Source organism: Pseudomonas sp. XK-1 (assembly GCF_038069885.1).
Classification (GTDB): Bacteria; Pseudomonadota; Gammaproteobacteria; order Pseudomonadales; family Pseudomonadaceae; genus Aquipseudomonas.
In genome coordinates this window covers 1-57235 of sequence record NZ_JBBPES010000010.1, presented here as the reverse complement: position 1 = coordinate 57235, position 57235 = coordinate 1, and the positions used below count along the sequence as shown (strand labels likewise).

The following is a 57235-nucleotide window of genomic DNA, read 5'->3' as shown; positions in this document are numbered from 1 at the left end:
GGCGTGGATTGGCAGCTGGCGCGCGAGGCGATGGAGCGGGCTACCGTTCTGCTGCTGGAAATCGTTGGTGGCGAAGCCGGTCCGATTATCGAGGTGGTCGATCAGCAGCAGTTGCCAAGCGTTGCGCCAGTGACCTTGCGTGCCGAGCGTATCGAGCAGATGCTCGGACTGAAAATGGATGAGGCTGAGGTCGTGCGCCTGTTGCTCGGTCTGGGCCTGGGCGTCAGCGCCAGTGGCGAAGGGCAGTGGCAGGTGAGTGTGCCCAGCCACCGTTTCGATATCAGCATCGAAGTCGATCTGATCGAAGAGCTGGCGCGCTTGTACGGTTATAACCGCTTGCCGGTGCGTTACCCGCAGGCGCGACTGGCACCTCAAGCCAAGGCGGAAGCGGCTGTCGAGTTGCCGGCGCTGCGTCGTTTGCTGGTCGCGCGGGGTTATCAGGAGGCGATCACCTACAGCTTTATCGATCCCAAGCTGTTCGAGCTGTTCAATCCTGGCGTCGAGCCGCTGATGCTGGCCAACCCGATCTCCGCCGATATGGCGGCCATGCGCTCGTCGCTCTGGCCTGGACTGATCAAGGCACTGGAGCACAACCTAAATCGCCAGCAGCCGCGGGTGCGTCTGTTCGAAAGCGGTCTGCGCTTCGTTGGCCAGTTAGAGGGTTTGCAGCAGGAGCCGATGCTGGCGGGTGTGCTGTGTGGCGCGCGTCTGCCGGAGAGCTGGGCCCATGGCCGCGATGGCGTCGATTTCTATGATCTGAAGGCCGATGTCGAGGCGCTTCTGGCCAGTGCCGGGGCGGCGGATAGCTTCAGCTTCGTTCCGGGTGAGCACCCTGCATTGCATCCTGGGCAGACGGCGCGCATCGAGCGCGAGGGTCGCCTGGTCGGATATATGGGGGCCATGCATCCTGAGTTGGCCAAGGCACTTGGTCTTGATCAGCCGGTGTATATGTTCGAATTGGTCCTGGCTGAAATCGCTCAGGGCCGCATGCCGGCATTCAAGGAGTTGTCGCGCTTCCCCGAGGTGCGCCGCGACCTGGCTTTGCTGGCCGATCGGGATGTACCCGCCTCGGCATTGCTTGCGGCCATACGCGAGTCTGCAGGTGAGTGGCTGACCGACCTCAAGCTATTTGACGTATATCACGGTAAAGGTATTGATCCTCATAGAAAAAGCCTTGCCGTCGGCTTGACCTGGCAGCATCCATCGCGCACTCTTAATGACGATGAGGTGAGTACCACAACGCAAAATATTCTCACCTCCCTGGAACAAAGGTTCAACGCCACGTTAAGGAAGTAGCGTATGGGGGCTCTGACGAAAGCTGAAATGGCGGAACGTCTGTATGAAGAGCTGGGCCTGAATAAACGGGAAGCCAAGGAGTTGGTGGAACTGTTCTTCGAGGAGATCCGCCAAGCGCTGGAACTCAACGAACAGGTCAAGCTCTCGGGGTTCGGCAACTTTGATCTGCGCGATAAGCGTCAGCGCCCCGGTCGTAATCCAAAAACGGGAGAGGAAATCCCTATCACGGCCCGCCGTGTAGTGACTTTCCGTCCAGGCCAGAAACTTAAAGCCAGGGTTGAAGCCTATGCTGGAACCAAGTCATAACGACGAATTACCGGCCATACCGGGCAAACGGTATTTCACGATAGGAGAGGTGAGTGAGCTCTGTGCGGTCAAGCCGCATGTTCTGCGGTATTGGGAGCAGGAGTTTCCTCAGCTCAACCCTGTCAAACGACGCGGTAACAGGCGTTACTATCAGCGCCAGGATGTGCTGATGATCCGCCAGATCCGTGCCTTGCTGTATGACCAGGGCTTTACCATCGGTGGTGCGCGTCAGCGTCTTTCCGGCGATGAGGCCAAGGATGATACGACCCAGTACAAGCAGTTGATCCGGCAGATGATTACTGAGCTGGAAGATGTCCTGGTAGTGCTCCGAAAATAACCTGACTAATCAAAAAAGTTTCCATTTTTCAGAAGCTTAATGTATAGTTCGCGTCGTTTTCGGTAATACGAAAACAGATTCACGCCTAGTCGGGGCGTAGCGCAGTCCGGTAGCGCACTAGCATGGGGTGCTAGGGGTCGAGTGTTCGAATCACTCCGTCCCGACCATATAATTCAAGCATTAGAGCCTGGTCAGTGATGACCAGGCTTTTTTGTGTCAGGGACTTTGTTCATCCTGCCTTCCTCCTCAATATTGTCAGCGCCGGCCCGCGTGAGTCGGTAGCCGAAATCTCGTTGGCTTCATCAATCAACTTGCCCAGATCTGCGCTCGAGTAGTGGCTGGTGATGCTGCCGTTCTTGTGGCCTAACAGAGCCTTCCTGTCTTCCTCCGTGACCCCGGCGGCCCTTAGTCTTCGCCCGAAGGTGTGCTTCAGGTCGTGGACGCGTATCGAGGCAAAACCTGCGGGTGCGGGGCGCAGGAACTGCTCCTGAAACCGCTTAGCCGCACGAGCCCGGGCTTTCTTCCATGCCGAGTCGTTCATCCGATGAACTGGATTCGCCGTGCCGTCGTTGTCGGGCTTTCCGTAAGGGAGTACCCAGACAGGATCCAACCCTCGTTGCCCTTCGATAACAGATCTCGCCACGTTGTTGAGCAGCACCAACCGTTCGTCACCATTTTTGACCCCAGAGTTTTCATGCCTTCCACCGAAGTCAGCAGGTATGAGAAACACGCTTTTGTTGATTGCCGGGGGGATTACCCCTTTGAACCCTAAGCGCAGCCATTCAAAAGACGCCTCTGGTCTGCCGCTCTCCTATCGGCATTGAAGGGGTTATGCTCTGCGTGTACTGTATGTAAATACAGTTATTTTGAGTTCGCTGACATGCCCGATCCCTGGCACCCCCCTGCATCTTCAGTCTATGTCCATGGACGTCAACCGTTGCCGGGCAGGTCCTGGTGCACTGTGCCGGGCCCAGGTTTTCGCCAGGTAATGGCGAGGCGAGGGTAATGGGCGCTGTCGTGGCGCTGGATGATCTGTTGCAGCAGCGACGGATCTGGAGAGCCCAGCCGACGCCATTGCCACCGAGTGCCCAGCCCACCGGGCATGCCGCGTTGGATGCGCTGCTGCCAACGGGGGGATGGCCTGAATCGGCGTTGAGCGAGATCCTCATACCCAGTGACGGGGTCGGTGAGTTGCAGCTGTTGTGGCCGACCTTGGTGCGGTTGACCCGCAGTGGCGAGCGGGTGGTGCTGGTGGCACCGCCCCATGTGCCATACCCACAGGCCTGGCAGGCCGCCGGGGTGGATCTGCGCTGGCTGGTGATCATCCAGGCCAGCGGCCGTGATGCCCTTTGGGCGACTGAGCAATGCCTGCGCTCGGGCAGTTGCGGCGCGGTGCTGTGCTGGCCGCAGCGGGCCGACGACCGCGCCCTGCGCCGGCTGCAGGTGGCGGCGGAAACCGGGCAGACACTGGCCTTTGCCTATCGTCCGTTGCAGGAGGCGGTCAACCCCTCACCAGCGGCGTTGCGCATTGCCGTCGATGCACGTCCGGCGCAGTTGCGTGTGCTCAAGTGCCGCGGTGGCTTGCCTCCGTCTGCCGCCATCCCGCTTGCGGCGGGGCAGTGAGGTAAGCATGCGCTGGGCTTGTGTATTGCTGCCGCAGCTGGCACTGGATGGCGTGCTGCGTCGGTGCAGCGATCCCGACGCACCGCTGGCCCTGGTCACCGGCACGGCGCAGCGCCGGGTGCTGCAAACGGTCAACCCGGCGGCCCGTGCGCTCGGCCTGCGCGCCGGGCAATCGTTAACTGCGGCCCATGCGTTGACCCGCGACTTCACCCTGATTGAGTACGCCCCCGAGGAGATCGAGCGCTGGCAGCAGTTCCTCGCGGCCTGGGGCTATCGTTTCAGCTCCCACGTCAGCCTGTGCTACCCGCGCACCCTACTGCTGGAAATCGAATCCAGCCTGGCGCTGTTCGGCCCCTGGCCGCGTTTCGAGGCGCGCTTGCGCGAGGAACTGACGGCCCTGGGATTTCGCCACCGCATCGTCGCCGCGCCCAATCCGCTGGCCGCGCGCATCCTGGCCAACGCCCATGACGGTCTGGCCATCGCCAATGACGCGGTCATGCGCGAAACGCTGGGCAGGATGCCCGTCGAGCGCATTGGTCTGGCCCGTGAGGTGGCCACGGCCTTTGCTCGCATGGGCCTGCGTACCCTGGGTCAGGTGCTGGCGCTACCACGCGACACCTTGGCGCGGCGCTTTCCGGCACAGGTGCAGCAGCATCTGGATACCTTGCTCGGCGAGCGTGCGCTGGCCCTGGAGTGCTACGTGCCGCCGGACCGGTTCGATGGGCGTATCGAGTTGAACTTCGAGGTCGAGTCGCATCAGGCTCTGCTGTTCCCGTTGCGCCGGCTCACCGCTGACCTGGCCGCCTTTCTTGCGGGACGCGATAGCGGTGTACAACGCTTCGCCCTGCGCCTGCAGCATGCGGATGCCGCGGACAGCATCATCCAGGTTGGCCTGCTGAGTGCCGAGCGCGATCCGGCCATGCTCTTCGAACTGGCGCGTGGCCGCCTGGAGCAGGTGCAGGTGGTCGCGCCGGTACGTGGGATGCGCCTGCTGGCGCGCGACCTGCCGGCCTTCGTGCCGGAACACCGCGAGCTGTTCGACGAGCGTCCCCAGCAACTGCTGCCCTGGGAACAACTGCGCGAGCGGTTGCGTGCCCGCTTGGGCGACGAGGCTGTGCAGGGCTTGCGCGCCCAGGCCGACCATCGCCCCGAGTATGCCTGGCAGGCGACCGGCGATGACAAGCCCGGGCCCATCCTGCAAGGCCCGCCGCGCCCGGGCTGGTTGTTGCATCAGCCCATGCCGCTACGCGAATCAGCTGCGCGCATCCTGGCCGGCCCCGAACGCATCGAATCTGGCTGGTGGGACGGTGGCGACGTGCGCCGCGACTACTACCTGATCGAAACCCGCTCCGGGCAGCGCGCCTGGGCCTATCGTCCGTTCGGCGAAAGCGGGCCGTTCATGTTGCAGGGCTGGTTCGCATGAGCGGGGCGTACGCCGAGTTGCACTGCCTGTCCAACTTCAGCTTCCAGCGTGGTGCCTCCAGCGCCCAAGAGCTGTTCGAGCGAGCCAAACGTCACGGCTACCATGCCTTGGCCATCACCGACGAATGCACCCTGGCCGGTATTGTGCGTGCCTGGCAGGCCGCCAAGGCATGCGAGCTGCCGCTGATCGTTGGCAGCGAGATGCGGATCGAAGATGGCCCCAAGCTGGTGCTGCTGGTCGAGAACCTCGCCGGTTACCAGCGTCTGTGCCAGCTCATCACCCTGGCGCGGCGGCGCGCGGCGAAGGGTGAATACCGTTTGCTGCGCGAGGACTTCAGCGCCCCGCTGGAGGGCTTGCTGGCGTTATGGATCGCCGACGAGACGCCCGATCCGGCACCAGGGCCGTGGCTGCACGGCCTTTTCGGCGAGCGCCTGTGGTTGGCCGTGGAACTGCACCATGGCGCGGACGATGCGCAGCGCTTGGCAGGCCTGCAGGCGCTGGCCGCCACCCTGGGCATACCGATGGTGGCCAGCGGCGATGTGCACATGCATGCCCGTGGCCGACGCGCCCTGCAGGACTGCATGACCGCCATTCGCCACCATTGCACGGTGGCCGATGCCGGGCAGCGGCTGTTCGCCAATGGCGAACGGCATTTGCGTTCGCGTCAGGCGCTGGCCGAGCTTTACCCGCCGCAGCTGCTGGCCGAGACGCTACGCATCGCCGCGCGCTGCACCTTCGACCTCGGCCAGTTGCGTTACCAGTACCCCCGCGAGCTGGTGCCTGAAGGCCATACGCCGACCACCTGGCTGCGCGAGCTGACCGAGCAGGGCATGCGTTGGCGTTGGCCCAAGGGTATCCCGACCAAGTGCCGCGAACAGGCTGAGAAGGAGTTGGGGCTGATCGCCGAGCTGGGGTATGAGAGCTATTTCCTCACTGTGCACGATATCGTCCAGTTCGCCCGCACCCAGAGCATCCTCTGCCAGGGCCGCGGCTCGGCAGCCAACTCGACGGTGTGTTACGTCCTGGGCATCACCGAGATCGACCCGGCGCGCATGAACATGCTGTTCGAGCGCTTCCTCTCCAAGGAGCGCAACGAGCCGCCGGATATCGATGTGGACTTCGAGCACGAACGGCGTGAGGAAGTGCTGCAGTATGTCTTCCGGCGCTATGGCCGGGGCAGGGCGGCGCTTACCGCCGTTGCCAGCACCTACCACGGAGCCGGCGCGGTGCGCGATATCGCCAAGGCCCTCGGCCTGCCGCCGGACCAGGTCAACGCCCTGGCTGATTGTTGTGGCCGCTGGAGTGATAAGGAACCGCCGCTTGAGCGGCTACGTGAGGCCGGCTTCGATCCGGACAGCCCGGTGTTGCGCCGGGTACTGGCGCTGACCGGCGAGCTGATCGGTTTTCCCCGTCACCTCTCGCAGCACCCGGGCGGTTTCGTCATCTCCGAGCAACCGCTGGATACCCTGGTGCCGGTGGAGAACGCGGCCATGGCTGAGCGCACCATCATCCAGTGGGACAAGGATGACCTCGACCTGGTCGGCCTGCTCAAGGTCGACATCCTCGCTCTCGGCATGCTCAGTGCAATGCGGCGCAGCTTCGACCTGATCGAGCATCATCGGGGACAGCGCTGGGCCCTGGCGACCCTGCCTGCGGAAGACCCCGCTACCTACGCGATGATCAGTCGCGCCGACACCATCGGCGTGTTTCAGATCGAATCGCGCGCGCAGATGGCGATGCTGCCGCGCCTGCGGCCGCAGACTTTCTATGACCTGGTGATCCAGGTTGCCATCGTCCGGCCCGGGCCGATCCAGGGGGACATGGTTCATCCCTACCTGCGCAGACGTAACGGCGAGGAGGCGGTCGTCTATCCCTCGGCGGAACTCGAGGTCGTCTTCAAGCGCACCCTGGGGGTTCCGCTGTTCCAGGAGCAGGTCATGCAGCTGGCGATAGTCGCCGCCGACTACACACCGGGCGAGGCCGATGAGTTGCGGCGTTCCATGGCGGCCTGGAAGCGCCACGGTGGCCTGGAGCCGCATCGCCAGCGCCTGACCGAACGCATGCTCGAAAAGGGTTACACGGCGGACTTCACCGCGCGCATCTTCGAGCAGATCAAGGGCTTCGGCAGCTATGGTTTTCCGGAGTCCCACGCGGCCAGCTTTGCCTTGCTCACCTATGCCAGTTGCTGGCTGAAATGCCACGAACCGGCCATCTACGCCTGCGCGCTGATCAACAGTTGGCCAATGGGCTTCTACAGCCCCGACCAGGTGCTGCAGGACGCGCGCCGTCACGACATCGAAGTGCGCCCGGTGGACGTAGGCCACAGCGAGTGGGATTGCTCGCTGGAGCCAGACGAGGAGGGGACTTTGGCCATTCGTCTGGGCCTGCGCATGGTGCGCGGGTTTCGCGAAGAGGATGCCCGGCGCATCGAGGGCTCCCGGCGTGAGCGGCCCTTCGCCGATGTCGCCGACCTCTGCTACCGCGCCGGGCTCGACGCTCGTGCGCGTGAGCTGTTGGCCGATTGCGCTGCCTTGCGCGGCCTGGCCGGGCATCGCCACAGCGCCCGCTGGGCGGTGGCCGGTGTCGAGGTGCAACCACCGTTGTTCGTCAACCTGCCGGCGCGAGAAGAGCCCCAGGTAGCGTTACCATTGCCGACGGTGGGCGAGGATTTGCATACCGATTACGCCACCGTCGGTACCACCCTGGGCCCGCATCCACTGGCCATGCTGCGCTGCCAGCTCAGAGCCCAGCGCTGCCGCAGCTCGCGCGATCTGCTCAGCGTTGAGCATGGGCGCAACGTCAGCGTGGCCGGCCTGGTGATCGGCCGGCAGCGGCCACAGACTGCCAGCGGGGTGATCTTCGTCACCCTGGAGGACGAGTACGGCATGGTCAATGTGGTGGTGTGGCACGACCTCGCCGAGCGTCAGCGGCGGGTATTGGTCAGCTCGCAATTGTTACGAGTGGATGGCCATCTGGAGTCCAAGGACGGTGTGCGTCATCTGATCGCGGGGCGTCTGAGCGACCTGACGCCACTGTTGGTTGGGCTGGATGTGCGGAGTCGGGATTTTCAGTGAGGCCGGGGCATCAGGTATGCGCCGTGCGCTCCAACATCTGGTCCGCCCATTTGTTCAAACTCTTGTAGGCAGCCGTGGCTGGCTCCGATGACGATCAATGCTGGATAATTGGCTCATGAGGTGCTGGAGCGGCACATGCGTCACGCCTGAGTAGCTTGTGTACATGCAAAAAGGGCCTGAATTCAGGCCCTTTTGTCGTTCTGCGACGCGCTCAGTTCACCGCGTCTTTCAGTGTCTTTCCGGCTTTGAAACCGGGCAGCTTGGCCGCTGCAATCTTGATCGTGGCACCGGTTTGCGGGTTGCGGCCATCGCGCGCAGCGCGTGCCTTCACCGCGAAGGTACTAAATCCCACTAGGCTGATGCTTTCGCCATTTTGCAGGGCAGGTACGATGCGGAGCGGCGTTTCGATGTCTTCGATAGTACCTCGTCGGAGTATTCCCCCGGCTCTTTGCTGGCGGATAGCAATAAAGCCTTCTAGGCGCGGGGTAAGATTCTTGAAATGGGCGATTTCTTCGATTTTGGCAAGTGGCATGTTCAGGCAGATCTACTATTCGATCATATTGAGCATGCTCTGCCCGACTTTCTGGGTGCCAGTGTGGTTCCGGGGGCGAGCCGGAACCGCAAACACCAGGCGTCCAGAGTGAAGGAGGTTATAGATTTTTTAGTTGAGCAGATGGAGCACATTGCCTGGGTGTCTGGACCCAGCTGAAACGAGTAGAGCCCGGCTACAAAAAAATAACGTTCCTTGCAGCACTCAGTCCGAAACCGCCGAATGGCTTTAGGGTTTCTGGACTAACCCCATTCCGGGACAGACCCGCTACCCTACGAAAGCGAATGGTAGAGCCAGAGCAATCTGGCGGCCTAGCAGTCGCTGCTGGCTTTACAGCCTAAAATCAATGATTCGGGTACAACCTCTTTCTAGCGGAAGGCTAGGTCGCGCAGGAACAGAGTGATGGGCGGGAACATGATCAGCAACACCGACATAAGCAGCAGGATAGCGAAGAAAGGCAGGCTGCCGCGGATCACCTCGAAGTAGGGCCGGCGGAACACCGCGATCGCGGTGAAGATGTCGCACCCGAAAGGGGGCGTAGCTGAGCCGATGGCAGCTTGCAGGGTAATGATGGTCCCCACCAATACTGGGTCCAGACCCGACAGACGAACCGCCGGGGCGAAGATCGGTACCAGAATCAGCATCACCACGATCGGGTCGACGAACATACAACCGATAAAGAACGCGATCGAGATAATGATCAGCAGTTCGGTCGGCGAAGCCTGCATCAGGCCAATGCCACTCAGGATTTGCTGAGGTATCTGGGCAAAGGAAATCACCCAGGAAAACGCCGAGCCGGCCGCCACCAGGATAAACACCACGGCGGTGATCAGCCCGGTGGACAGCGCAATGTTCGACAGGTCACTGAGCTTGACCCGGCGAAAGATCAGCACTTCCAGAATCAGCGCATAGAGCACCGAGACCGCGGCGGCCTCGGTGGGGCTGAATACCCCGGTGTAAATACCGCCGATGGTCATTATCGGCAGCAGCAGTGGCAGGATGGCGCGACGGCAGGTGCGCAGGCGTTCATTCCAGCTGAACTTCTCGCTGCGTGGAATGCCCGCCATCCTCGCATAGACGTAGCAGTAGCCCGCCAGCAACATCATTAAAAGCAGACCGGGTCCGATGCCAGCGATAAACAGCTCGGCCACCGAGGTGCCCGAGACCACGCCATAGATGATCATGCCGATGCTCGGCGGGATCAGTAGGGCGATATCCGAGGCGTTGATGATCAACGCCATGGCAAAGCTGTCCTTATAGCCCTGCTGCAGCATCTTTGGTCGCATGATGCTGCCTACCCCGACCACGGTCGCCTGGGTCGAGCCGGACAAGGCCCCGAACATCGCGCAGCTCAGTGCGGTGGTCACCGCCATTCCGCCGCGCACGTGGCCGACGAAGGCCATTGCGACATCCAGCAGCCGATTGGCAGTGGCACCGCGGGTGATGATGTCGGCGGCGAGGATAAACATCGGCACCGCTACCAGGGCAGACGGACGGATGCCGGCGATCATCTGCTGGATAAGGAACTCCGGTCCCATGTTGAAGAAGAACAGGAATCCGGCGGCGGCTGCAGCCAGCAGGGTGGTCATCATTGGGAAGCCTGCCAGCAGCAGAACCAGCATGATGAGCAGGAGTGCGGTAGTCATATCCATGCGGCGTGGACTCAGGCTTGTGGCGGAAGGGGGGCATCGACATGCCGCGGCGGTGCTTCACGGCAGCCGAGCAGTACCAACATCTGGACAAAGGCGTGGCGCAGGAACTGCAGGCCGCTCATGCCTAAGCCCAGGGGTATCAGCAGGTAGATGTAATGCAGCGGCACTTGTAGTGCGGAGGAGGAGCGGCCGATGCGCGCGGCCGATTGCACATAACCGATGGAGGCCCAGGTCAGCCAGAACAGTAGGGCGGCGGTGAGCAGATTGATCAGCAGCAGGCTGGCGGCAGCTGGCTTGCCGGTCAGCTGCTCGATGAAGGCGCTCATACTGATATGGCGGTTCTGGCGTGCGGCATAGCTGCAGCCGATGAAGGTGACGAAGATGATAAGGAACTGATTGAGTTCCTCGGAGAAGTACAGGCTCTGGTTGAACAGGTAACGGCCAAATACATTGCCGACTGAGTTCAGCGCCATCAGCAGGATCGAGCCAGAGAGGATAAATGCCTCCAGCTTTTCCAGCAGCCAGTCCAGTTTCTGCAACCAAGCCATTGCCACCTCCAGCCTGTTGCCACGGCAACCGGCATTTTTATTGTTGTGGAGGCCAGACAGTAGCTCTGTGTAAAAATCATGTCAATTAAATATTTGAATCAGTACATATGCTGTCTATTGTTGCTTGTGAACTGTTTTGTGCGTCGTCTCAGAACACGAAATGCATGGGCGGCGGTATTTCCGCTATCAGCTCATTCAGCGTGGTCAGCCCGGCCTGCACACGTGAACGGCTCTGTTCCGCACCCAGGCTGATGCGCACATGCGGGTTGTTGCGATCGGTGGTGACTAGGAACGGTTCGGCTGGGAAGATCATTACGCCTTCCTGGCGTGCGCGGCGGACGAACTTTTCGGGCTGCCAGTGAGACGGCAGTTCGGCCCAGATATGCATGCCATTGGGGTGAGCCTTGTAGCGACAGGTGGTGAGCAGTTCGCTGGCCATCTGCTGACGTGCTGCAAATTCCTGCTGTTGAAAAGCGATCATGCGGTCGAGGGTGCCGTCCTGCATCCACCAGCTGGCGATTTCAAAGGGCATCAGGGTGGCCATCCAGGTGGTGCTGCGCAGTCGACTGATGGCTTGCTGCACCAGATGCGGCGGGGTGATCAGGTAGCCTGCGCGCATGCCTGGCAGGGTCACCTTGGTCAGGCTGGTGGCATAAAAGCTGCGCTCTGGTATCAGCGCCGACAGCGGCGGGCTGCGATCCGGTTGGAGCGCGCCATAGACGTCGTCTTCCACCACCGTCAGGTCGTAGCGCCGGGCCAGCTCGGCAATTGCCTGGCGGCGTTCCAGGCTCATCGTGTTGTTGTTCGGGTTGTTCATGGTCGGGGTGCAGAACAAAACCCGGGCGCTGCCCTGACGGCAGGCAGCTTCGAGCGCTTCGGGCAGCAGGCCCTGGTCGTCGGCGGCCACCCCCTTGAGATTGAAATGCAGGGTTTGCGCCAGGGCAAGCAGCAGCATGCCAGTCTCATGCTCGCATAACACGGTGTCACCGGGTTTGAGCACCGTCGCCATGGCAATGGTCAGGGCGTGCGCGGTGCCGTTGCAGAAGAGCATGTGATCGGGGTTGGCCGGCATCTTCTGCTGGGCTAGCCAAGTGCAGACCACTTCGCGGTGCTGGGTCAGACCCTGGGTCGGGTGGAAGGAGGTGATGAAGTCGTCGCGGCCCTCCCGGGCCAGGCGCTCAAGGCCCTCGCGGTAAAGCTTCACGTGGCGTGCCGTACACACCGGGTGGGCGGTAGACAGGTCGATGCCGCGGCTGGGGTCATCATGTTCGTCGGTGGATAGGTAGTCCGATTCGTGGCTGACGTGGCGGCTGCGCACAAAAGTGCCGCTGCCCACCTGGGCATAGATGGCCCCCTGTTTCTCGGCATGGGCGTAGGCGTTACTCACCGTCTGTACGCTGACTCCCAGGGTCTCGGCCAGCTCGCGGTGGGTCGGCAGTTTGCTGCCCGGCTGCAACGCGCCGGCGTTGATTGCTTCATTGAGCGCGTTGCCTATGGCCAGGTATTTAGGCTGGCCAGAGCGAATAAAGGGTTTCAGGTCGATTGTCATAGAACAATAAAATCCTTGACGACAATTGTAATGATAATAGTATGAGGTCAAATCGCTATTGACCTGTACTTGCTGCGGTTACTTTAGCAGGTTTCAGTACAATTATAAGCGCCGCGGTCACCTCGATCGATCATCGGGCCCTAAGGGCCGGGGAGGGCACATGACTAAGCAAGTGTCGCATTCACCTCAGGTCAATGACTGTCATGCATTGCCTTGTATGCCAGCCCGCCATGGCGGCGTACGCCGCAGCGCTTTGCAAGCAATTTCTCCGGTCGCAGACCGGATGAACAAAGCTCCAGGGCTCAGGGCCTCTGGAGTAGTCATGGGCTTGAACGCTGCTGCGTTCATTTTCGAGATGCTGTCATGAGTGAAATCGCTTTGAATTTCAGCCGTGAAGAGTACGCCCTACGCTTGACCAAGGTGCGTGCCGCCATGGCTGAGCGGGGGATCACGACGCTGATCGTGCATGATCCATCCAATATGGCCTGGCTTACCGGCTATGACGGTTGGTCTTTCTATACCCCGCAATGCGTGGTGGTTGGCCAGCACGGTAATCCGTTGTGGTACGGCCGTGGCATCGACGCTAACGGCGCGCGGCGCACCGTCTACCTGCCGGAAGAGGACATCGCCTCCTACAGTGACCGCTATGTGATGAACCCGCCGCACCACGCACTCGACTACCTGTGCCAGGAAGTGTTGCCGGCACGGGGCTGGATCAGTGGCGTGATCGGTGTGGAAATGGATAACTACTACTACAGCGCCACGTCGCACCAGGCGCTGCAGCGCGGTCTGCCGCAGGCGCAACTGTTGGACGCCACCGGGCTGGTCAACTGGTGCCGGGCGATCAAGTCGCCACAGGAAATCGAGTACATGCGCGTGGCCGCGCGCATCGTTGAAAACATGCACCGGGCGATCATCGAAATGGTCGAGCCGGGTCTGCCGAAGAATGTACTGGTTGGCGAGATCTACCGGGTTGCCTGTGTTGGCCACGAGGGCAAGTTCGGCGACTACCCGGCCATCGTGCCCATGCTGCCCTCCGGAAAGGATGCTTCGGCACCGCACTTGACCTGGGACGATCGGCCCTTCAAGAAGGGGGAGGGCACCTTCTTCGAGATCGCAGGTTGCCACAAACGCTACCACTGCCCGCTTTCGCGCACTCTCTATTTGGGCGAGCCGCCGTCTGCTTTTCGCAAGGCGGAAGAGGCGATCAACGCCGGTCTGGAAGCCGGCTTGGCGGTGGCCAAGCCCGGCAACACCTGTGGTGACATCGCTCGTGAGCTGAACAGTACTCTGCGCCGCTATGGCTATGACCGTGGCGATAACCGCTGCGGCTACCCGATCGGACTGAGTTATCCGCCGGATTGGGGCGAGCGCACCATGAGCCTGCGTGAGAGCGATACCACGGTGTTGCAGCCGGGCATGACCTTCCACTTTATGCCGGGTCTGTGGTTGGACGACTGGGGGCTGGAGACTACCGAAAGCATCCTGATTACCGAGAGCGGGGTGGAAACCCTCTGCGACTTCCCGCGACAGTTGTTTGTGAAGGCCTGAGATGAGTAGCGCAACCATGAATATTTCAGCTGAAGCGGAACTGCAGGCAAACACGCGTACAAGCGTCGCCGAGGTTCGCGCCACTACCCTTAGCGCCACCGTCGATTTTGACCGGGACGGCGTGCAGCACGGTTTTATAAAGCTGCCGTACTCCCACGACCAATCGGCCTGGGGCTGCATCATGATTCCCATCAGTGTGGTGAAGAACGGCATAGGCCCCACCGCGCTCCTTACCGGCGGCAACCACGGCGACGAGTACGAAGGCATCACCAGCCTACTCAAGCTGGCCAATGAGCTGAGCGCCCAAGAGGTGCACGGTAGGGTCATCATCGTCCCCGCTATGAACTACCCGGCGGTGCAGAATGGCAGCCGTACCTCGCCGATCGACAAGGGCAATATGAACCGCTCCTTCCCTGGTAATCCTGCGGGGAGCATGACCGAGCGCATCGCCGACTATTTCCAGCGCCACCTGATCCCGCTGTGCAACTACGCTCTGGATATTCATTCCGGCGGCAAGACTCTGGATATTTTGCCGTTTGCAGCGGCCCACCGGTTGCCCGACCCGCAGCAGGAAGCTAAATGCATTGAGGGCGCGCGGCTGTTCGGCACCGCGGCCAGCATGATTCTGTTCGAGCTGGACGCGGCCTCGCTGTATGACACGGCGGTGGAAGCCCAGGGCAAGGTATTCGTTACTACCGAATTGCGCGGTGGCGGTACCAGTACCCCTGAAACCATGGCTCTGGCTGATCGTGGCGTGCGCAATTTTCTCAAATTCGCTGGAATTCTTGATGGTGAGCCGGAGCTGACGGATGAGCCATCAATGCAGTTGGATATGCCTGATGCCAGCTGCTACGTGCAGAGCACCCATCGCGGCATCCTCGAACTCACCTGCAGTCTGGGTGACCGGCTGACTCAAGGTGATCTGGTTGCTCGAGTACATACCTTCGAACGAACAGGCACGCCGCCCGTTGAGTACCGTGCGGAGCGGGATGGCCTTTTGGTCGCCCGGCGGTTTCCCGCATTGGTGGACATTGGCGACACCTTGGCGGTGATTGCCGACATTGTAGAAAGTTGAAGATAGGCGGACTCAGGCGTACTTACACCTTCATAAAAAGAAGCGGAGACCTCACCATGAACACACTAAGCAAACTGAAGAAAGCGGCCCTGGCCGCAGCGATGGGCCTGGCCCTTATCGGCCAAAGCAGCCTGGCGGCGGCTGCCGAGGAATGGAAATTCGCCCTCGAGGAGATCAGTGGCAGCGTGCAGGACGCCTATGCGCAGAAGTTCAAACAGCTGATCGAGGAGAAGAGCAGTGGCAAGATCAGCGTCACAGTCTATCCCTACGGCGCTTTAGGCGAGTCCGAGGACCTGACCGAGCTGGTGGCCAACGGTGTCCTGCAGTTCACCCACGGTTCGACTGGCATCCTTGGTTCGACCGCGCCGGGCATGCAGGTGTTCTCGGTACCTTACCTGTTGTCCCAGGACAACCAGGTCAACCTCAAGCTGTTGACCGAGAGTCCGACTATCTACGGCCCCATTGCCGATCGGTTGAAAACCCGCAACCTGCGCTTGCTGAGCATGTACCCGGAAGGCGATATGGTCTGGACTACTAACAAAGTGGTGCGCAAGCCAGCCGACTTCACCAATGTGAAAATGCGCGTAATGGCTTCGCCGATGCTGGTGGAAACCTACAAGTCGTTCGGCGCAGTGCCGACGCCTCTGCCGTATTCCGAGGTCTATGGTGCCCTGCAACTGAAAATGATCGACGGCCAGGAAAATCCGATCTTCGCCATCGAGGAAATGAAGTTCTATGAGGTCAACGATGTGCTGACCTGGTCGGGGCATCAGCAGTTCACGGTCGCCGTACTGTCCAGTGAGTCCTGGTACCAGGGCCTGCCGGCCGACCAGCGCAAGCTCATTGACGAGACGGTGGAAGAGTTGGGGCCATACATCTTCGAAACCCAGGCCAAATACAACGATGAGCGCCTGGAAAAGATCAAGCAGGCCAAGCCAGAGATCCAGCTGGTGCGCTTGACCGAAGAGGAGCAGGCCGCTTTCCGCGAGGCCAGCCAGCCGATGCGCGAGAAACTGGTGCAGCTGGCCGGTCCCGAAGCGGGGGACATACTCAAAGCCCTAGAGCAGGAAATTACCGAGTTGGAAAAGTAGTCACCCCTTTTGCCGGCGGGTTACTCCGCCGGTTTTTTTAGTTGTGTTGCCTGGCCCCGGGCGGACACCTGTTCTGGGCTGGCACCCAAGATTGTGTGAACTCTGCGCACCTGGGCGCTCAGTAACACCTCTGCCGATCCATCTCGTCATATATGGCGGAGGGCGGCCTTTTTTTCGACGTGGAGCGGTTTATGCGTCTGGACAGCTACGACCTGAAGATTCTGCGCATTCTGCAGAGCAATGGACGAATCACCAAATCCAGCCTGGCCGAAGCCATCAATCTGTCGATCAGCCCCTGCTGGGAGCGGGTCAAGCGCCTGGAAGAGGCCGGTATCATCCGCGGCTACGGTGCCCAACTGAACACCGAGATTCTGCTCAAGCGGGCCTCGGTGATGGTTGAGATCAGCCTCAAGCAACATAACCGCGAAGCCTTCCTGCGTTTTGAAAATGCCATGCAGGACTGTCCCGAAGTCACTGAGTGCTACGCCACTGGCGGCGGTATCGACTATATCGTCAAGGTCATGGCGCGCGACATCGACCAGTACCAACGCCTGATCGACCGTTGGCTGATGACCGACCTGGGCATCGAGCGCTATTTCACCTACATCGTCACCAAGACCATCAAGCACAGCGAACCACCGCTGTTGTTGGATGGTGAAGAAGTCTAGTCGCCACTTCTGTAACCCTTCTCGAACCCGCCCGGTGTAGCGGTTTTTCCTGCCTGCTCCGGCCCGGGCAGCCGCACAGAAAAAAACCTCGGCAAGCCACCGGCAAAGAAAAAAAACACAGTCCACTCGCCCCCTTGAAGAGAAAAAGTCGCTGACCGACTAGCCCTAAAGTGGGAGCCGTAAACACGCACCACGTCCTGCGCCGCGAACTCGCCGCGGCCAGGCAAGTAGAGGGGACACGGTCCATGCACATGCTTAAAGATCCACGCTTGGTTCGCCAGTTGGCTTACGTCAATGGCAAATGGATTGCTGGCCACGGGGGGCGCGATGAAGCGGTCATCGATCCGGCCAGCGAAGAAACCATCGGGCGTTGCACCCAACTCGATGCCAGCCAGGTCGAGCACGCCATCGATGCTGCGCAGGCCGCCTTGCCTGGCTGGCGCGCACTGTCGGTAGATGCCCGCGGCGTGATCCTGGGCAAGTGGCATGATTTGCTGCTGGAGAACAAGGAAGATCTGGCTCGGCTGATGACTCTGGAACAGGGCAAACCGATCGATGAGGCCCGTGGCGAAATTGACTACGCTGCCTCCTTCATTCGCTGGTTTGCCGAGGAGGCTCGTCGCGCCTACGGCGAGACCATCCCCAGTCATATCCGTAACGCCCAGCTGGGTAGCGTACGCGAGCCGATAGGCGTGGCGGCCTTGATCACACCGTGGAATTTTCCTTGCGCGATGATCACCCGCAAGGCCGCAGCGGCTCTGGCCGTGGGCTGCACTGTACTGGTCAAGCCGGCCGGTGAGACGCCGTTCTCCGCCCTGGCTTTGGCCGAACTGGCTGAACGCGCCGGCTTCCCTGCGGGGGTGTTCAACGTCATCACCGGCGAGCCGGAAATGGTTTCCCAGGTGCTCTGCGCCAGCGACAAGGTCAAGGCATTGTCCTTTACTGGTTCGACCCGGGTCGGCCGCCTGTTACTGCAACAGGCCGCGGCCACGGTGAAGAAGTGCTCGATGGAATTGGGCGGCAATGCCCCCTTCATCGTCTTGCCGGACATGGACGTCGAGGAGGCAGCCCAGGCCGCTATCGACGCCAAGTTCCAGACTACCGGTCAGGACTGCCTGGCGGCTAACCGCATCTTCGTTCATCGCTCGCTGTACGAGCCGTTTCTCGCGGCTTTTGCCCGGCGCATGGGCGAGCTGACCGTAGGCAACGGCCTGGCCCGTGGAGTCAATCAGGGGCCGCTGATCAACGCCAAGGCGGTGGCCAAGGCCCAGGAACTAGTGGACGACGCCGTAGCCAAGGGGGCGCGCCTGCTAATCGGCGACCAGGGGCAGGCACCCGGGCGCAACTTCTTTATGCCGACCCTGCTGGCCGAGGTGACCGCAGACATGCGCGTCTATCGAGAGGAAAACTTCGCCCCAGTGGCCGGCGTGCTGGCCTGGGACGACTTGGAACAGCTGATCGCCCAGGCCAATGACACCGAATACGGCTTGGCCGCCTACGTCTACGGTCACGACATGCGTCCGGTATGGCAGCTGCTGCGCGGCCTGGAGTTCGGCATGGTCAGTGTCAACTCGGTGAAGATGACCGGCCCACCCGTTCCCTTTGGTGGCGTCAAGCAGTCCGGCCTCGGTCGCGAAGGCTCGCGCCACGGACTCGATGAGTACAGCCAGATCAAATATTACTGCCTGGGCGGCCTGCCCAGTGCCAGCGGCAGTTGAGTTGAAACCGCCGCAACATCGACCAAAAAACGTATTCCATGAGGGCAATGCCATGACTATCGACACCCAAAAGATCATCGAGATCGACCGCCAGAACGTTTTTCACGCTTCCACCCACCTCAAGCAGCACGCCCACGGTGAGAGCCCGGCGCGGATCATCACCGGTGCCCAGGGCATCCGCATCCAGGACTCGCTGGGCAACCAGTTCATCGATGGCTTCGCTGGCCTGTACTGCGTGAACATCGGCTACGGCCGCACTGAGATGGCCGAGGCGATCTACGAGCAAGCCAAGCAGCTGGCCTACTATCACACCTATGTCGGCCATACCACCGAGGGCATGGCCACCCTGTCCGAGCGTATCGTCAAGCTCGCCGGTCAGGGCATGAGCAAAGTCTACTACGGCATGTCCGGCTCGGACGCCAACGAGACCCAGCTCAAGCTGGTCTGGTACTACAACAACATCCTCGGCCGTAAGGAGAAGAAGAAGGTCATCTCCCGCGACCGTGGCTACCACGGCTCAAGCATCGCGTCCGGCTCGATGACCGGTCTGCCGGTGTTTCACGCCCACTTCGACCTGCCACTGGAGCGCATCAAACACACAGTGGCACCTGTTTACTACCGTCGTCCCGACGACGCCATGAGCGAGCTGGAGTTCTCCCGCTACTGCGCGCAGAAGCTGGAAGAGATGATCCTCGCTGAGGGGCCGGACACTGTGGCGGCGATGATCGGCGAGCCGGTTCTCGGCACCGGCGGCATCGTGCCGCCACCGCAGGGCTACTGGGCGGAGATCCGTAAGGTGCTGGACAAGTACGACATCCTGTTGATCGCTGACGAGGTCGTCTGCGGCTTTGGTCGCCTGGGCGTCGATTTCGGCTCGCAATACTACGAGATGAAGCCGGATTTGATCACCGTGGCCAAGGGCCTGACTTCGGCCTACCAGCCGCTGTCCGGGGTGATCGTTGGCGAGCGTGTGTGGCAGGTGCTGGAGCAGGGCACGGATACCTACGGTGCCATCGGTCACGGCTACACCTACTCTGGCCACCCGATGGGCATCGCCTCGGCCATTGCCAATCTGAACATCATCGAGCGCGAGAACCTCACCGGCAACGCCCGTGACACCGGTGCCTACCTGCAGCAGCGCATGCAGGCCACTTTTGCTGACCATCCGTTGGTCGGTGAAACGCGCGGCATCGGCCTGCTCGCGGCTCTGGAGTTCTCCAGTGACCGCAGCAAGCGCCAGCATTTCGACCCGAACCTCAAGGTCGGCCCGCAGATTTCCGCTGCCTGCCTGGAGGAGGGTCTGATCGCCCGCGCTATGCCACACGGCGACATCCTCGGCTTTGCCCCGCCGCTGGTGGTCACTCGTGACGAAGTTGATGACATCGTGGCTCGTGCCGAGCGAGCGGTGAACAAGGTGACCGACAAGCTGATCAGCAGTGGTGCTTGGCAGGCGAAATAAGGCAACCCTCTCATGCGGCTGGGCTCATAAGAGCAACCAGCCGCTTTGGTTATCGGTGGTTTTCTGGGGATTGGCATGCAACAAGAACTGACCCTGCACGATATCTATCTAGCGCGCCAACGTATTGCCGGGTTGGTCTTGCGATCACCGATGGTGCGCTCCGAATCGTTGTCGCGGCGATGGAACTGCGAGGCGTGGCTGAAGCTCGACAACCTGCAGCCTACCGGAGCCTTCAAGCTGCGTGGGGCCACTAACGCGTTGCTCGGCCTTGATCCGGCGCAGCGGGCGCGTGGCGTGGTGACTATGTCCACCGGTAACTTCGGGCGCGCCCTGGCCTATGCCGGGCAGCACCTGGGTATTCCGGTCACCGTGTGTATTTCGCGCCTGGTGCCCAACAACAAGGTCGAGGCGTTGCGCGCCAGCGGTGCCGACCTGGTGATCCATGGCAACTGTCAGGATGACGCCGACATCGAGGCACACCGTCTACGCGACGAGCAAGGCCTGGCCTATATCCCGCCGTTCGACGATCCGCTGGTGATTGCTGGTCAGGGCACCTGTGGCCTGGAGATCATGGAGGAGCAGCCAGATATCGACCTGGTGTTTGCCGGCCTGTCCGGCGGCGGCCTGATCGCCGGCCTGGGCCTGGCGCTGAAGAGCATCAATCCGGCCGTCGAGCTGGTCGGCGTGAGTATGCGCGACGGTGCGGCGATGCTTGAGAGCCTGGCTGCCGGCCATCCGGTGCAGGTCCCCGAGGTGGCGTCGCTGGCCGACAGTTTGGGTGGCGGCATTGGCTTGGACAACGCCTGGACCTTCGCCATGACCCAGCGTTACATGGATCGCGGCTACAAGGTTGATGAGGCGCAGATCGCCCGCGCCATACTGCACTTCCTGCATGAGGAGAAGATGTTGGTGGAGGGGGCGGCCGCCGTCGGTGTCGCCGCCGTCGAACAGCATCGCCTGGATCTGGCTGGGCGTCGTGTGGCCTTCGTGGTCAGCGGCCAGAACCTGTCAAATGAAACCTTTGCCGAGGCCTGCCGCCTGGCCGGAGAGCATCCTTATGCACATCTATAAGCGCAAGCAGATCGCCGAGCGGGTCAAACTCGATCAGGCCGCCCTGGAGGCGGTCGAGGCCGGTTTCGCCGCCCTCGGCCGTGGCGAGGTGGAGATGCCGCCGATCCTCAGCATGAACATTGCCGAGAGTAACGGCGAGGTCGATGTGAAGACCGCACATATCCGCGGCTGGCCGCGTTTCGCAATAAAAATCAGCCCGGGTTTCTTCGACAATCCCTCGCTCGGCCTGCCTAGCCTTAATGGCCTGATGCTGCTGTTCTCGGCCAAGACCGGGCTGGTCGAAGCGGTCTTGTTCGACGAGGGCTACCTGACCGACATCCGTACCGCGCTGGCCGGTGCCATCGCCGCCAAGCATCTTTCGCGCACCGATGCACGCAGCGTCGCGGTGATCGGAGCAGGCCTGCAGGCAGACCTGCAGGTGGCCGCCTTGTGCCTGGTGCGCGACATCCGCGAGGTGCATGTGCATGCGCGTGATCGAATCAAAGCCGAACTCTATGCTACTCGTATCCGGGCCCACCACGGCTTGCCGGTGACCGTGCACACCAGCGCCGCCAGCGCCTGTGCCCATGCCGACATCGTGGTCACCACCACACCGGCTCGCGAGCCAGTATTGCGCTGGAGTGACCTTCCTAAAGGTATCCACGTTACCGCTATGGGCTCTGACAACCCCCATAAGAACGAGCTTGAACCGACTATTCTGGCCAGCGCCGACCTGCTGGTGGTCGACCGTCTCAGCCAGTCACAGGCCCTCGGCGAGCTGCACCACGCGCCGGCCTTGCAGCGTGAGGTGTTCGAACTGGGTAGCCTGATTGCGCAGGGTTGCACCCTGCGCAGCAGTGCTGAGCAGATCAGTGTGTGCGATCTGACCGGCACTGGGGTGCAGGACACCGCGATTGCCAACTATGCGGCACGTCTGCTCGAGGAGACCTGAGATGAGCGCTTCTTTCGCCGATTTCCAGAAGCTACAACGGGTCTTCCCCTTTCAGCGTGCTGCTGATGACGGACATGTGCGCTTGGGCCTGGTGCAGCTTGCCAGTGATTTCACTCTGGAAAACGAGTGGCGTCAGTTGCTCGGTGAGCGGGTCGAGCTATACAGCACCCGCACCCCTTGTAGCCCCACCGTGACTGCCGAAGGGTTGCGCGGTCTGGCGCAGACTCTTGCCCAGTCCAGTGAGCTCTTGGTGCCTGGTTTGCCGCTGGACGTGCTGGCCTTCGGCTGCACTTCCGGGAGCATGCTGATAGGCGAACAGGAGGTGACGCGCTTGCTCAACCAGGCCCATCCGGGGGTTCCGGTCAGCAATCCCTGGAGTGCGGTCAAGGCCGCTTTGCGGGGCCTTGATGCACGGCGTATTGCCGTGCTTACACCCTATATCGGCGAGGTCAACTATCCACTCTGCCAGGGGCTACAGCAGGCTGGTCACGAGGTGGTGGCCTTCGGCACCTTTGCCGTACTGGAAGACGCCGAGATCCCACGTATCCCTGCTGCGGCGATTGAGGCCGCAGCGCTGGAGTTGCTCGCCGGGCAACGGGTCGATGCGTTATTTCTCGCTTGCACCAACCTGCGTACCCTGGGCCTGCTCGACGCACTGGAAAAACGCCTCGGCCTTCCGGTTATTTCAAGTAACCAGGCGCTGTTCTGGCACGCTTTGCAACTGGCCGGTTGCGTGCATCGTCCGCAGGGCTTTGGCAGTTTACTGGTCGACAGTTGTGGGCGGATCTGAAGGTGACCTGCACGGCACGTGGCCCCGAACGTTGAGGCAACAGGCTCTTGCCGGATGTGTTTGAGCGCAGCGATAGCCATCAATTGCCAGTCATATAAGGAAGCCAAAAGTGCAGGATAGACAGAAGGGCTTGTTGCTCACTGCTCTGGGGATGCTGGTGATATCGCCAGATGCCCTGGTACTGCGCTGGTTGGCCGGCGATGCCATGCAGATCCTGGCCTGGCGTGGTCTGCTGATGGCGTTCGGTCTCGGCCTGCTGTTGACCTGGCGCTATCGCAGCGGGCTGTCTGGGGCATTTCACCGCTGCGGTTGGACCGGAGTCGGCTGCGCGCTTTGCTACTGCTTCAGTACTCTGTGTTTCGTCCATGCCATGGGTTTGGCGGGGGCGGCCAGTACGTTGCTGATCTTCAGTCTGTCGCCTCTCATCGCTGCCGCCTTGGCCTGGGTCTGGCTGGGCGAGCGCCTGGCCCTGCGGACGCTGCTGGCGATTCTGTTGTGTCTGGGCGGTGTGTTGTTGATCGTCGTCGATGAGTCACCGGGCAGCAGCCTAGGTGGCAATCTGTTGGCGCTGGTGGCTGCCACGTTGCTGGCCGGCAACTTCACTCTGGCACGTAGCCAGCCGGCGGTGGACATGAGCCCGGCATTAATCCCCGGTGCGCTGCTAGTGTCGCTGCTGGGGTTCATCTTTGGTGGCACCCCGGATTTTACCGTGCAGCAGTGGTCGGTGCTGGCACTGATGGCCGGCGTGCTGTTGCCGCTGGCATTTATGCTGATTCAGCTCGGTCCGCGTTGGATCAGTGCCACCGAAGTCGGCTTGTTACTGCTATTGGAAGTGGTGCTGGGACCCTTGTGGGTCTGGTGGTTGCTCGACGAGGCCCCTAGCGCCCAGGTCTTGCTGGGTGGCAGCATCATTCTCCTGGCGCTACTTGCTCACAGCCTGCTTAGCTGGCGAGGTGAGGCCGCACCTGTAGCAGTCTAAGCGGCTATATCTGGATGGTGTGCAGCAACTTTCTGCCGGTTCCTTCCCTATAAAACGCTCGACCAGCAGCCGCCATGATTTGATCGGCTGTGGCCGGCATGTAGCGACCTTGCTCGTCGCGAATCCGCAGGGGGGTTAGCTCTTCTTCCCTTCAGGCTTCTCCTGGCCCCACGTGAGCGAGCAGAGACGCTCGATAAATATCTTTGCAATACATGTACATTAAATGCATCCTGTACAACTTAAGGTTAGTGCGCAACCCATCAGGAGTACACCATGGAATTAGTAAGTTTTGGGTCAAACGACATTGAAAACACCCTCGCCAAGATGACCGCAGGGCAACTCGACAAGGTGGCATTTGGTGCCATTCAGCTCGATTCCTCCGGCAAAATCCTGCAGTACAACGCCGCCGAAGGTGACATCACCGGTCGTAAGCCGAGCGAAGTGATTGGCAAGAGCTTTTTCCGTGATGTGGCTCCTTGCACCAATCGCCCGGAGTTCCAGGGCCGTTTCGCTGATGGCGTTAAAAGTGGCAACCTCAATACGATGTTCGAATATGTCTTCGACTATCAAATGAAGCCCACCAAGGTAAAAGTCCACATGAAGAAGGCTTTGACTGGGGACACGTACTGGGTTTTCGTCAAACGCCTCTGATTGCACTCCCGATGCCTCACCAACACGCCGAGATCAGCTTGAACCGACTTGAACTGGATAAAGCCAGCATCCTTGCAGTCATCGTGTCGTTACTTGCTGATGAACTCAAAGCCTTGCGCTACCTTTCCTCACATCAGACTGGTAGCGAACGTTGGGATGCCTCGACCCTGCTAGGTGAGGCACATGGAACCCTTGAGCCTGATCAGCACCTGATCGCCATAGGTGCGGACTCCCTGGAGCTGCTAAGTCTGGCGACCCGCGTTGCCACGTTTTTCAACATTTACGACAGCGGCCTTGAAGATTATCTACTTCGTTTCAAGACCCTTGGTGAATGGGCTGAGTTGGTTGTGAACGCTCGCGTGTGCGGTTCAGAGAACCTCACCTTTGCAACATCCGGCAGCACTGGTACACCGAAACAATGCCCGCAGCAGTGGGATGCTCTAGTCAACGAGGCCCGCTTTTTTGCCACGCAATTTGGTCCAGACACAGAGCAGCCGGCGCAGCGAATTATCGCGCTCAGCCCATGCCACCATATTTACGGCTTCATCTTCAGTGTACTGCTGCCCTTGCAGCTGCAACTGCCTGTTGTCCGTGGCCCACAGGCACTGGCACTGATTAACCAACGCAAGTTGCAGGCAGGCGATCTGCTGATCGGCTTTCCGTTTATCTGGGGCCAACTGAGTCGGCAGGGCACCAGCTTTGCAGCGGGGATTACCGCCATCACCTCCACCGGCCCCTGTGACCCCAGGATTCTTTGTCAACTGAGGCAGCAAGGTCTGGAGCGCATGATCGAGGTATATGGCTCAAGCGAGACCGCCGGCATCGGCCTGCGCAGCGACCCTGAGGTGCCATTCAAACTGCTTCCGCGATGGCGGCGCGGTGGTCACGCCGATACCTTGAGCGAATGCGCCAGCGGCGCAGACTATGAGCTGAACGATCATTTGCAGTGGCTGGATCAGACATATTTTCGACCGACAGGCCGTCGCGACAAGGCTGTTCAGGTAGGCGGGATCAATGTGTTTCCAGCCAGCATCTGCGAGCGTCTGCAGGACCTCCCCGAGGTTGCGGTGGCGGCTGTTCGACTGATGTCCATACATGAAGGCGAACGACTGAAAGCCTTCATCGTGCCTGCCGAGGGCCAGGATGACAACGCAGCCCTTACTGCACTTCTGCAGGCATGGTGCACGCGCAATCTGACTGCGCCGGAGAGGCCCAAAGCCTTCACTTTCGGCTCTTCATTGCCGCACAACGCATTAGGCAAGGAAAGTGACTGGCCTATATAGGATGGTGCACTCATCCGGTGCCGTGCGAGACAGGAATTTAGAGCAAGCTCAAGCAGAACGCTGCACCCGAATTATCACTGTGTTCGGCCTATTTCCTATGGCAAGAGTCCTGCGTTTATGGGTTCTACCCCATGTCCACGGACGGTTTGAAAAGGGCTGAAAACTTCAGATCTTGCCGGGAGACTCTACGACGCATTCGTGGGTTATGGAATCGCTCGATGTAGTCGAGTAAATCCGTCCCGATACGATTGATGGGTAACACGCTCACGCTTGAGCTGACCGAAGAAACCTTCGCAGGCTGCGTTATCGCCACAATGCCCGACGGCACTCATGCTACAAATCAGTGTATTGCGAGTCAGAAAACGCTGGTAATCCGCACTGGTGAATTGGCTGCCGCGTCTCTTAAAAATCACGTTCCTTGGTCACGCGGGCGAGCTCACGCTTGAGGCGGCCACGGGCCACCTGTTCCGGGAAAGGTCTTTTCTGTGCCTGGCTGTGCCTCTCGAACCCAGTGCTTTAACAGGCTCTGTACCACTTCGATCTCTTGGGCGATTTGGCGGCAGCTGGTTCCTGAACGACGGGCCAATTCGACAGCTTCTTGTTTGAACTCGGGGCTGTATTTTTTACGCTTGGATATGAACACTCCTTTAGCTCGACGTGAGCTTACTCGAAAGTGTCCGTGCTAACGGGGTAGAACCCCCTTGATTAGGCTGTGTCAAAAGGCTGCATGGGATAACCTAGCGCCACATTTCAACTGAAGCTGCGAACTGAACGATGGGTTTTGAACAACTAGCTGAGTTACGTGACCGCCTGCGGGCCGAAAAAGTGCAGGTAAAGCCTGATAGCACGAAGCACCGTGCGCGGAAGCCTTCCCCGCAGGCGAAGCTTCGGGAGCAAGACCCTGCGGTCGAAGCGATCTGGCTATTGCAGAAGCACTTTCCATTAGCTTTTCCGGTCAGTCCCGCCCCCAAAGTCCCACTAAAGGAAGGCATTCTCAAGGATGCCGAGCAACACCTGGAGTTGCTTGGAATAACCAGCGAACAGCTCAAGCAGGGCATGGCTACCTGGTGTCGAGGAAGTCGATACTGGGCATGCATGACGGAGAATGCGGCGCGCTTGAACCTAAGCGGCCAGGCAGAAGGCATTGTGACAGCGGCTCAGGCTCTGCATGCGAAGCATCAGGCTACGCGGCAGCGCGGACAAGCTCGACGGAATCAGACAAAGCCGAAAGCGCTCACACAGGACAAGGCTGTCGAAACTGCAGTGGAACAGAGCGTGGATTAAAGGATCACTCGTGGTCGGCACTGAGTCGCTCAATCACTGAGAAGGTGCGCGGTGGATTACCCCCGCGAAACCTCTCAAGGTACTGAATCAGTTGGTGTTTGGCATCCAGGAACAGTGCAGCGAGAACCTCATGTTCGAGCCGGCCAGTTTGGTGATCAAGTACTCCTTGACCCGCTCTGGCGAAGTGAACGCTTCACCACGTTGAGTTTTGAGGTCGATGACCCGGCGCGCCTCTTCCAGAATCTGTTCGGCAGTGGCTGGCAAGTAGCGACCCTGGTCGTCCTGAACCCGTAGCGAAGCGTTAATAGCCAGAGAGCGTTGCGACATGATCGTGCTCCAGTTGCTCGGGCGAAATTGCCCGGAACCGGAATCAGCACGGTGTAGCGCAGCAGTCAGGGGGCGCTAGCCGGCGCTGCCGCAAGTGCGTGAAACGCACGCAGCCCTTGAGGACGAGAACGCCGTGGCAGGGTCAAGACCGTTATTCCACCGATCGTATGGTCACCGCACGCAAGCGAAGCGCGCAGGCTCTTGAGTTTGTCCGTTTGAACTTGAGGGTTTATGACGGTCGCTATCACTTTTGGTTAATCCGCACAGTCGTGAGGATTTTCAGCTCTATCCATTTTTCGGTCACTTAAAACTCACGATCATGTGGATTTTTGAAGAATGGGGGCCTGTAGGCCTGCCTAGACATCACAGCAACCGAGAGCAGACAGGTTCGACCCGGAAATGGCCCAGCGACCTTGGGCCACTGGGCGTTTCGCCATCGGTGTTGGATTAAATAATCTTCACTCCGGTTTCTGGGACAAACATAAAGCAGTAAAAACCGTACTCCACCAGCAGCTCACGGCTATCGGTGCTGGAGACTGGCCCCTGGTTGACCTGCCAATTGGCAGTCATGGGGTTACTGATCGGATTGCCGGCAAAGTCGAAGTTGGTCACTTGGTCTGAACCGTCTTTCTGTGACCAGCTGTCGCAAGCGCCGGACGAGTTGTCACAGCGCGCCCAGTGGTAGTCGCCCGGCCAGTTGGCATCCCCGGCCGTTGAGACCATCAGCGCGACAAAGTGCCCGCCGAGGTAGCCGGCCCCCAGATTGCCTGGTGGCTGTGGGTTAGTACCCTGCTTGCTGGACTTGAACGCAAACAGCTCTTCGAGGCTAGTGCCGACCAACTCCAGCCCATCCTTGACTGCGTAGCTGCTAACCATGGCCCCCAGATCGGAGAAGGGCTGTTGAAAGTTCGCGGCGGTGAGCAGGTAGCCACTCTGCCGTCCTGGCTGAGGAAAGGTGTTTGGTGTGATGTTGCAGCCGTAGGCGTAACAGTTGTTGTTGGGCTGGAACCTGAATGACATGAAGTTGCCCTGGCAGTCGCCTGCGGGGTCGTAGCGACCGGCTGCCTCTCCATATACGGTGGCCGAGTACTGGGGCACGCCAATGGTCTTCTGCTCGGGCACGCTGATTTGTACCGAGATGACCGTAGGGGCTATGTAGTGCTCGTCCGGTACCGCGCCCAGCGCTGGGGCGCGGGTGGTTTGGTGAAAAAAGTCCTGAGGCGCAATAACACCGCTGAATTTGAAGGGGCGTGCTGAACTGTTCATGGCGTATTCCTTTTCGCTGGGTGGATTGGGACTAAGGGTAGAGCTGGCTAGCGCTGGCCATGCTGGAGTAGTTGTACACCTGCATGGTTAGGCTGTTGCTTGGCGCAGAACTCGCGTAATGGCCGCTGATCACCAGCCGCGAAGACGCGCCACCGAACTGGCCGGTATCGCTGGCCCAGATAGCCTGGTTGTTGCGGTTGTAGAACACCAAGTTGCCGTCATCCTGCATGCGCAGGCGACCTGGCAGGTCGCCCGGCTGGATTGTGATGGGGAGGCACCACAGCGGCGTGCTCTGGCCGCTGGCTAGCAGTACCGGACCTTGGTCTGGGGTGTTAGTCAGGCTGGCGCTACCATCCAGGGCGCTGATGCTCTGGTTGGGTAGCAGTTCGGGGTTGATCCGGCTGTCGAGGTAATTGACGCTCTGCATCTCGCCGGCCAGGTTGGTTTGCAGCAGGGTCTGCACCTGCTGACGTGTCCAGCCGTTGGTTGCGGCGGCGGCCATCAGAATCATCAACTTTGCCAGGGCGGCCATGGGCGTCATGTCAGCTGGTGCCAGGGCACCTACCTGGGGCAGCCAGGCACCGGAGGCATAGGCGCTGTTGTTTACCGTACCTGCCAAGACCTGAGTGCAATCGACCAGGTTGACGCCGCTTTGGTTGGCTTGGCTAAGGGCTTGGTAGATGGCCCCTGCGCTGGGTGAGTCCGGATTGCCGGAGGGGAAATTACCTTCGCCATAGGACTCCAGAATGATGCCGCGTGCCCCGGCCGTAACCACAGCGTTTATCAGCGTGGCGAGAAAGGCGCTGGGTGGTGAGATGCTGTAAGGCGCGGGGAATGCGTTCAACTGAACAATCGGAAAATTATTGATGCAGGCCGTTATTTGGTTGAGCTGGTTTTGCTGGCCGGCTAATACGCTTGGGCTCTCCAGGCTTAGGCTAGCGTGCACGGGGCCGGGTAGGCAGGCTGCGTTGTTGAGCGTCAGACTGATGCCATATTCGGCCAGTGCCGGGTAGTTGGGCGATGAGAAAGCGTCGAACTGGCTCGCGTTGGTTTTAACCACGCGGTTGCCGCGGTAGAGGTGGTTGTGAAAGTACACGCACACCTCGGCAATACCGCTTTGTGCGGCCGCGACTGCGCCACAGACGTTCTGATAAGCGTCGGTGTTGAAGTTCAGGCTTAAAGCTTGGTCGCTGCTGGCCTGGTAATACAGCGGCACCTGCGAGCCGGTGATGATCACCGGCTTGTTCAGCACTGCGGTGGCATAGCCATTGGCGTCGAAGCTGTTGAGCAGAAACGCCAGCGCGGCACCCGAGAAGTCCATGCTGTCGGTACCATGGAGAATGACGAAGCCGTCGTAGGCGGCGTAATTGTCCAAGATGCCCTGGGCCATGATGCACCAGTCGGTGGGTTGCAGATTGGTGCTGTCCAGGGTTTTGCTGGCCGACTCGGGGAAACTGATCTGGGTCAGATAGCCGATGCTGAGATCAGGGAACTGCTGCTGCAGGATTGGGTTGAGCAACTGCTCACTGGCCGCTGCAAAGGCCGTGGCGCTCATCGGTGCCAGCGGGTCGCCGACGCAGCTGATAGTCCCGCCAGTGTTGATAATCGCGATATGCATTGTGTGCCTCCTGGCTTGTCTCGGTCGTGGCTTAGCGTTGGGTCAGCAGGGCCTGGCGTAGCCGCCCGAAACTAGGTGCCGTAGTGCGCTTCAGGTGCTGAGCGCTGAGACTGACCACAGGGGCCATGGCGATGGCGAAGGCGGCACCGAGCTTGAGTTGGTCGGAGAACCAGGGGGCCTCGTAAGCCGGGGTGGTCGACCAGTTCTGCCGGATTTCTTCGCTTTGCAGGTTGACGATGTTGCTGAACGCGGTGCTGGGGTCTTGCGGGTCTTTGCGGAACTGCAGGGCGATTTCCGCCAGTTCGACCAGTTCAGCATGGGTAAAGGGCAGGCCGGCGTCGCGAATCTGCAAGGGCGGCTGCTCCTGGCGGCGCATGATGCAGTACACCGTTTGTCCGCCGCAGGTTGGATCGCGCTGGTACAGCTGCAGGTCGTAGGGCTGATTGGTGGCCACGGCGCGGCCATCGCCGGAGTAACTCACGCCGAAATCCCCACGGTTGTCCTGCCTTGGGTCCCCCTGCAAGAGCGCCAGTTCGCACTGCACGACACGGCTGCCGAGTTGGTCGATGCGGGCTTGCAATTGGCTGGCATTGGCCTGGGCGGTGCTGTTGTCAGGTGGGTTGGCACCTTGGGCGAATACTTGCCAGCTATTGGCGGGCTGGGCGGCGATCAGGTCGAAGAAGGCGTCGATGCAGGCCGGGCTGTCGAGGTGGGCCAGGTTCAGGCTGTTGTGGTTATCAAAGTTGCTGACCACGGCGGTGATGATGCAGGAGGTGGCACTGTCGGAGTAGGCCGTCAGCGGCGTGTCGGCCAGCATGAAGGTTTGGTAGTTACCTTGGTCGACATAGAAAAACCCTTGCGCGGGTGGTGCAATAGGCGTTTGGTTGGCGAGCTTGAGGCTGATGTCGATGGGGCTCATGACAGGATCTCCGGAAATAGGCTGAGGGGGTTGGTCTTAGGGTTGCCGTTGATCTGGTACTCACACTGCGCGCTGCCGGCACTGGCACTGAACAGCGCGGTGGCCTGGGTGTGAAATTCGATGCCCAGGTAGTCAGTTTCACGGCAAATCGATAGCTCTGTTTCTCCGTAATACTGGTCGCTGAGCAGGGTCTTGATGCCCTGATGGCTGGGGTCGACTTGCAGAATGGTTTCAGCGCGCTGCAGGCGCAGATAGGTGCTGTGATTGGCCGAGTAATCCACGGCATTGGGTTGCAGGCGAAAATTGTTGGTAGAAACGAAAAAACCGCCTGTTCGCTTGATCAGGCGCACCGAGTCCTGGTTAAACGGGTTGGGCATGTACTCGATCAGCATGCTGATCGGCTGCGTCTTCTGGGGATCTGCCCAGCCGCTGATCAAGGAAATGTCCGGTGCCGGAAATGGTGTGTTGCCACCTGTGTTGCGATAGAAATCAATCAGGCTCTGCGCCGCCTCGGTGGCGCTGGTATGGCTGCTGATGCTGGCCTCGTAAGCCGCAAACAGGGCCTCGGCTTGGGCGCTGCTGGCGTAATAGTTGGCCGCGGTGGTGGTGTAGGTGTCGGCGGCGACAAACGCCACGCCATGGTCATTAACCCCGGCCCAGATCCCCGCGCTGCCCTGGCGGGTCATGGCAATGTAGCTATTTACGCCGTTACTGCCGGCCCGCACATCAGGCGAGTTGAAGGCGGTGACAGGGATCAGGTCGCACTGTTTGAAGGTGTAGATGCTGCCGCCGTCAAAGACGGTTCCGATGGTGCACATAGGGAGTTCCTTTCCTGTTTGCGAGATAGGGACGAGCGCGCGCGATCGGTCTCACGCATAGGGTGAGCCGATAAAGCGCCAGGGTGTTTTCTTACGACGGAAATGGCTTTGGCAGTGCAGAACCGCCAAAAGGGAGCGAGATACAGAGGCGCGGCCTTGCGCATGGGGGACATAGCTCGAATTCCTTTTCAAGGTTCACTGAGCATAGTCCAGTCTGTTCGGATGCCAAGGGCTCAGTTGATGGGGCACCACATGAGAATTGGAGGTGTCTAGAAGACCTGGGGCGATTCAGAACCCCTCCGGCCGCATTGCACATATTGGTCTGTAGTGGCGACTTGATTCTGGCGTTGCTCTGGCGCGGGCCTACGCCTTGGGCTTGCCCTGCTGAAGCAGGGCCTGGATATCCAACAGGCGCACTTCATGACCGCGGCAGGTAATCAGATTCAAGTCGCGGAAACGGCTGAACAGGCGACTGACAGTTTCGGTAGTCATGCCCAGATAGTTGCCGATTTCACTGCGATTCATCGGCATGACGAAGCTCGAAGCGGAAAGCCCTCGCTTGCTATAACGGGCGGAAAGATTGACCAGGAAGGCCGCCAGGCGCTGCTCCGCGCTTTCACGCACATGGCTGTGGTGTTCCTGTTCCTCATGGATTTCCCTGCTTAGGATGTAGAGCAGTTGTTTGCGCAGCCCTGGAATAGAGCCCGCCAGCTCTTCCAGTTGGTGCAGCGGAATGGCACATACCAGCGAGGTATCCAGAGCGACACTGTAGCTGGGGTAGCAATCTCTGCCGAAGGCATCCAGACCAATTAGTTCGCTCGGCAAATGAAAGCCGATGATCTGCTCGACCCCGTCCGGATTGAGCAGGTAGCTCTTGAAGGCTCCGGAGCGCAGGGCATATACATGCTGCACTGGGTCGCCCGCGCGAATCAGGTGTTCGTGCTTACGCAGCGGTCGATTGCGTTTGATGGCGTCCTCAAGGCGATTGATTTCGCTTTCGTTAAGGCTGACCGGCAGGCACAGGCGAGCCAGAGAGCAGCCATGGCAGCTGATGTGCAGGGGGGGCGACGACCCCATCTTGTCTAGTGGGTTTTCAGCCATTGAATATGCCTTTAGACACTTAGACTAGAAATGAGAGTGTAGAAGAGGCTATCTCCATTTTTCAGTCATTCGTCAGTTGATGGCATTTTGAGCGCCACAGGAACTATTCATCAGAGCTGCCGCACTGCGATGTAAAATTGACGAATATCAATTCACCCGCTCCGGCCTAGCCGCAGGATGTAGCTTGATCTGGTTCAAGTACGAACGAGACGGAGGTGGAGGATGAACCAAAGTCGAAGAATTCTGCTGGTCGGTCATGACGGGCAGCGCAAGTCTGCCGCTTTCCAGAGGGCGGCAGCGCTGGCAATGGCTGGCAACATGCCGCTTCATATCGCAGTACTTGTCGAGCCTTTCATGACCTATTCGCTGCTGGCCAATGAGAGTCGGGAGCCGATACGCCAAAGCATGCTCAATGAGCAGCGTCGATGCTGGAGCGAGGAAGTTGATGTCCTCAGAGGAAAAGGCATCCAGGCCACCTGCTCGGTGGCCTGGGCCGAGAACCTGCATGAGGAAATCCTTTGCCACGTGCGAGAGCTTCAGCCGGTCATGCTGGTAAAAGACATTCAGCGCGAACCCGTGCTCAAGCGAGCTTTCGTCACGCCACTGGACTGGCATCTGTTACGTAGCTGCCCCGTGCCGCTGCACCTGGTCAGTAATGCTCATCATCCGAAGCCGCGGATAGTCGTGGCGGCGGTCGACCTGACCGATCCCGAAGCACAGCATTCTGGCCTCAACGATCAGATCATTACGACAGGCGTCAGCCTAGCCACGCAATGCAATGCCGAGTTTCAAATGCTCTATATTCACGAAAATGTGCCGGCTTACCTGGCCAGCACCGGCGAAGCGGTGGTCGACTGGGCAGAGATTAACGAGGAGTTACGCGTTTCGATGCATCAGTCCTTCGTGGCTCTGGCTGAACGGCATGACATCCCACAAGAACGACGTCATTTCATCACTGGGCAGCCGATCAAAGGCATCATCGAGTTTGCCCAAACCCACCACGCCGATGTCGTGGTGATGGGCCGCGTTCACCGTAACGTGTTGGGCAAGTGGATCGGCAGTACGACCGAGGCGGTGCTTCACAGGCTGTCAGGCAGTGTCCTTGCGATACGGCCCGAAGCCAGCTGAGTCGCTCAAACGCTGCGATCGTCGCCAAGCGACATAAAACGAGGCGCAGGATGAACCGCACCGACTCACTCCAGATTCCAATTCCTGATCGTCGGGCCGCCGGTAAGGCACTCGTAACTATGCTGCTCTCGTATAAAGGTCGACCTGACACCATTGTTCTCGCCCTGCCACGCGGCGGAGTTCCAGTCGCCTACGAGATTGCAGTTGCTTTGGAGTTGCGCCTGGATTTGATGACGGTGCGCAAGCTCGGTGTGCCTTTCCATGATGAGCTGGCAATGGGTGCCATTGCTAGCGGTGGTGTGCGGGTTCTTAATCGTGATGTGGTGAATATGCACGGCATCGACGAAGCTACGTTGAATGAGGTAGCGCAGCGGGAGCTGTTGGAGTTGCGGCGTCGGGAGCGAGTGTATCGCGGTGATCATGCCTTGCCGGATCTGCGAGGCCAGCAAGTGATTCTGGTCGATGACGGGCTGGCTACGGGGGCCACCATGCGGGCGGCTGTGCGAGCCGCGCGCAGCCAAGGTGCGGCGAGGATTGTCATTGTCGTACCCGTAGCACCAAACGACACTCTGGCTGAACTGCGGGAGGAGGTGGACGAGGTGATCTGTCCATTCGCGCCCGATTTCTTCACAGCGATCGGCTGCTGGTATATGGATTTTTCACAGATCACCGATCAGGAAGTGCTCGATCTGCTACAGCGGGCCTGGCAGCGAAAGCTGTAGGAGGAGGTGAGCGATGCACCGGCCACTGAGCATTGAGTTGGCTGATGTGCGACTGATTGGCGACCTGTTGCTGCCGGAACGGGCGCTGGGCCTGGTGGTGTTCGTGCATGGAAGCGGCAGCAGCCGCTTGAGCCCACGCAATCAGCAGGTGGCGAGATATCTGAATGAACAGCGCCTGGCGACCCTGCTGTTCGATCTGCTTACCGGATCCGAGGAGCGAATCGACCGCATCACCTGTGAACTGCGTTTCGACATTCCATTGTTAACGCAGCGGCTTGTCGGAGTACTTGACTGGATCGCTGCCGAGCCTGAGCTGAGCTTTCTGCCCGTTGGGCTGTTCGGTGCCAGCACTGGGGCGGCTGCGGCAATTCTGTCCGCTATTGAGCGACCCGAACGGGTGAAAGCGATCGTTAGCCGCGGCGGCCGTACCGACCTGGCTGGCGGCAAAGTGCAGCTGTTGAATGTACCTATATTGCAAATTGTTGGAGCTCGCGATCCGCTCACACTCGGTCTGAACCGCAAGGTCAGCCAAGAGCTTGCTTGCGAGCAACGCCTGAACGTGGTGCCTGGGGCGACGCACCTGTTCGAGGAACCGGGCACCCTGCAGGAAGTGGCACGTCTGGCGGCGCAATGGTTCGAGCAGCATCTGCACGAGCCGAGCCAGCCTGGGGCCGGGCGCTGAGCGAGTCGCTGTGCGAAGGGCCTGCGACTCATAGCAGCAGGGTTGCGATACCAAGGTAGATGAGGATCGACAGCAGGTCCTGTACAACGGTTGCCAGCGGGCCGCTGCCGAAGGCTGGGTCCATCGAGCCCGTGCTGAGCAGCCAAGGCAGTAGCATGGCTGCTAGGGTGGCGGTGCCACAGGCTGCGAAGACCGAGAGGCCAACACAGAGGGCAATTTCCGGCTCGTGCCACAGCAGCCATACCAGCGGACCTGCGATCAGAGCCAGGGCGAGGCCGATGGCCAGCCCCACCATCAACTCGCGGCGCAGCATTTTGCGCATGCTTATGCCCACAGAAAGGCCACGGACCACCACGGTTTCGGTCTGGGTACCGACCGCATCCGCCAGGTAGATGATCCCTGGCAGAAAGAACGCCAGCATTACCTGGTCTTGCAGCTGGGCCTCGAAACGGCCAACGAAATTCGCTGCCAGCAGCGCCCCGAAAAGTCCAACCAGCAACCACGGGATGCGATGACGGAAACGTCGTAGGACCGGCTCCTCACTAGAAGTGCGTGCAACCTCGGTATCTTTGATGAATCCACCGAGACGGGTGAGGTCCTCCTCGTGCTCGCTCAGCAGCACAGCTAGCAGGCGATGGGGTGGGATTACACCGATCAGCTCTCCATCGGAGTCGACGACGGCGAGTGCCGACTCTTGATGGCGCACGGCGCGCCAGGCGGCAATTTCCTGGTCTACCCCCGGAGCCACTCTGGGGGCGTCGCGATCCATCAAGGTATTCAGGGTGACATCGGCGGGCGCACCCAGCAGATCTTCTATTCTAAGCAGGCCGAGGAAGTACTGGTCACTGCAGATCACAACGTGGCTGGCGCATTCGTAATGCTGCTGCATCAGAGCCGTGCGGGTTTCACCGACCCGTTGCTCCGGGGCGAACACTGGTACGTGATGCGTTGCGTGCTGCGCTGCGGTTTCAAAACTGATTCGCTCGGGGCTGACCTGGGTAGTCGATGACATTGACATCTCCTAGCCTGCTGGAGGCGAAGTGGGGGCTTCGTCACATACGAAATATAGGCGCAATTGGCGGCACCGCCTGGTCATGCACGCCCCCCCGGCCTGTCGCCGCTTTTCTTGATGTTGATCAAACCCGCAGCGGAAACGGCAGCCTAGCCTGAATTCGATGCTCGGACGATGGCAGGCCATGGCCGGGCAGGTGAAGGAGTTGCGTCATTCGACAGCCCCATCGGCCTGTCTGCTGCTTCGATGCAGGGCTGAGTACAGCGGCAGATGGCCGGCGCGAACTCGCGACGCAGCCTGGCACGAATGAAGGGGACGGCGATGCTTCAGAGCAAGCTTCCACTGCGCCATTACGAACGGTTACCGGGCGAGGAACAACGTCAGGCCAGGGACAAGGTCGAGTGGCTGTTGCGGCAGGCTGGCATCGGCCTGAACGGCAGTCAGCCGTGGGACATGCAGGTGTCTAACGAACAACTCTATGCACGTATCCTGGCCCAGGGCACCCTGGGCCTGGGCGAAGCCTATATGGATGGCTGGTGGGACTGCGAGCAACTCGATCAGTTTACCTGCCGGGCTCTGCAGGCAGATCTGACGGAGCGTATCGCGTTCACTTGGCACGATGCGGGCCTGGCATTGCGCGGCTTGCTGGCTAACCTGCAGTCGAAGGCACGGGCCAGCATCGTTGGCGAGCAGCACTACGACATCGGCAATCGGCTGTACGAGTGTATGCTCGACTCGCGCATGACCTACACCTGCGGCTACTGGCGCTTAGCCGCCGATCTGGAAGAGGCCCAGGAGCATAAGCTCGACCTGGTGTGCCGCAAGCTCGGCCTGCGTGAAGGGCAGCGCCTTCTGGATATCGGTTGTGGCTGGGGCAGCTTCGCTGAGTTCGCCGCGCGACGCTACGGTGCCAGGGTGGTTGGCATCACCATTTCCCGGGAGCAGGCGGAGTTGGCCAGGCAACGCTGCCGGGGGCTGCCGGTGGAGATACGCCTGCAGGACTACCGCGACCTCAGGGAGAGCTTCGAGCATATCGTTTCGCTGGGTATGTTCGAGCATGTCGGCTGGAAGAACCACCGTACGTACATGCAGGTGGTGCAGCGCTGCCTGACGGCAGACGGTCTGTTCCTGCTGCATACCATCGGTGCCAATCGCAGCGGGATACACGGCGATGCATGGATCGACCGCCACATATTTCCCAACGGTAATCTGCCCAGCATCGCGCAGATCGGCCAGGCCATTGAGCCCGGCTGGGTTATGGAGGATTGGCACAACTTCGGTGCCGACTACGACCGCACCCTAATGGCCTGGCATGCCAATTTCGAGCGTCACTGGGGTGAACTGGCGGCTTACTACGATCAGCGTTTCTACCGCATGTGGCGATACTACCTGCTGACTTGTGCCGGCTCTTTCCGTGCCCGCAGGAACCAGTTGTGGCAGATCGTATTGGCCAAGGGCGGTGTGCCGGGCGGCTACCAGGCACCGCGCTGAGCAGGCTGCTTGATGTGGATCAAAACGTCTCGCCAATCCAGGATCAAAGCTTATGCCCATAAGGCGAGCAAGTGAGAGGGCTAGGTCATGGCGCACAGCAAAATCCTGTTCGGCGGCAGCGCTCGCGAAAAAGTGCTGCGCGGCGCTACGCAACTGGCGGAGGCGATCCGGGTCACTCTCGGGCCGAAGTCAAAATCTGTGCTGATCCAGACCAAATGGGGCCCCCCACAGGTGTGCAATGACGGCGTGACCATCGCCAAGCAGGTCAATCTGGAAGACCCCGAGGAGAGTCTGGGGGCGCAGATGCTGCGCCAGGCCGCAGTGCGCACCGGCGACGCGGTGGGCGATGGTACCAGCACCTCGACTGTACTGGCCCATGCGATCTTTGCCGATGGCGTGCGCAACGTGGTCGCCGGGGCCAGCGCCATCGACCTCAAGCGCGGTCTTGATCTCGGCCTGCGGTTGGCCATCGAGGGACTGCAGGGGCAATCCAGGGCCGTATCCACGCGCAAGGAGAAGGCCCAGGTGGCGACTATCTCCGCGCACAATGACGAGGTCATCGGCGAGTTGGTGGCTGACGCTTTGGAGAAAGTCGGCAGTGAAGGGGTGATCAGCGTCGAAGAGTCGAAGACCACCGAGACCCTAGTGGATGTAGTCGAGGGCATGCGCTTCGATCGCGGGTACGTCTCACCGTATTTCGTCACCGATACCGACAAGATGCAAGTGGAGCTAGAGGATGCCTACCTGCTGCTCAGCGATCAAAAGCTCGCGCTGCTCAAGGATCTGATTCCGCTTCTGGAACAGGTCGCCAAGAGCGGCAAGCCACTGGCTATCATTGCCGAAGACATCGAAGGTGAGGTGCTTACTACCCTGATCGTTAACCAGATTCGCGGGGTACTGCATGCGGTGGCGGTTAAGGCACCGGGCTTCGGCGATAGACGCAAAGAGATGCTCCAGGATATTGCCGTACTGACTGATGGCGTGGTGATCTCCAGCGAGCTAGATATTCGCCTGGAGCAGGTCAAACTCAACCAGCTCGGCCGGGCTCGCAGGGTGGTGGTGGACAGGGACAGTACCACTCTGATCGGCGGTGCCGGCAGTCGCCAGGCGATTGAGGCGAGAGTGCAGCAGATTCGTCAACAGATCGGCAAGGCCAGCAGCGATTATGACCGCGAGAAGCTGCAGGAACGATTGGCCAAGCTCGCTGGTGGTGTTGCGGTAATTCGCGTCGGTGCCCCCACCGAGGCGGAAATGAAGACCCGCAAGGATGCCCTTGATGATGCCATCGCAGCGACAAAGGCTGCCGTTGCCGAGGGCATAGTGCCGGGTGGCGGTCTGGCACTGCTACGCTGCGTGCCGACGTTAGTTGCCGCAGAGGCTAAGTGCGAGGGAGACGAGAAGACCGGCCTGCAGATACTACGCCGTGCCTTGGAGGCACCGGCGCGAATCATCGCCGAAAACTCGGCGGTGGATGCTGGCGTGGTGGTCGCGCGGATGCTCGCCGAGCAGAGCAGTGTCGGCTTCGATGCCGCGGCCAACCGCTACGTGGATATGTACGCGGCCGGCATCATCGACCCTACCAAGGTGGTGCGCGTGGCTCTGGAAAATGCCGTCTCGGTGGCCAGCGTGCTGCTCCTGACCGAGGCGACCATGACCGAGGTCGCGGCAAAGGAAAGCCCCGAACCGCCTCCATTCCCCGGCTAGTCAGAGCACACAGGGGTTATCGGAACTCATCACTCAGGTCGGCGGGGCACGGCGGTTGCCCCATTCAGGGTGGCCTGAGAAAAAGCTGGATGGCGCGGCGTCGGGCGAGGTTGGTACACAACGACCGGCATCCAGTCAGTGTGCCGAGCTATCAGGTTCACCACGCAGGTAAGCGAGCCAGTAAACGCCTGCAACCAAGAGCGTGCCGCCGACGATATTCCCAAGGGTAACTGCGAGCAGGTTGCCGGCTACACCGGATAAAGCTATCGAGCCCTGCTCGCCCAGCGCCAGGCCGTAAGGCAGGAAGAACCAGTTGGCGATGGAGTGTTCGAAGCCGACGGTCACGAAAGCGCTGATGGGAAACAGAATGGCGATGATCTTATCGAAAACGCTGTGTCCCCCCATCGCCAGCCAAACTGCCAGGCATACCAGGGTGTTGCTCAGCACCCCACGGGCAAAGGCTTCGAGCCAGGACAACTCGGCTTTTGCCTGAGCAATCTGCTGCGCACTAATGCCCACGGCACCGTCGCCCATGCCGGCGGTGTTGGCCCCGAGCACCAGCACTACGGTACCCAGGCAACCGAGCACATTGCCCAGGTAGACCAGGCACCAGTTGTGCAATACCTCGCGCGTGCTGATCAGGCGGCTGGCCCAGGCCATCGCCAGCAGATTGTTGCCGGTAAACAACTCGGCACCGCCGACCACCACCAGCACCAGGCCGAGACAGAAGCCCAGCCCGCCGAGCAGGCGGGTGACGCCGAAGCCGAGGCTGCTCTCAGTGACGATCACCGTGAACAAAAGCGCGCCAAGGGAAATAAATGCACCGGCAAGCAGTGCCAGCACGAACAGGGTCAGGGGCTTGGCCCGCGCTTTGGCCACGCCCATATCCCGAACGCGCTGGGCAATCTGGCAAGGTTGGTAGGCGTCGTGGAACAGGTTTTGCTCGGCCATGCTGAGAATCCCCCGCAAGGAAAGGGTGCTTGAGCAGGATAGTGCAGCGAACCCTCACGCAGCGGATTGATGCAGAACAACAGAGTTTGAGGCCATGTGCTGGTTAGGGGGCTAGAGTTATAGCGAGCGCAGTCTAAGGCCGACAGGCAACACGTTGCAGGCCGCTTCTTGTGCTGTTCCCTCGGCAGATTGTGGATCACATGGCCATAAACCTGTTTCCCCAGAGCGCACTCAACCCCGATGTGCGCAAACGCGAAGTGTTCGGTTGGGCGATGTATGACTTCGCCAACTCGGGTTATACGACTGTGGTGCTGACTGCGGTTTTCGGGGCCTATTTTGTGGCGGGAGTGGCCGCTGCCGAGGCATGGGCTACCCTGGCCTGGACCAGCGCGCTGGCGCTCTCCAGCCTGATCGCGATGTGCAGCATGCCCGCCATTGGGGCCTACGCCGACCTGCGCGCCGCCAAGAAGCGCCTGCTGGTGCTATCGACCCTGGGGTGCGTAGTGGGCACAGCCGCGCTGGCAGGTGCGGGAACGGGGGATGTCGCCTGGGCTCTGGTGGCTGTCGTGTTTTCCAATGTGTTCTACACCTACGGCGAGTCGCTGATCGCCGCTTTCCTGCCCGAACTCGCACGCGAGGAGCGTATGGGCAGCGTGTCCGGCTGGGGCTGGAGCTTCGGCTACCTGGGCGGCATGCTCACCCTGGGGCTGTGCCTGTGGTATGTGACCTGGGCCCAGGGCCAGGGGTTGCCCGCCACGCATTTCGTGCCGGTGACCATGTTGATCACCGCCGCCATCTTTGCCATCTCGGCCCTGGTCACCTTTGCCCTGCTCAAGGAGCGCGCCCAGCCGCAGATACAGCAGGCGGAAGAAACCGGCCTGCAGGCTTCGCTGGCCAGGCTGAAGCGTACCTGGCACGAGGCGCGCCTGTTTCGCGATTTCAGCGCCTTGCTGGTCTGTCTGGTGGCCTACCAGGCCGGTATTTCGGTGGTTATCGCACTGGCGGCTGTGTATGCCGAGCAGGTGCTGGCATTCCAGCAAACCGAAACCATGATGCTGATCCTCCTGGTCAACATCGCCGCGGCGCTGGGCGCATTTGCCTGGGGCTATGTGCAGGATCGTATCGGTCACAGACCGGCTCTGGGCATTACCTTGGTGGGCTGGATTGTCATGACCGTACTGGTCGCGCTGGCCACCGATCCCTTTCTGTTCTGGGTGGCTGCCGTGATCGCCGGCCTGTGCATGGGCAGCAGTCAGTCGGCCGGCAGAGCCTTGGCTGGCTTGCTGGCACCCGAGCAACAGCGTGCCGAATTTTTCGCTCTGTGGATGTTCGCGGTGCGCCTGTCAGCCATTCTCGGGCCCATGACCTATGGTCTGGTCACCTGGCTGAGCGCTGGCAACCACCGCCTGGCTATCGGGGCCACGGGCCTGTTCTTCGTCGCCGGTCTGGTGCTGTTGGGCGCGGTGAATGTGCCGCGCGGCATCGCTGCAGCGGCAGCGGCCAACCGCAAGGCCCGCGGCCAGGCCCCGGCTGAGCAAGCTGGCGGGGGTTAGCCAGAATGCACTTCGTTGGCGGTATTCCGGCTATGCGTGTTTAAGGGCTGCGGCTATAAGAATGTCGGCACATGCCGGCGCGGATGTCCGTCAGGCTTCGGTAGTGGCGAGGGCCAGTGCGATGGCCCTGCGCGCACGATCACGCAGTTGCACTGCGGCGGCGAAAGGTTCCAGCTGTGGATTCACCTCCAGCGGTTCGCCGATCCGCACGGTCACCAGCGCCCGGCGTGGCCACCAGTGATTGTCCGCGAGCAGCTGCCGGGTACCTGCCAGGCTTACCGGCAGCACCGGCACCCCGGCATTGGCCGCGGCGAGAAAGCCGCCGAGGTGAAAGGGCAGCAGGCCAGGGGCCTCGACAAAGGTGCCTTCGGGGAACAGCAGCAGGGGCCGCCCGGCCTGTACCTGCGCGGTCATTTGCTGGGCGTCGGCGACACTTCGCCTTGGGTCGAAGCGCTCGACAAAGGCTACGCCCAGGCGTCTTAGAAACGGCCCGGCGAGCCACTGGCGTTGCAGTTCACGCTTGGCTACGAAGCTCAGCGGCCGTTCCATAGCCGCGATCAGCACCAGGCCATCCAGATAGCTGGCGTGGTTGCTGACCAGCACGTAGCGGGTATCGCCCGCTAGCCGAGCCAGTCCCTGCACTTTCAGTCGCAGGCCCGCCAGGCGCAACAACAGGCGGGCGGCTTTGTGGCAGAAACGCCAGGCCAGAGGCTGACTCGGCAGCAGCAGGGTGATAAGCCAGACACCGGGGGCCAGCAGCCAGAACAGGCACTGGGCACGGAGTCCAAACAACGCGTCTGCCAGCAGGCTCAGGCCGTGACGCAGGCGCAGCAGCATGGCACCTGCAGTCAGCCGCAACCACTGCGCTCGCACGCTGGTATTCGCCCGGTTAAGCCCCCCCTGTTCTACCAGGGCACGGCAGGCCGAACGCCGCACCTTGCCGCTGGAGGTCTTGAGTACCGTATGTGGAGGTACTAGAAGGATTTCGTCCGCGGGCTCGCCAATGGCCGTTACCACGGCGCGCGCCACTGTTTCGCGCAGGGCGCGGGTGTCCTGGCCTTGCCCTGGTCTGGCTTCGGCCAGCACCACCAGGCGCTCGGTACCGCTGCGCGGATCGTGCATGCCGAACACCGCAACGCAGCCTCTGCGTACCCCCGGGACCTGACCCACCGCGTCCTCTATTTCCTGCGGATACAGGTTGCGGCCGCCGCGGATCACGATGTCCTTGACCCGTCCGGTGACGAAGACATCGCCCTCGGCGAGATAGGCCCGGTCACCCGTGTCCAGCCACTCGCCCTGACTGTCGCCGAACAGCCGTGCCGTCAGTTCGGGTGCGTGCCAGTAGCCGCTGGTGGCCGAAGGCCCGCGAAACTCCAGCTTTCCCTCGACGCGCTCGGGGCGTGCGTTGCCAGCGTCGTCGACGATGCGAATCTCATGGCCGGGCAGCGCTCGCCCACAGGCCACGAAACGCAGCGCTGTGCTCTGCGTGCTGGGCACCGCGTGGCCCTTCTGCTCAAAGGCATCTCGTTCGATGTGATCGATACGCGGGCCACGTCCGAGCGGGGGGAACAGCAGGCCAACCGAAGCCTCGGCCAGCCCGTACACTGGCGTCATGGCCGTGGGGCGCAGGCCGCAAGTGGCGAAACGCTGGGTAAAGCGCGTCACCGTGTCCGCGCTCACGGCTTCGGCCCCGTTGAAGGCGAGGCGCCAGCGGCTGAGGTCCAGCCCGACCAGCGCGGCGTCGTCGATCCGGTTCAGGCACAGCTCGTAGGCGAAGTTGGGGCCGGCCGACAGCGTGCCGCCGTATTGCGAGATGGCCTCCAGCCAGCGCCTGGGCCTACCCAGAAAGGCCAGTGGCGACATGACCACCAGCCGGAAACCCAGGGTGAAACTACCTAGCCAGGCACCGATAAGCCCCATGTCGTGGTACAGCGGCAGCCAACTGACGAACACATCGTCGCTCGAGGCCTCAATGCTGGTGGCCATGGCCCGGATGTTGGCCAGTAGGTTGGCATGGGTGAGGGCGACGCCCTTGGGCTGCCCCGTGCTGCCCGAGGTGTACTGGATAAAGGCGACGTCTTCTGCCCTGACCGCCACGGCAGAAAACTCCTGCCCCTGGCCAGCAGCGAGCAGCTGCGCGGGGGTGCGGATCGTCCGCAGACCAGGCACCCGGGCTTGCAGCAGGCGGGACACCTGTATCGCCTCTGGCACACTGACCAGCAAGCTGGCCCCCGCGTTAGCCAGAATGCCGGTGTGCCGGCGTACATGGTCCTCAAGTTGGGACGGTCTCGCCGGCGGGTAGATCGGTACCGGAATGCCACCGGCACGCAATATGCCTAGATAGGTGAAGAAGTACTCGGGCGAGGTCGGCAGCATGATGGCTACCGTCTGCCCCTGCTGCAGACCGCAGCGTTGTAGGCCGGTCGCCAGCGCGACCGAGGATTCATGCAGCAGGCGGTAGCTGAGCGGAGTTTCGTTCTGCTCGGCCAGGCAGACAATCTGTACCTGGTCCGGGTGGGCCGCGACATGCTCGTCGAGCACTTCGAGCAGGGTACTGGCCAGGCTCGGCCACCTGCTGCCCGGAGGCGAAGGCGTTACCTCTTCTGCGCTTCGCCGGCGTAGCGCCGGGTATTCGCGCGATGGGCGTACGCGCGCCCGTTGCAATGCCTGCCAGAGGTCGGCCACGGTCTCGGCGGTTTCCAGGGTGTCTTCCGGCAGGCCCAGGCCGGTGGCTGCTTCGATGCGCAGCAGCAGCTCCATGCGGCTCAGGCTGTCAAAGCCAAGATCACGGTCGAGCGAGCTGGTCAGGGCGACGTCCATAGCCCCCGCGGCCTCTTCCGGATGGAGGTCCTGTTGTACCCGGGCGACCAACTGACACAGTTCGCCTTCGTTCCAGACCGCCGGATATGAATGGGAGAAGGTGTCCGGACTATTCATGCACCTGCCTCTACGCGTGGCCGGTGTCCTGCGATGGCCAAGGCCCGTGGGTCAGCCACGGGGAACCGGTTGCTCGCACGGACTGCCGAATCATTATCGTACAACCCGCGGCAAGCGGCTCTTCAACTCATGGGGTTGTCTGGGCGATCCCCTGCCGGTCGCGTCACAAAGGAAGGCCCCTGGCCGTCAATGGCAGGGGCCAATGCATTGGACTGCCGCTCAGCTTGTTTTGACCGGGATGACTTTCTCCGGCTTGATCGCCTCGGGGCTCTTTGGCATGGATACCGTCAGTACGCCCTTGGCGAAGCTGGCATCGATCTTCTCGGCATCTATGCCCTTGGGTAGGCGGAAGATCCGTTCGAAGGAACCATAGTGACGTTCGGACAGGTAGTAGTCCTTCTTCTTCTCTTCGATGTTTTCGCGCTTCTCGCCCTTGATCACCAGATTGCCGTTCGACAGTTTGATCTCGATATCCTTCTCGTCCAGGCCAGGCAGCTCGGCGGTGATCTCGAAGCTCTTTTCCTTTTCGGCGATATCCACCGCCGGGACGCCGCGCAGGCTCAGCTCACGCCGCCAGAACGGCTCGACGTCGAAAACCCGGCGTCCGAATGGCAGATGCAGTGGGTTGCGGGTGAATTCCTCAAACAGATGATCCACTTGTTGCCGCAGGCTGTCGAACCGATGCCAGGGTTCCAGGGCAGCAGCACTCTTGTCGGCCGGCTCGTCACGGGTTACCGGCATCTTCTTTGCGGTGCTAACCATTATTCATCCCTCCAATCAGTGTGTCCGATAGTGGACAGGTTTAATTTTGCGCCGTCGCTGGTGGGCTACTTTGATCTTGATCAAACAGTGACCAGGAGCCTCATCGGCATTTTTTGATCTTTATCAAATGTGGCATCCGGCGCGCGGCCTAGCCTGAACCAACGGATAGAGTCAGGAGTTGGCAATGCGCGTAATTCCGAGCATCTGCACATTCTGCGGGGTCGGCTGCGGCATCGGTCTGCGGGTGGAGAACGGCCGGGTTATTGGCGTCGAACCGCAGCTGGGGCACCCGGTCAGTCAGGGGCAATTGTGTTCCAAGGGCTGGTCCAGCAGCTTCGCCATCGACTCGGCCAATCGCCTGACCGACCCGTTGATCAAGGAGCACGGACGCTTTCGTCGAGCGAGCTGGGACGAAGCGCTGGAACTGGTCGCCGAGGCGTTTCGCACGGCGCTGGACGAGGTGGGGCCGCAAAGCGTGGGGGTGATCAGTTGCGCCCGCGCCAGCAACGAGGATAACTACGCCGCGCAGAAATTCGCCCGTGCGGTGCTCGGCACCCACAACATCGACCACTGCGCGCGCATCTGTCACAGCCCGTCGGTGGCCGGCCTGGCGCGCACCCTGGGCTCCGGGGCGATGACCAACAGTATCGCCGACATCGACGAGGCCGAGTTGATACTGGTGATCGGTGCCGACGTCACCGAGAACCACGCGATGATCGGCGCACGCATCCTGCGCGCCCAGGCCCGCGGTGCCACGCTGATCGTCGTCGATCCGCGCAAGACCCGCCTGGCGCGCCTGGCCGATATCCACCTGCAACTGCGCCTGGGCAGCAATATCGCCCTGCTCAACGGCCTGCTGCAGATCATCCTGGCCAACGGCTGGGAGAACCGCGCCTTCCTCGCGGCCCGCTGTGAGGACATCCAGCCACTGCGTCAGCACCTGGCCGGGCTGAGTGTGGAGCAGACCAGTACCCAGACCGGCATATCCGTGGCCGAACTGGAACAGGTGGCCTACCTGTTCAGCCATGCCAAGAGCGCCTTTACCGCCTATGGCATGGGCATCACCCAGTTCCAGAGTGGGACCAACAACGTGATCGCAGTGTCCAACCTGGCCCTGGCCTGCGGTCAGGTTGGCCGTCCGGGCACCGGCATCAACCCGCTACGCGGGCAGAACAATGTTCAGGGTGCCTGCGACATGGGTTGCCTGCCGAATGTCTATCCCGGCTATCAGGATGCCGCCGACGCGGAGGTCCGGGCCAAGTTCGCTGCGGCCTGGGGACGGCCGCAGCCGGTGCATCCCGGCTTGACTTCCCTGGGCATGACCAAGGCGGCGCTGGCCGGCGAGTTGCGCGCCCTGATGATCATGGGGGAGGAGCCGGTGCTTACCGACCCGGACCAGGGCCATGTGGCCCGCGCCCTGACGGCGCTGGACTTCCTGGTGGTGGTGGAGTTGACCCTGACCGAGACGGCCAAGTTCGCTGACGTGGTACTGCCGGCGGCGTCCTTCGCCGAGAAGCACGGCACCTTCACCAACTGCGAACGTCGGGTGCAGCGTGTGCGCCAGGCCATCGCGCCACCCGCTATGGCGCGCTGCGACTGGCAGATCCTCGGCGAGCTGGCCGCGCGCCTGGGCTACCCGGGTATGGCCTGGAGCGATGCCGAAGCGGTGTTCGACGAGATGGCTGGGTTGACGCCGATCTATTCCGGCATGACCTACGCGGCGCTGGACCGCCAGCACGGCCTGCAATGGCCGTGCGATGTCGAGCACCCGCACGGTTCGCCGCTGCTGCATGGCCAGGGTTTTCCCATCGGTCGCGGGCGGCTGCTGCCGGTGAGTCAGGTCGAGCCCGACGAATGCCCGGACGCCGACTACCCATTCGCTTTCACCACCCACCGTCTGCATTTCCACTACGGCGGCGGTTCGATGACCCGCAAGTCGCCGCTGCTTGAACGCGAGACCCCGGCCGCGCTGCTGTTCATGCACCCGGACGATGGGGCAACCCTGGGCCTGCGCGATCAACAGGCGGTGGCGGTGCGCTCACGCCGCGGTTACCTGGAAACCCGCGTGCACCTGACCGATGACGTGCCTCCCGGGACTCTGGGCATGCCCTATCACTTCCGTGAAGCGCCCTGCAACAGGCTGACCAACGATGCCCAGGATCCGGTCAGCAAGATGCCGGAATTGAAAGCCTGTGCGGTGGCGGTAGAGCCGCTGCCGCTGGGCCGCACGCCACGGATGCAGGCCGGTGTCCTGGAGGTGAGCGATGATGCAAGCGTTTAGCCTGGACCGTCCCGAGCGGTTGCGCGCCCATCTGGCACTCGATCGCGCGCTCTACGAAGTACGTGCTGACGGGCAGGGCGGCACACACTGGCAACATGTCAGCGCTAAAGATCTAGGCGCGTTTGAACACGCGGTCGAGCCACCGCCGTTTTCCGCCAAGAGCTTCTTCTTCGCCGAGCGCGAGTTGCTGTTCCGTTTCGACGGCGGCCGATTCTACTCGGCGATGCCGGAGGTGACCCCACAGGTGTTGTTCGGCGTGCATGCCTGCGACCTGGTCGCGGTCGCCTACCAGGATCGCTTTTTCGCCGCCGACCCGCATTACCAGGCGCGGCGGCGGGCCACTCTGCTGGTCGGGGTCGACTGCCTGCAAAGCTGCCAGGGTGGTTTCTGCAGCCTGCTCGATAGTGGACCGGCGGTGCATGCCGATAGCGCCGACCTGATTCTCCTGCCGCGTGGCGACGAGGCCAGCGACTGGTTGCTGCTGGTCGCCTCCGAGGCCGGTCGCAACGCCTTGCATGGACTCAGGCTGCCGCCGGCCGAGTGTGACTGGCAGGCCGAGCGAGTCGCCAACAGCCACTGCGTGGCGGCCGAGCAGGGCGAACAGCAAGAGGTGTCTGCCGGGATAGTGGCACTCAACAACGACAGCATCGCTGATACCGTTTGGGACGCATTAGGGCTGCGTTGCCTGGGGTGTTCGGGGTGCACTTCGGTCTGCCCGACCTGCTCCTGTTTCGCGCCATTGGATCGGCCGAGCGGTCAGGATGGCGTGCAGCGCGAGCGGGTCTGGGACTCCTGCCTGTACGAAGGCTTTCAGCGCGAGGCCAGCGGTCACAACCCAAGCGCCGGTCCGGGGCAGCGGGTGCAGCGCTTCTGGACGCACAAGTTCGGCGACGCTTTCAAGGAGCGCTTCGAACGCTACGGTTGCGTTGGCTGCGGCCGTTGCGATCGAGTCTGCCCCGGTGGTATCGGCGTGCACGGCGTGATGCACAAGGTGAGTTTGCGATGAATGACTCGACCCCGCGCAGGCTACTGTTGCTCGATCACTATGCCGATGGCGAGGATGCCCGCCACTTCAGCTTGCGCATCGATCTGCCGCTGGCCGCCGACCTGGCCGTGATTCCCGGGCAATTCTTTATGCTGAGTGTGCCTGGCGTGGGCGAGGCACCTTTCACCTATGTCAGCCTGCCGGATCGCAGTGGCCGGTTCACCGCCCTGATTCGCCGTATGGGTACGCTGACCGAGGCCCTGTTCGCACAGCCCGTGGGTGCCGTGCTGGGTTACCGCGGCCCGTTCGGCAAAGGCTGGCCGCTGTTTTTCAGCGCTAAGCGGGTACTCGTGGTGGCTGGCGGTTGCGGCCTGGCCCCGTTGGCCGGGGTGATTGACGAAGCCATCAGTCATTACCTGCCGCAGCGGTTGAGCCTGATTTATGGTGCACGCAATGCCGATGCCCAGGTGCTGCGCCGCGAGCGTGCTGAGTGGCAGCAGCGGCTGCCCATGATCGAAACCCTGGATGAAGCACCAGTGGGAATGCGCCAGGGATCGCCGTTGCAGCATTTCGGCGAATTCTTCGCCGCGACGCCGCCCGATGCAGTGCTCTGCTGCGGGCCGGAACCCTTGATGCTGGCGACTGCCGAGGCGTGCCTGAAGCGCGGCTTGAGCCGCGACAAGGTGTGGCTCTCGCTGGAACGGCGGATGCACTGCGCGGACGGCCTGTGTGGGCACTGCTATCTCGGCCCCAGCTACGTCTGTCAGGACGGGCCTACCTACCGCTACGACCGCTTCCTGCAGCTGCAGAGCCGATACTCCGCACGGCCCGGGCTACAGGACCACAATTTCTGCTGACCTATCGCCGCCGAGGGTTCCCCATGCGTCCAGCGATCATCCGTAAACCCGCCGAACAGCCGGTCACGCCCAACTGGGACGACAGCGCCGAGGCCCGTGCCGCTTTCTCCTGGCAGGAGCAGGCTGGTGAACTGAGTGGCTTGCCCGGCGGCGGGCTGAACCTGGGCTTCGAGGCGGTCGACCGGCACGCCCAGGGACCCCGTAGGCAACATGTCGCCCTGCGCATTCTCGATCGCAACGGCGGCCGCTGCGACATCAGCTACGCCCGCTTGAGCAGCCTGAGCAACCGTTTCGCCAACGTGCTCAAGGGCCTCGGTGTGCAACCCGGGGATCGCCTGTTTGTCCTCTGCGGACGCGGCCTGGAGCTGTACCTCGGGGTACTCGGCGCGCTCAAGTACGGCTGCGTGGTCTCGCCGCTGTTCTCCGCTTTCGGCCCGGAGCCGATCGAGACCCGGCTACGCATCGGCGAGGGCAGCGTGCTGCTGACCAGCGAGGCCCTGTACCGACGCAAGGTGGCGGGCATCCGCGAGCGTTTGCCACATCTCAGGCATGTGCTGCTGTACGAGGAGAATGGTGAAGCGATCGTGCCCCCGCAGGGCACCCTGAACATGCCGCAGCTGCTGGCCGAGGCAGAGGAAAACTTCGCCATCGCCCCGACCACAGCCGACACGCCTTCGTTGCTGCACTTCACCAGTGGCACCACCGGTACGCCGAAAGGCGCGCTGCATGTACACGGCGCGGCGCTGACCCACCTGGTCACCGGCAAGTACGCCCTCGACCTGCATCCGGACGACATCTATTGGTGCAGCGCCGATCCTGGCTGGGTCACCGGCACTTCCTATGGCATCCTCGCGCCGCTGTTGCTTGGCGTCACCAGCGTGGTCGACAACGGCGAGTTCGATGCCGAGCGGTGGTATAGCATCCTCGAGAGGCAGCGGGTCAGCGTCTGGTATACCGCGCCCACGGCCATCCGCATGCTGATTAAGGCCGGCGCGGAGCTGGCGCATCGTCACCGCTTCCCTCAGCTGCGCTTTATCGCCAGCGTCGGCGAGCCGCTCAACCCGGAGGCTGTGTGGTGGGGCCAGGACGTGCTCGGACTGCCGATCCACGATAACTGGTGGCAGACCGAGACCGGCGGCATCATGCTCGCCAACACCCTGGCCATGCCGATCAAGCCCGGCTCTATGGGCAAGCCACTGCCGGGCGTCGAGGCGGCCATCGTGTCTCGTGACGAGCAGGGTGGGCTGGTTCTGTTGGACGACGAGGCGGTCGGCGAACTGGCCCTCAAGCAGCCCTGGCCGGCTCTGTTTCGTGGTTACCTCGGCCAGGAGGAGCGCTATCGGCGCTGCTTTGTCGGCGACTGGTACCTGAGTGGCGACCTGGCCCGCCGCGATGCCGATGGTTATTACTGGTTCGTCGGCCGCAGCGACGACGTAATCAAGTCCGCCGGCCACCTGATCGGCCCGTTCGAGGTGGAAAGCGTGCTGATGGAGCACCCGGCAGTGGCCGAGGCGGCGGTGATCGGCATGCCCGACGAGTTGCTCGGCGAAACGGTCAAGGCCTTCATCACCCTGAAGAGTGGCGTCGAACCCAGTGCGGCGTTGCACGACGAACTGCTCGGTCATGGGCGCAAGCGCCTGGGGGCGGCAGTGGCACCCAAATCCCTGACTTTTATGGCGGATCTGCCGCACACCCGTAGCGGCAAGCTGATGCGCCGCCTGCTCAAGGCGCGCGAGCTGGGCCTGCCGGAGGGCGATACCTCGACCCTGGAGAACCCGACATGAGCGCGCCACTGCCTTTTCCGCGCGAGTTGGCCCTGCGCCTGCTGCACGATATGGTGCGCATCCGCCGCCTGGAGGAGCGCGCCGCCGAGTTGTATGGCGAAGGCAAGATCCGTGGCTTCCTGCATCTGTATATCGGTGAGGAGGCGGTTGCGGTGGGGGCCCTGCATGCCCTGGCACCGGACGATGCAGTGGTAGCCACCTACCGCGAGCATGGCCACGCGCTGATCCAGGGCGTCTCCATGCAGGCGATCATGGCGGAGATGTACGGCAAGCAGGAGGGGTGCTCGCGCGGGCGCGGCGGCTCCATGCACCTGTTCGACGCCGCCACCCGCTTCTTCGGCGGCAATGCCATCGTCGCCGGCGGTTTGCCGTTGGCGGTAGGTCTGGCCCTGGCTGAACGCATGCAGGGCGGCTCACGTATCGCCGCCTGTTTCTTTGGCGAGGGTGCGATGGCCGAGGGGGCCTTCCATGAGGCGCTCAACCTGGCGGCGTTGTGGCGCTTGCCGGTGCTGTTCTGTTGCGAGAACAACCTGTATGCCATGGGTACGGCCCTGGAACGCTCCGAGTCGCAGACCGACCTGTGCGCCAAGGCGGCCTCCTACAAGGTGCCAGCCCAGGCGGTGGACGGCATGGACGTGGTGGCGGTGCAGCAGGCCACGGCGGCGGCGGTGCAGCAGGTACGTGGCGGAGGGGGGCCCTTCTTCCTCGAATTCAAAACCTACCGCTTCCGCGCCCATTCGATGTTCGACCCTGAGCTGTACCGCGACAAGGCCGAGGTGGCCAAGTGGAAGGAGCGCGGGCCGATTCACAACTACAGCGCCCGGCTAAAGGCCCTGGGGCTGCTGGACGAGGCTGGCTTCCTGGCGCTGGCCGCCGATGTGGACGCAGAGGTGGAGGCGGCAGTGGCCTTCGCCGAGGCTGGCAGCCTGGAGCCGGTCGACGACCTGCTGCGCGATGTTCATACCCCGGAGGACGCGTCATGAGTACGCGTACGACCTACCGCGAGGCGCTGCGCGAAGCCCTGCGCGAGGCCCTGCAGCGCGACCCTCGGGTGTTTCTGATGGGCGAGGATGTCGGTCGCTACGGCGGGACCTACGCGGTGTCCAAAGGCCTGCTGGAGGCGTTCGGGCCTGAGCGTATCCGCGATACGCCGCTGTCAGAACTGGGCTTCGTCGGTGCCGGCATCGGTGCGGCGTTGGGCGGCATGCGGCCGATCGTCGAGGTGATGACGGTGAACTTCAGCCTGCTCGCCCTCGACCCGCTGATCAATACCGCGGCAACCCTGCGGCACATGTCCGGCGGCCAGTTCTCCGTGCCTCTGGTGCTGCGCATGGCCACTGGTGCCGGACGTCAGCTGGCGGCGCAACATTCGCACAGCCTGGAAGGCTGGTACGCGCACATCCCCGGGCTGAAAATTCTCGCCCCGGCGACCCTGGAAGATGCCCGTGGCATGCTCTGGCCAGCGCTGCAAGACCCCGATCCGGTGCTGATCTTCGAGCACGCCCAGCTGTACAACCTGGACGGTGAGCTGGAGGAGGGCGTGGTGGTGGACATCCGCAGCGCACGGGTGCGCCGCGCGGGCAGCGACCTGACCCTGGTCGCCTACGGCGGCACCCTGGGCAAGGCCTTGGCCGCCGCCGAGCAGCTGGCCGGCGAGGGCATCAATGCCGAGGTGATCGACCTGCGCGTGCTGCGGCCGCTGGACGACGCGACGCTGCTCGCCTCGGTGTGCAAGACCCGCCGCCTGCTGGTGGTGGACGAGGGCTGGCGCAGCGGCAGCCTGGCCGCCGAGATAATCGCGCGCGTCAGCGAGCAGGCTTTCTTCGAGCTGGACGCGCCACCGGCCAGGGTGTGCAGTGCCGAATTACCGATCCCCTACGCCAAACATCTGGAAGAGGCGGCATTGCCGCAGGTGCCGGCGATAGTGGCGGTGGCGAGGACAATCTGTCGATAGCAGGAGTAGGGCGATGATCGAGTTCAAACTGCCGTCTCTCGGTTCCGACATGGAGGAGGGCACCCTGCTGGAGTGGAAGGTGCAGCCGGGGGAGAGGGTTACGCGCGGCCAGGTGATCGCCGTGGTGGATACCGCCAAGGCTGCTGTGGATGTGGAGTGTTGGCAGGAGGGTGAAGTCTTCGAGCTGCTGATCGAGCCCGGCACCAAGATCCCAGTAGGCACGCCCATGGTCAGCCTATTGGAGCCCGGCGAGCGTCCTGAAAATGTGCAACACACAGCACCTAGCCCGGCGCAACCTGTACCCCAGGCACCCGACGTAATGAAAGGCGCGCCAGTGCTTGCCGCCGCGACCCGGCCGCGCATCTCCCCTGCTGCACGAAAGCGGGCTGCCGAGCTGGGACTGGATGCCGGCACCCTGAGCGGCAGCGGTCCCCATGGTGTGGTCAGCCTGGAAGACGTCGAGGCGGCTGCCGCAGCCGCCCCCCCGGTGGATCGCCATGCCCTGATGCGCCAGGCAATTGCCGCCGCCATGAGCCGTTCCAAACGCGAAATTCCGCATTACTACCTGGGCGAGACCATCGCCGTGGGCAAGCTGATGGCCTGGTTGCAGGCACACAATGCCGAATTGCCCCCGGAGCAGCGCCTGCTACCCGCAGTGGCGCTGCTCAAGGCGGTGGCCCTGGCGCTACGTGAATATCCGCAGTTCAACGGCTTCTGGCAGGGCGGCACCTTGCAGCCCGCACCGGGCATTCACCTGGGCGTGGCCATCTCGTTGCGCCAGGGAGGTCTGATTGCCCCAGCGCTGCATGACGTCGACGACAAGCCGCTGCCGCGGTTGATGAGTGAGTTTTCAGATCTGGTGCAGCGGGCTCGCAGCGGCTCCCTGCGCAGTTCGGAGCTGAGCGATGGCGGCCTCACCGTCACCCAGCTGGGCGAGCAGGGCGTGGATAGCGTGTTTGGCGTCATCTACCCACCGCAGGTGGCGCTGGTCGGTTTCGGTGCCATAGCCGAGCGGCCTTGGGTGGAGGATGGCCAACTCTGCGTGCGGCCAGTGGTGGTCGCCAGTCTGGCCGCCGACCATCGGGCCAGCGATGGCCACCAGGGTGCGCGCTTCCTAGCTGCGATTCGCCGACTATTGCAAAAGCCCGAATCGCTCTGAGGAGGTTCCGATGGACGCAACAGAGATTCGCCGCCAAGTGCTCGAAGAGCTGCAGCGTATAGCCCCGGAGGTCGAGGCGGACCTGCTGCGCGGCGACCGACCGCTACGCAACGAAGTGGACCTGGACTCGATGGACTGGCTGCGCCTGCTCGGCGCGCTGCACAAGCGTCTGGGCGTGAACATCCCCGAGGCCGACTACCAGCGGCTGGACAGCCTGGATGCGATAGTCGAGTACTTGGGCACCCGTTGCTGAGCTCCCGGAAAGGCTCGCGCGATCAATTCAGCGTCGCCGGCTCTGCCGTTGTCCAGGGCTCAGTTTTGATGCAGATCAAGTCGCGGCACCAAGAGCGGGTGCAGGCTGGTAATTACTGGCTCGATCATTCTTTATGCCATAGGCCTGCCTCAGGCCGGTCAGCATCGGGAGGTACTCATGAAAATGCGTAGCGCGGATGGCGGCTGGAGTCCTTACCTGGCAGGAGCGCTGCTCGGCCTGCTGGCCATTCTCTCCGTGTATGCCACCACCGAGTGGCTGGGCAAGAGCAATTATCTGGGTGCCTCGACCACCTTCGTGCGCGCCGCCGGCCTGGTCGAGCAGCAGTTGGTCCCGGAGCATGTGGCGGCGAATGTTTACTTCACTAAAGAGAAGGTGCGTATCGACTGGCAGTTCATGCTGGTTGGCGGCATCTTTCTCGGCGCGTTGATCGGCTCGCTGAGCGACAAGAGCTTCAAGCTTGAGGCGGTTCCGCCCATCTGGCGAGAGCGCTTTGGCCCTTCTGTCGGTCGTCGTGCCGCCGCCGCGATACTCGGTGGGGTAGTTGCGATGTTCGGTGCCCGGCTGGCAGATGGCTGCCCAAGCGGCCATGGCCTGAGCGGCATGATGCAGCTTTCGGTCAGCGCCTTCGTCGCCCTGGCGCTGTTCTTCAGCATCGGCGTACTGGTCGCCGGCCTGGTCTATGGCAGGAGATGAAGATGACTATCGAACACTGGCTGGGTCTGGTCACCGGTATCCTGTTTGGCTTCCTGCTGCAGAAGGGGCGCGTGCTGCGTTTCGAGAAGCAGCTAGGCGCGCTGCTGCTTAAGGACATGACCATCTTCAAGTTCATGCTGTCGGCCATCGTCGTCGGCATGGTCGGGATCAACCTGCTGGCGGAGTTCGGCGTTGTGACCCTCAGCCATAAGTCGATGAACCTCGGTGCCGTGTTGATCGGCGGCGCGCTGTTCGGTATCGGCTGGGCACTGATGGGTTACTGCCCCGGCACTTCGGTCGGCGCGCTGGGGGAGGGGCGCTGGCACGCGCTGTTCGCCATCCTCGGCATGCTGCTGGGCGCGGCGCTGTATGCGGAGGCCTATCCCAGGCTGCAGACCACCCTGCTGGCCTGGAAGGATTACGGCAAGATCGGCCTGCCGCAGACCCTGGGAATCTCGACCTGGCTGTTGGTTGCGCTATTTGGTATCTCGGTCCTGCTACTGTTCCGCTGGTTCGAGCGCAAGGGGCTCTGAGAGGCTGACAGAAGATCTCCTGCCTATTACCTCCGCAGCGGTAGATCTGATCGAGAGGGAAATCGTGTTTCCCAGTGCCCTGTTGGTAGCAACGCAGTTCCTTATTGCTTTTGTCCAGGGGCCAGCAGTGTGGCATCCGTGGCGACCTACTGACTGGGTACAGGGACTTTTGCGGGAAATCGTTGAAAGTAGTCCCACATCGTTGGGCGTCGATTGCAGCGAGCGCCATTGTTTAGCAGTTTTAAATCAATGCTCTATGAGCGACATGCATAGATGGGGTGCTAGGCGGCGAGTGTTCGAATCACTCCGTCCCGACCATATTAAGTCAATGAGAAAGCCTGGTTCGGAAGCGACCGGGTTTTTATGTGTGCAATTTACCTCGCTCATTGCCTTGTCTATAGAGGTTGGTTGCGCTGGGTGCAGTCTCCCGGCGCGGTGATGCTTTCCGTCTGCATGAGCAGGTGTTAATAAGTCTTGACCTGGCTCAGCTTGCCCCTATAATGCGCACCTCTTCCGGCGCAGGTCTCTCGGAAAACTTATTTTAAAACAATAAGTTAGCTTTAAAAGAGAGGTTGCAAAGCAGCGAAAGCTGTGTAGAATGCGCCGGGCTGACAGGGTGGTGGTTTGATCCTGTTGGTGGCTTCGATCAGGTAGATCGGTAGCGGTTGAAGAGGTGGTTGACAGCGGTTTGAAACGCTGTAGAATTCGCCTCCCGCTAACGAGAAGCTGGATGTTGGTCGGGGATGCAAGTAGTTGAGTAGAAAGAACTTCTTCGGAAAGAACTTCGAAAAACAGCTTGACGCAAGATGAGGCTG

At 61.6% G+C, this 57235-nt stretch carries 48 protein-coding genes, 1 tRNA gene and 4 pseudogenes (1 of these 53 cut by a window edge); 36 read left to right on the top strand and 17 right to left on the bottom strand.

The genetic code is table 11. The features are described 5' to 3' along the window. From pheT to WMW70_RS21370, 4 genes are all read left to right on the top strand, one after another. Nucleotides 1-1296 carry the 3' portion of a phenylalanine--tRNA ligase subunit beta gene (gene pheT, locus WMW70_RS21385; protein WP_341439483.1) on the top strand. 1083 nt of this gene lie to the left of the window's left edge, so only the last 1296 of its 2379 coding nucleotides appear in the window; the start codon falls outside the window, past its left edge; its stop codon occupies nucleotides 1294-1296. Between the two features lie 3 nt (nucleotides 1297-1299). Beyond that, nucleotides 1300-1602 (top strand): integration host factor subunit alpha, encoded by a 303-nt coding sequence (gene ihfA / locus WMW70_RS21380; protein WP_003243414.1) that lies wholly within the window; start codon nucleotides 1300-1302, stop codon nucleotides 1600-1602. After that, complete coding sequence (locus WMW70_RS21375; RefSeq protein WP_325508661.1) at nucleotides 1583-1939, top strand: MerR family transcriptional regulator; 357 nt, start codon at nucleotides 1583-1585, stop codon at nucleotides 1937-1939. Before ihfA ends, WMW70_RS21375 begins: the two co-directional genes overlap by 20 nt. Nucleotides 1940-2029: 90 nt before the next feature. Continuing rightward, nucleotides 2030-2106: transfer RNA gene (locus tag WMW70_RS21370), tRNA-Pro, on the top strand. Between the two features lie 62 nt (nucleotides 2107-2168). Here WMW70_RS21370 and WMW70_RS21365 read toward each other — a convergent pair. Further along, nucleotides 2169-2687, bottom strand: a pseudogene (locus WMW70_RS21365) (tyrosine-type recombinase/integrase); the annotation flags it as partial. Nucleotides 2688-2944: 257 nt separating this feature from the next. Here WMW70_RS21365 and imuA point away from each other — a divergent pair. The 3 genes from imuA to WMW70_RS21350 are packed head-to-tail and all read left to right on the top strand — an operon-like array spanning nucleotide 2945 to nucleotide 8059. Next, nucleotides 2945-3562 (top strand): translesion DNA synthesis-associated protein ImuA, encoded by a 618-nt coding sequence (gene imuA, locus WMW70_RS21360; RefSeq protein ID WP_341439482.1) that lies wholly within the window; start codon nucleotides 2945-2947, stop codon nucleotides 3560-3562. A 7-nt stretch (nucleotides 3563-3569) separates the two neighbouring features. After that, the gene (locus WMW70_RS21355; RefSeq protein ID WP_341439481.1) at nucleotides 3570-4985 is read left to right on the top strand and encodes a Y-family DNA polymerase; all 1416 of its coding nucleotides are present in this window, start codon (nucleotides 3570-3572) and stop codon (nucleotides 4983-4985) included. Next, a complete protein-coding gene (locus WMW70_RS21350) occupies nucleotides 4982-8059 on the top strand; it encodes an error-prone DNA polymerase (RefSeq protein ID WP_341439480.1) in 3078 nt (1025 codons plus the stop codon). Before WMW70_RS21355 ends, WMW70_RS21350 begins: the two co-directional genes overlap by 4 nt. Nucleotides 8060-8270: 211 nt before the next feature. Here WMW70_RS21350 and WMW70_RS21345 read toward each other — a convergent pair. The 4 genes and pseudogenes from WMW70_RS21345 to ehuR form a co-directional block, all read right to left on the bottom strand. Further along, a pseudogene (locus WMW70_RS21345) lies at nucleotides 8271-8441 on the bottom strand (HU family DNA-binding protein); the annotation flags it as partial. Between the two features lie 536 nt (nucleotides 8442-8977). Continuing rightward, entirely contained in the window at nucleotides 8978-10255 is a 1278-nt protein-coding gene (locus tag WMW70_RS21340; protein ID WP_341439479.1) for a TRAP transporter large permease, read from the bottom strand. Between the two features lie 17 nt (nucleotides 10256-10272). Continuing rightward, entirely contained in the window at nucleotides 10273-10809 is a 537-nt protein-coding gene (locus WMW70_RS21335) for a TRAP transporter small permease (protein ID WP_341439478.1), read from the bottom strand. Nucleotides 10810-10957: 148 nt separating this feature from the next. Beyond that, on the bottom strand, nucleotides 10958-12358 hold the full coding sequence (ehuR, locus tag WMW70_RS21330) for a MocR-like ectoine utilization transcription factor EhuR (RefSeq protein ID WP_341439477.1): 1401 nt from the start codon (nucleotides 12356-12358) through the stop codon (nucleotides 10958-10960). A gap of 363 nt (nucleotides 12359-12721) precedes the next feature. Here ehuR and doeA point away from each other — a divergent pair, with 363 nt between their 5' ends. From doeA to WMW70_RS21270, 12 genes are all read left to right on the top strand, one after another. Beyond that, nucleotides 12722-13909, top strand: a complete 1188-nt coding sequence (gene doeA / locus WMW70_RS21325) for an ectoine hydrolase DoeA (RefSeq protein WP_341439476.1) — start codon at nucleotides 12722-12724, stop codon at nucleotides 13907-13909. Between the two features lie 16 nt (nucleotides 13910-13925). Further along, nucleotides 13926-14984 carry a N(2)-acetyl-L-2,4-diaminobutanoate deacetylase DoeB gene (gene doeB / locus WMW70_RS21320; RefSeq protein WP_341439475.1) on the top strand — a complete coding sequence of 353 codons (1059 nt, stop codon included), beginning with the start codon at nucleotides 13926-13928 and terminating at the stop codon, nucleotides 14982-14984. A 56-nt stretch (nucleotides 14985-15040) separates the two neighbouring features. Next, entirely contained in the window at nucleotides 15041-16075 is a 1035-nt protein-coding gene (locus WMW70_RS21315) for a TRAP transporter substrate-binding protein (protein WP_341439474.1), read from the top strand. A 191-nt stretch (nucleotides 16076-16266) separates the two neighbouring features. Then, entirely contained in the window at nucleotides 16267-16743 is a 477-nt protein-coding gene (locus WMW70_RS21310; protein WP_341439473.1) for an Lrp/AsnC family transcriptional regulator, read from the top strand. Between the two features lie 245 nt (nucleotides 16744-16988). Continuing rightward, a complete protein-coding gene (locus WMW70_RS21305) occupies nucleotides 16989-18461 on the top strand; it encodes an NAD-dependent succinate-semialdehyde dehydrogenase (protein ID WP_341439472.1) in 1473 nt (490 codons plus the stop codon). A gap of 52 nt (nucleotides 18462-18513) precedes the next feature. Continuing rightward, nucleotides 18514-19920: an aspartate aminotransferase family protein gene (locus tag WMW70_RS21300; RefSeq protein ID WP_341439471.1), complete on the top strand. Its 1407-nt coding sequence runs from the start codon at nucleotides 18514-18516 to the stop codon at nucleotides 19918-19920. A 75-nt stretch (nucleotides 19921-19995) separates the two neighbouring features. Then, entirely contained in the window at nucleotides 19996-20991 is a 996-nt protein-coding gene (eutB, locus tag WMW70_RS21295) for a hydroxyectoine utilization dehydratase EutB (protein WP_341439470.1), read from the top strand. Next, complete coding sequence (locus WMW70_RS21290) at nucleotides 20978-21922, top strand: cyclodeaminase (protein WP_341439469.1); 945 nt, start codon at nucleotides 20978-20980, stop codon at nucleotides 21920-21922. The genes eutB and WMW70_RS21290 overlap by 14 nt, the downstream gene beginning before the upstream one ends. 1 nt (nucleotide 21923) lies before the next feature. Next, nucleotides 21924-22712 (top strand): maleate cis-trans isomerase family protein, encoded by a 789-nt coding sequence (locus WMW70_RS21285; RefSeq protein WP_341439468.1) that lies wholly within the window; start codon nucleotides 21924-21926, stop codon nucleotides 22710-22712. 109 nt (nucleotides 22713-22821) lie between these two features. Further along, nucleotides 22822-23691: a DMT family transporter gene (locus tag WMW70_RS21280; RefSeq protein ID WP_341439467.1), complete on the top strand. Its 870-nt coding sequence runs from the start codon at nucleotides 22822-22824 to the stop codon at nucleotides 23689-23691. Nucleotides 23692-23964: 273 nt separating this feature from the next. Next, nucleotides 23965-24342, top strand: coding sequence for a photoactive yellow protein (gene pyp / locus WMW70_RS21275; RefSeq protein ID WP_341439466.1), 378 nt, complete (start codon nucleotides 23965-23967; stop codon nucleotides 24340-24342). A 38-nt stretch (nucleotides 24343-24380) separates the two neighbouring features. Continuing rightward, nucleotides 24381-25625 (top strand): AMP-binding protein, encoded by a 1245-nt coding sequence (locus tag WMW70_RS21270; protein ID WP_341439465.1) that lies wholly within the window; start codon nucleotides 24381-24383, stop codon nucleotides 25623-25625. A 124-nt stretch (nucleotides 25626-25749) separates the two neighbouring features. On the opposite strand, the pseudogene WMW70_RS21265 reads toward WMW70_RS21270, so the two are convergent. Further along, nucleotides 25750-26038 (bottom strand): annotated as a pseudogene (locus tag WMW70_RS21265) (IS3 family transposase); the annotation flags it as partial. Nucleotides 26039-26061: 23 nt separating this feature from the next. Next, nucleotides 26062-26268 (bottom strand): transposase, encoded by a 207-nt coding sequence (locus WMW70_RS21260; RefSeq protein ID WP_341439464.1) that lies wholly within the window; start codon nucleotides 26266-26268, stop codon nucleotides 26062-26064. A gap of 131 nt (nucleotides 26269-26399) precedes the next feature. Here WMW70_RS21260 and WMW70_RS21255 point away from each other — a divergent pair, with 131 nt between their 5' ends. Beyond that, the gene (locus tag WMW70_RS21255) at nucleotides 26400-26909 is read left to right on the top strand and encodes a ProQ/FinO family protein (protein ID WP_341439463.1); all 510 of its coding nucleotides are present in this window, start codon (nucleotides 26400-26402) and stop codon (nucleotides 26907-26909) included. Between the two features lie 61 nt (nucleotides 26910-26970). Here the strand turns inward: WMW70_RS21255 and WMW70_RS21250 are convergent. From WMW70_RS21250 to fnr, 6 genes and pseudogenes are all read right to left on the bottom strand, one after another. Continuing rightward, nucleotides 26971-27236 (bottom strand): annotated as a pseudogene (locus WMW70_RS21250) (JAB domain-containing protein); the annotation flags it as partial. Nucleotides 27237-27683: 447 nt separating this feature from the next. Next, a complete protein-coding gene (locus WMW70_RS21245) occupies nucleotides 27684-28502 on the bottom strand; it encodes a hypothetical protein (RefSeq protein WP_341439462.1) in 819 nt (272 codons plus the stop codon). Nucleotides 28503-28533: 31 nt separating this feature from the next. Next, a complete protein-coding gene (locus WMW70_RS21240; protein WP_341439461.1) occupies nucleotides 28534-30120 on the bottom strand; it encodes an asparaginase domain-containing protein in 1587 nt (528 codons plus the stop codon). Nucleotides 30121-30151: 31 nt separating this feature from the next. Further along, nucleotides 30152-31039 (bottom strand): hypothetical protein, encoded by an 888-nt coding sequence (locus tag WMW70_RS21235; protein ID WP_341439460.1) that lies wholly within the window; start codon nucleotides 31037-31039, stop codon nucleotides 30152-30154. Next, a complete protein-coding gene (locus WMW70_RS21230; protein ID WP_341439459.1) occupies nucleotides 31036-31857 on the bottom strand; it encodes a hypothetical protein in 822 nt (273 codons plus the stop codon). Before WMW70_RS21230 ends, WMW70_RS21235 begins: the two co-directional genes overlap by 4 nt. A gap of 363 nt (nucleotides 31858-32220) precedes the next feature. Then, nucleotides 32221-32958 carry a fumarate/nitrate reduction transcriptional regulator Fnr gene (gene fnr, locus WMW70_RS21225; RefSeq protein ID WP_341439458.1) on the bottom strand — a complete coding sequence of 246 codons (738 nt, stop codon included), beginning with the start codon at nucleotides 32956-32958 and terminating at the stop codon, nucleotides 32221-32223. A gap of 222 nt (nucleotides 32959-33180) precedes the next feature. Between fnr and WMW70_RS21220 the strand changes: the two genes are divergently transcribed. From WMW70_RS21220 to WMW70_RS21210, 3 genes are read left to right on the top strand one after another with little or no spacing between them, the layout of a single operon-like run. After that, nucleotides 33181-34086, top strand: a complete 906-nt coding sequence (locus tag WMW70_RS21220) for a universal stress protein (RefSeq protein WP_341439457.1) — start codon at nucleotides 33181-33183, stop codon at nucleotides 34084-34086. Nucleotides 34087-34136: 50 nt separating this feature from the next. After that, nucleotides 34137-34808, top strand: a complete 672-nt coding sequence (locus tag WMW70_RS21215) for a phosphoribosyltransferase (protein ID WP_341439456.1) — start codon at nucleotides 34137-34139, stop codon at nucleotides 34806-34808. Nucleotides 34809-34821: 13 nt separating this feature from the next. Then, nucleotides 34822-35490: a dienelactone hydrolase family protein gene (locus tag WMW70_RS21210; RefSeq protein ID WP_341439455.1), complete on the top strand. Its 669-nt coding sequence runs from the start codon at nucleotides 34822-34824 to the stop codon at nucleotides 35488-35490. Nucleotides 35491-35518: 28 nt separating this feature from the next. Here the strand turns inward: WMW70_RS21210 and WMW70_RS21205 are convergent, their stop codons facing one another. Then, on the bottom strand, nucleotides 35519-36502 hold the full coding sequence (locus tag WMW70_RS21205; protein WP_341439454.1) for a magnesium transporter: 984 nt from the start codon (nucleotides 36500-36502) through the stop codon (nucleotides 35519-35521). 321 nt (nucleotides 36503-36823) lie between these two features. Between WMW70_RS21205 and cfa the strand changes: the two genes are divergently transcribed. Both cfa and groL read left to right on the top strand, forming a co-directional pair. Beyond that, a complete protein-coding gene (gene cfa, locus WMW70_RS21200) occupies nucleotides 36824-37993 on the top strand; it encodes a cyclopropane fatty acyl phospholipid synthase (RefSeq protein WP_341439453.1) in 1170 nt (389 codons plus the stop codon). An 87-nt stretch (nucleotides 37994-38080) separates the two neighbouring features. Beyond that, nucleotides 38081-39697, top strand: a complete 1617-nt coding sequence (gene groL / locus WMW70_RS21195) for a chaperonin GroEL (RefSeq protein ID WP_341439452.1) — start codon at nucleotides 38081-38083, stop codon at nucleotides 39695-39697. A gap of 135 nt (nucleotides 39698-39832) precedes the next feature. Here the strand turns inward: groL and WMW70_RS21190 are convergent, their stop codons facing one another. After that, the gene (locus WMW70_RS21190) at nucleotides 39833-40648 is read right to left on the bottom strand and encodes a formate/nitrite transporter family protein (protein WP_341439451.1); all 816 of its coding nucleotides are present in this window, start codon (nucleotides 40646-40648) and stop codon (nucleotides 39833-39835) included. 200 nt (nucleotides 40649-40848) lie between these two features. Between WMW70_RS21190 and WMW70_RS21185 the strand changes: the two genes are divergently transcribed. Further along, a complete protein-coding gene (locus WMW70_RS21185; RefSeq protein WP_341439450.1) occupies nucleotides 40849-42201 on the top strand; it encodes an MFS transporter in 1353 nt (450 codons plus the stop codon). 90 nt (nucleotides 42202-42291) lie between these two features. Here the strand turns inward: WMW70_RS21185 and WMW70_RS21180 are convergent, their stop codons facing one another. Then, nucleotides 42292-45138, bottom strand: coding sequence for an AMP-binding protein (locus WMW70_RS21180; RefSeq protein WP_341439449.1), 2847 nt, complete (start codon nucleotides 45136-45138; stop codon nucleotides 42292-42294). Nucleotides 45139-45357: 219 nt separating this feature from the next. Further along, the gene (locus WMW70_RS21175; protein ID WP_341439448.1) at nucleotides 45358-45900 is read right to left on the bottom strand and encodes an Hsp20/alpha crystallin family protein; all 543 of its coding nucleotides are present in this window, start codon (nucleotides 45898-45900) and stop codon (nucleotides 45358-45360) included. Nucleotides 45901-46084: 184 nt separating this feature from the next. On the opposite strand from WMW70_RS21175, the gene fdhF reads away from it, so the two are divergent. From fdhF to WMW70_RS21125, 10 genes are all read left to right on the top strand, one after another. Then, nucleotides 46085-48181: a formate dehydrogenase subunit alpha gene (gene fdhF, locus WMW70_RS21170; RefSeq protein WP_341439447.1), complete on the top strand. Its 2097-nt coding sequence runs from the start codon at nucleotides 46085-46087 to the stop codon at nucleotides 48179-48181. Further along, nucleotides 48165-49187 carry a 4Fe-4S dicluster domain-containing protein gene (locus WMW70_RS21165; protein ID WP_341439446.1) on the top strand — a complete coding sequence of 341 codons (1023 nt, stop codon included), beginning with the start codon at nucleotides 48165-48167 and terminating at the stop codon, nucleotides 49185-49187. The genes fdhF and WMW70_RS21165 overlap by 17 nt, the downstream gene beginning before the upstream one ends. After that, nucleotides 49184-50023 carry an FAD/NAD(P)-binding protein gene (locus WMW70_RS21160; RefSeq protein WP_341439445.1) on the top strand — a complete coding sequence of 280 codons (840 nt, stop codon included), beginning with the start codon at nucleotides 49184-49186 and terminating at the stop codon, nucleotides 50021-50023. The genes WMW70_RS21165 and WMW70_RS21160 overlap by 4 nt, the downstream gene beginning before the upstream one ends. A gap of 23 nt (nucleotides 50024-50046) precedes the next feature. Beyond that, nucleotides 50047-51807, top strand: a complete 1761-nt coding sequence (gene acsA / locus WMW70_RS21155) for an acetate--CoA ligase (RefSeq protein WP_341439444.1) — start codon at nucleotides 50047-50049, stop codon at nucleotides 51805-51807. After that, nucleotides 51804-52790 (top strand): pyruvate dehydrogenase (acetyl-transferring) E1 component subunit alpha, encoded by a 987-nt coding sequence (gene pdhA, locus WMW70_RS21150; RefSeq protein ID WP_341439443.1) that lies wholly within the window; start codon nucleotides 51804-51806, stop codon nucleotides 52788-52790. Before acsA ends, pdhA begins: the two co-directional genes overlap by 4 nt. Further along, a complete protein-coding gene (locus WMW70_RS21145) occupies nucleotides 52787-53761 on the top strand; it encodes an alpha-ketoacid dehydrogenase subunit beta (RefSeq protein ID WP_341439442.1) in 975 nt (324 codons plus the stop codon). The genes pdhA and WMW70_RS21145 overlap by 4 nt, the downstream gene beginning before the upstream one ends. 13 nt (nucleotides 53762-53774) lie before the next feature. Further along, nucleotides 53775-54920, top strand: coding sequence for a dihydrolipoamide acetyltransferase family protein (locus tag WMW70_RS21140; protein WP_341439440.1), 1146 nt, complete (start codon nucleotides 53775-53777; stop codon nucleotides 54918-54920). 10 nt (nucleotides 54921-54930) lie between these two features. Continuing rightward, on the top strand, nucleotides 54931-55173 hold the full coding sequence (locus WMW70_RS21135) for an acyl carrier protein (RefSeq protein WP_341439439.1): 243 nt from the start codon (nucleotides 54931-54933) through the stop codon (nucleotides 55171-55173). A 144-nt stretch (nucleotides 55174-55317) separates the two neighbouring features. Beyond that, nucleotides 55318-55887, top strand: a complete 570-nt coding sequence (locus tag WMW70_RS21130; protein ID WP_341439590.1) for a YeeE/YedE thiosulfate transporter family protein — start codon at nucleotides 55318-55320, stop codon at nucleotides 55885-55887. 2 nt (nucleotides 55888-55889) lie between these two features. Continuing rightward, entirely contained in the window at nucleotides 55890-56420 is a 531-nt protein-coding gene (locus WMW70_RS21125) for a YeeE/YedE thiosulfate transporter family protein (RefSeq protein WP_341439438.1), read from the top strand. Nucleotides 56421-57235: the final 815 nt, after the last annotated feature.

What these genes read in the sequence shown, in the direction of transcription:
- WMW70_RS21140 (WP_341439440.1), top strand. Translation starts at nt 53,775, where the DNA reads ATGATCGAGTTCAAACTGCCGTCTCTCGGTTCCGACATGGAGGAGGGC.
- WMW70_RS21375 (WP_325508661.1), top strand. Translation starts at nt 1,583, where the DNA reads ATGCTGGAACCAAGTCATAACGACGAATTACCGGCCATACCGGGCAAA.
- WMW70_RS21315 (WP_341439474.1), top strand. Translation starts at nt 15,041, where the DNA reads ATGAACACACTAAGCAAACTGAAGAAAGCGGCCCTGGCCGCAGCGATG.
- WMW70_RS21305 (WP_341439472.1), top strand. Translation starts at nt 16,989, where the DNA reads ATGCACATGCTTAAAGATCCACGCTTGGTTCGCCAGTTGGCTTACGTC.
- WMW70_RS21180 (WP_341439449.1), bottom strand. Translation starts at nt 45,138, where the DNA reads ATGAATAGTCCGGACACCTTCTCCCATTCATATCCGGCGGTCTGGAAC.
- WMW70_RS21210 (WP_341439455.1), top strand. Translation starts at nt 34,822, where the DNA reads ATGCACCGGCCACTGAGCATTGAGTTGGCTGATGTGCGACTGATTGGC.
- pdhA (WP_341439443.1), top strand. Translation starts at nt 51,804, where the DNA reads ATGAGCGCGCCACTGCCTTTTCCGCGCGAGTTGGCCCTGCGCCTGCTG.
- WMW70_RS21145 (WP_341439442.1), top strand. Translation starts at nt 52,787, where the DNA reads ATGAGTACGCGTACGACCTACCGCGAGGCGCTGCGCGAAGCCCTGCGC.
- WMW70_RS21185 (WP_341439450.1), top strand. Translation starts at nt 40,849, where the DNA reads ATGGCCATAAACCTGTTTCCCCAGAGCGCACTCAACCCCGATGTGCGC.
- WMW70_RS21300 (WP_341439471.1), top strand. Translation starts at nt 18,514, where the DNA reads ATGACTATCGACACCCAAAAGATCATCGAGATCGACCGCCAGAACGTT.
- ehuR (WP_341439477.1), bottom strand. Translation starts at nt 12,358, where the DNA reads ATGACAATCGACCTGAAACCCTTTATTCGCTCTGGCCAGCCTAAATAC.
- WMW70_RS21350 (WP_341439480.1), top strand. Translation starts at nt 4,982, where the DNA reads ATGAGCGGGGCGTACGCCGAGTTGCACTGCCTGTCCAACTTCAGCTTC.
- WMW70_RS21125 (WP_341439438.1), top strand. Translation starts at nt 55,890, where the DNA reads ATGACTATCGAACACTGGCTGGGTCTGGTCACCGGTATCCTGTTTGGC.
- fdhF (WP_341439447.1), top strand. Translation starts at nt 46,085, where the DNA reads ATGCGCGTAATTCCGAGCATCTGCACATTCTGCGGGGTCGGCTGCGGC.
- cfa (WP_341439453.1), top strand. Translation starts at nt 36,824, where the DNA reads ATGCTTCAGAGCAAGCTTCCACTGCGCCATTACGAACGGTTACCGGGC.
- imuA (WP_341439482.1), top strand. Translation starts at nt 2,945, where the DNA reads ATGGGCGCTGTCGTGGCGCTGGATGATCTGTTGCAGCAGCGACGGATC.
- doeA (WP_341439476.1), top strand. Translation starts at nt 12,722, where the DNA reads ATGAGTGAAATCGCTTTGAATTTCAGCCGTGAAGAGTACGCCCTACGC.
- WMW70_RS21355 (WP_341439481.1), top strand. Translation starts at nt 3,570, where the DNA reads ATGCGCTGGGCTTGTGTATTGCTGCCGCAGCTGGCACTGGATGGCGTG.
- WMW70_RS21335 (WP_341439478.1), bottom strand. Translation starts at nt 10,809, where the DNA reads ATGGCTTGGTTGCAGAAACTGGACTGGCTGCTGGAAAAGCTGGAGGCA.
- WMW70_RS21240 (WP_341439461.1), bottom strand. Translation starts at nt 30,120, where the DNA reads ATGCATATCGCGATTATCAACACTGGCGGGACTATCAGCTGCGTCGGC.
- doeB (WP_341439475.1), top strand. Translation starts at nt 13,926, where the DNA reads ATGAATATTTCAGCTGAAGCGGAACTGCAGGCAAACACGCGTACAAGC.
- WMW70_RS21340 (WP_341439479.1), bottom strand. Translation starts at nt 10,255, where the DNA reads ATGACTACCGCACTCCTGCTCATCATGCTGGTTCTGCTGCTGGCAGGC.
- acsA (WP_341439444.1), top strand. Translation starts at nt 50,047, where the DNA reads ATGCGTCCAGCGATCATCCGTAAACCCGCCGAACAGCCGGTCACGCCC.
- WMW70_RS21165 (WP_341439446.1), top strand. Translation starts at nt 48,165, where the DNA reads ATGATGCAAGCGTTTAGCCTGGACCGTCCCGAGCGGTTGCGCGCCCAT.
- pyp (WP_341439466.1), top strand. Translation starts at nt 23,965, where the DNA reads ATGGAATTAGTAAGTTTTGGGTCAAACGACATTGAAAACACCCTCGCC.
- fnr (WP_341439458.1), bottom strand. Translation starts at nt 32,958, where the DNA reads ATGGCTGAAAACCCACTAGACAAGATGGGGTCGTCGCCCCCCCTGCAC.
- WMW70_RS21255 (WP_341439463.1), top strand. Translation starts at nt 26,400, where the DNA reads ATGGGTTTTGAACAACTAGCTGAGTTACGTGACCGCCTGCGGGCCGAA.
- WMW70_RS21175 (WP_341439448.1), bottom strand. Translation starts at nt 45,900, where the DNA reads ATGGTTAGCACCGCAAAGAAGATGCCGGTAACCCGTGACGAGCCGGCC.
- WMW70_RS21220 (WP_341439457.1), top strand. Translation starts at nt 33,181, where the DNA reads ATGAACCAAAGTCGAAGAATTCTGCTGGTCGGTCATGACGGGCAGCGC.
- WMW70_RS21290 (WP_341439469.1), top strand. Translation starts at nt 20,978, where the DNA reads ATGCACATCTATAAGCGCAAGCAGATCGCCGAGCGGGTCAAACTCGAT.
- WMW70_RS21310 (WP_341439473.1), top strand. Translation starts at nt 16,267, where the DNA reads ATGCGTCTGGACAGCTACGACCTGAAGATTCTGCGCATTCTGCAGAGC.
- eutB (WP_341439470.1), top strand. Translation starts at nt 19,996, where the DNA reads ATGCAACAAGAACTGACCCTGCACGATATCTATCTAGCGCGCCAACGT.
- WMW70_RS21205 (WP_341439454.1), bottom strand. Translation starts at nt 36,502, where the DNA reads ATGTCATCGACTACCCAGGTCAGCCCCGAGCGAATCAGTTTTGAAACC.
- WMW70_RS21160 (WP_341439445.1), top strand. Translation starts at nt 49,184, where the DNA reads ATGAATGACTCGACCCCGCGCAGGCTACTGTTGCTCGATCACTATGCC.
- ihfA (WP_003243414.1), top strand. Translation starts at nt 1,300, where the DNA reads ATGGGGGCTCTGACGAAAGCTGAAATGGCGGAACGTCTGTATGAAGAG.
- WMW70_RS21235 (WP_341439460.1), bottom strand. Translation starts at nt 31,039, where the DNA reads ATGAGCCCCATCGACATCAGCCTCAAGCTCGCCAACCAAACGCCTATT.
- WMW70_RS21190 (WP_341439451.1), bottom strand. Translation starts at nt 40,648, where the DNA reads ATGGCCGAGCAAAACCTGTTCCACGACGCCTACCAACCTTGCCAGATT.
- WMW70_RS21215 (WP_341439456.1), top strand. Translation starts at nt 34,137, where the DNA reads ATGAACCGCACCGACTCACTCCAGATTCCAATTCCTGATCGTCGGGCC.
- WMW70_RS21135 (WP_341439439.1), top strand. Translation starts at nt 54,931, where the DNA reads ATGGACGCAACAGAGATTCGCCGCCAAGTGCTCGAAGAGCTGCAGCGT.
- WMW70_RS21285 (WP_341439468.1), top strand. Translation starts at nt 21,924, where the DNA reads ATGAGCGCTTCTTTCGCCGATTTCCAGAAGCTACAACGGGTCTTCCCC.
- groL (WP_341439452.1), top strand. Translation starts at nt 38,081, where the DNA reads ATGGCGCACAGCAAAATCCTGTTCGGCGGCAGCGCTCGCGAAAAAGTG.
- WMW70_RS21230 (WP_341439459.1), bottom strand. Translation starts at nt 31,857, where the DNA reads ATGTGCACCATCGGAACCGTCTTTGACGGCGGCAGCATCTACACCTTC.
- WMW70_RS21245 (WP_341439462.1), bottom strand. Translation starts at nt 28,502, where the DNA reads ATGAACAGTTCAGCACGCCCCTTCAAATTCAGCGGTGTTATTGCGCCT.